The 57671-nt window shown below is 69.4% G+C and carries 46 protein-coding genes, 5 pseudogenes and 3 riboswitches (1 of these 54 cut by a window edge); of the genes and pseudogenes, 13 read left to right on the top strand and 38 right to left on the bottom strand.

Annotated elements, in window-relative coordinates; translation table 11 throughout:
* Positions 1-1438: the 3' portion of a (2,3-dihydroxybenzoyl)adenylate synthase gene (locus OG927_RS35270; RefSeq protein ID WP_330321567.1), read on the top strand. The gene continues 197 nt to the left of window position 1, outside the view; 1438 of the gene's 1635 nt are visible here — the last part of the coding sequence; the start codon falls outside the window, past its left edge; its stop codon occupies positions 1436-1438.
* A 50-nt stretch (positions 1439-1488) separates the two neighbouring features.
* On the opposite strand, the gene OG927_RS35265 is transcribed toward OG927_RS35270, so the two are convergent.
* From OG927_RS35265 to OG927_RS35145, 25 genes and pseudogenes are all read right to left on the bottom strand, one after another.
* On the bottom strand, positions 1489-3009 hold the full coding sequence (locus tag OG927_RS35265) for an ABC transporter ATP-binding protein (RefSeq protein WP_330321566.1): 1521 nt from the start codon (positions 3007-3009) through the stop codon (positions 1489-1491).
* Positions 3006-3860 carry an ABC transporter permease subunit gene (locus tag OG927_RS35260; RefSeq protein ID WP_330321565.1) on the bottom strand — a complete coding sequence of 285 codons (855 nt, stop codon included), beginning with the start codon at positions 3858-3860 and terminating at the stop codon, positions 3006-3008. Before OG927_RS35260 ends, OG927_RS35265 begins: the two co-directional genes overlap by 4 nt.
* On the bottom strand, positions 3857-4807 hold the full coding sequence (locus tag OG927_RS35255; protein WP_330321564.1) for an ABC transporter permease: 951 nt from the start codon (positions 4805-4807) through the stop codon (positions 3857-3859). The genes OG927_RS35260 and OG927_RS35255 overlap by 4 nt, the downstream gene beginning before the upstream one ends.
* Positions 4804-6390 (bottom strand): ABC transporter substrate-binding protein, encoded by a 1587-nt coding sequence (locus OG927_RS35250; RefSeq protein WP_330321563.1) that lies wholly within the window; start codon positions 6388-6390, stop codon positions 4804-4806. The genes OG927_RS35255 and OG927_RS35250 overlap by 4 nt, the downstream gene beginning before the upstream one ends.
* Positions 6391-6566: 176 nt before the next feature.
* On the bottom strand, positions 6567-6803 hold the full coding sequence (locus OG927_RS35245) for a ferredoxin (RefSeq protein WP_330321562.1): 237 nt from the start codon (positions 6801-6803) through the stop codon (positions 6567-6569).
* A 200-nt stretch (positions 6804-7003) separates the two neighbouring features.
* On the bottom strand, positions 7004-7285 hold the full coding sequence (locus tag OG927_RS35240; protein ID WP_330321561.1) for a hypothetical protein: 282 nt from the start codon (positions 7283-7285) through the stop codon (positions 7004-7006).
* A gap of 652 nt (positions 7286-7937) precedes the next feature.
* Positions 7938-8111 carry a hypothetical protein gene (locus tag OG927_RS35235; RefSeq protein ID WP_330321560.1) on the bottom strand — a complete coding sequence of 58 codons (174 nt, stop codon included), beginning with the start codon at positions 8109-8111 and terminating at the stop codon, positions 7938-7940.
* Between the two features lie 508 nt (positions 8112-8619).
* Positions 8620-9122 (bottom strand): annotated as a pseudogene (locus OG927_RS35230) (universal stress protein).
* 79 nt (positions 9123-9201) lie between these two features.
* Complete coding sequence (locus tag OG927_RS35225; protein WP_330321559.1) at positions 9202-10053, bottom strand: ABC transporter ATP-binding protein; 852 nt, start codon at positions 10051-10053, stop codon at positions 9202-9204.
* Entirely contained in the window at positions 10050-11015 is a 966-nt protein-coding gene (locus OG927_RS35220) for a FecCD family ABC transporter permease (RefSeq protein WP_330321558.1), read from the bottom strand. Before OG927_RS35220 ends, OG927_RS35225 begins: the two co-directional genes overlap by 4 nt.
* 56 nt (positions 11016-11071) lie before the next feature.
* Positions 11072-12112 carry an ABC transporter substrate-binding protein gene (locus OG927_RS35215; protein ID WP_330321557.1) on the bottom strand — a complete coding sequence of 347 codons (1041 nt, stop codon included), beginning with the start codon at positions 12110-12112 and terminating at the stop codon, positions 11072-11074.
* Between the two features lie 8 nt (positions 12113-12120).
* A complete protein-coding gene (locus OG927_RS35210) occupies positions 12121-16518 on the bottom strand; it encodes an amino acid adenylation domain-containing protein (protein ID WP_330321556.1) in 4398 nt (1465 codons plus the stop codon).
* Positions 16505-16774: a phosphopantetheine-binding protein gene (locus OG927_RS35205; RefSeq protein ID WP_330321555.1), complete on the bottom strand. Its 270-nt coding sequence runs from the start codon at positions 16772-16774 to the stop codon at positions 16505-16507. The genes OG927_RS35210 and OG927_RS35205 overlap by 14 nt, the downstream gene beginning before the upstream one ends.
* Positions 16775-16821: 47 nt before the next feature.
* Positions 16822-18414, bottom strand: coding sequence for a long-chain-fatty-acid--CoA ligase (locus OG927_RS35200; RefSeq protein ID WP_330321554.1), 1593 nt, complete (start codon positions 18412-18414; stop codon positions 16822-16824).
* A gap of 45 nt (positions 18415-18459) precedes the next feature.
* Complete coding sequence (gene scoD / locus OG927_RS35195) at positions 18460-18993, bottom strand: (2E)-enoyl-ACP glycyltransferase (RefSeq protein WP_330321553.1); 534 nt, start codon at positions 18991-18993, stop codon at positions 18460-18462.
* Positions 18990-19880 carry a (3R)-3-[(carboxymethyl)amino]fatty acid oxygenase/decarboxylase gene (gene scoE / locus OG927_RS35190; RefSeq protein WP_330321552.1) on the bottom strand — a complete coding sequence of 297 codons (891 nt, stop codon included), beginning with the start codon at positions 19878-19880 and terminating at the stop codon, positions 18990-18992. The genes scoD and scoE overlap by 4 nt, the downstream gene beginning before the upstream one ends.
* Positions 19881-19929: 49 nt before the next feature.
* Entirely contained in the window at positions 19930-20166 is a 237-nt protein-coding gene (locus tag OG927_RS35185) for an acyl carrier protein (RefSeq protein WP_330321551.1), read from the bottom strand.
* On the bottom strand, positions 20163-21224 hold the full coding sequence (locus OG927_RS35180) for a beta-ketoacyl-ACP synthase III (RefSeq protein WP_330321550.1): 1062 nt from the start codon (positions 21222-21224) through the stop codon (positions 20163-20165). Before OG927_RS35180 ends, OG927_RS35185 begins: the two co-directional genes overlap by 4 nt.
* A gap of 41 nt (positions 21225-21265) precedes the next feature.
* Positions 21266-22669: an MFS transporter gene (locus OG927_RS35175; RefSeq protein ID WP_330321549.1), complete on the bottom strand. Its 1404-nt coding sequence runs from the start codon at positions 22667-22669 to the stop codon at positions 21266-21268.
* A gap of 140 nt (positions 22670-22809) precedes the next feature.
* A complete protein-coding gene (locus tag OG927_RS35170; protein ID WP_330321548.1) occupies positions 22810-23559 on the bottom strand; it encodes an aspartyl/asparaginyl beta-hydroxylase domain-containing protein in 750 nt (249 codons plus the stop codon).
* A 181-nt stretch (positions 23560-23740) separates the two neighbouring features.
* The gene (locus OG927_RS35165) at positions 23741-24388 is read right to left on the bottom strand and encodes a DJ-1/PfpI family protein (protein WP_330321623.1); all 648 of its coding nucleotides are present in this window, start codon (positions 24386-24388) and stop codon (positions 23741-23743) included.
* 263 nt (positions 24389-24651) lie between these two features.
* On the bottom strand, positions 24652-25176 hold the full coding sequence (locus tag OG927_RS35160) for a copper chaperone PCu(A)C (RefSeq protein ID WP_330321547.1): 525 nt from the start codon (positions 25174-25176) through the stop codon (positions 24652-24654).
* Positions 25177-25252: 76 nt separating this feature from the next.
* On the bottom strand, positions 25253-27544 hold the full coding sequence (locus OG927_RS35155) for a heavy metal translocating P-type ATPase (protein ID WP_392929789.1): 2292 nt from the start codon (positions 27542-27544) through the stop codon (positions 25253-25255).
* On the bottom strand, positions 27544-27768 hold the full coding sequence (locus OG927_RS35150; protein ID WP_056792552.1) for a hypothetical protein: 225 nt from the start codon (positions 27766-27768) through the stop codon (positions 27544-27546). The genes OG927_RS35155 and OG927_RS35150 overlap by 1 nt, the downstream gene beginning before the upstream one ends.
* Positions 27769-28243: 475 nt before the next feature.
* A pseudogene (locus tag OG927_RS35145) lies at positions 28244-28451 on the bottom strand (hypothetical protein).
* A 379-nt stretch (positions 28452-28830) separates the two neighbouring features.
* On the opposite strand from OG927_RS35145, the gene OG927_RS35140 reads away from it, so the two are divergent.
* The 4 genes and pseudogenes from OG927_RS35140 to OG927_RS35125 form a co-directional block, all read left to right on the top strand.
* Positions 28831-29520 (top strand): hypothetical protein, encoded by a 690-nt coding sequence (locus OG927_RS35140; RefSeq protein WP_241192038.1) that lies wholly within the window; start codon positions 28831-28833, stop codon positions 29518-29520.
* A 139-nt stretch (positions 29521-29659) separates the two neighbouring features.
* Positions 29660-30247 carry a sigma-70 family RNA polymerase sigma factor gene (locus OG927_RS35135; RefSeq protein WP_330321545.1) on the top strand — a complete coding sequence of 196 codons (588 nt, stop codon included), beginning with the start codon at positions 29660-29662 and terminating at the stop codon, positions 30245-30247.
* A 393-nt stretch (positions 30248-30640) separates the two neighbouring features.
* A riboswitch (cobalamin riboswitch) is annotated at positions 30641-30856 on the top strand.
* Positions 30857-31019: 163 nt separating this feature from the next.
* A complete protein-coding gene (gene metE, locus OG927_RS35130; protein ID WP_124283450.1) occupies positions 31020-33338 on the top strand; it encodes a 5-methyltetrahydropteroyltriglutamate--homocysteine S-methyltransferase in 2319 nt (772 codons plus the stop codon).
* A gap of 126 nt (positions 33339-33464) precedes the next feature.
* Positions 33465-33602: pseudogene (locus tag OG927_RS35125) on the top strand (SAM-dependent methyltransferase); the annotation flags it as partial.
* A 74-nt stretch (positions 33603-33676) separates the two neighbouring features.
* Here OG927_RS35125 and OG927_RS35120 read toward each other — a convergent pair.
* The 3 genes from OG927_RS35120 to OG927_RS35110 all read right to left on the bottom strand — a co-directional run bounded on the left by OG927_RS35120 (position 33677) and on the right by OG927_RS35110 (position 36170).
* Positions 33677-34363, bottom strand: coding sequence for a (2Fe-2S)-binding protein (locus OG927_RS35120; protein ID WP_124283449.1), 687 nt, complete (start codon positions 34361-34363; stop codon positions 33677-33679).
* Between the two features lie 75 nt (positions 34364-34438).
* On the bottom strand, positions 34439-34804 hold the full coding sequence (locus OG927_RS35115; RefSeq protein ID WP_330321622.1) for a (2Fe-2S) ferredoxin domain-containing protein: 366 nt from the start codon (positions 34802-34804) through the stop codon (positions 34439-34441).
* A 102-nt stretch (positions 34805-34906) separates the two neighbouring features.
* Positions 34907-35029, bottom strand: a riboswitch (cobalamin riboswitch).
* A 151-nt stretch (positions 35030-35180) separates the two neighbouring features.
* Complete coding sequence (locus OG927_RS35110) at positions 35181-36170, bottom strand: ferric reductase-like transmembrane domain-containing protein (protein ID WP_056792557.1); 990 nt, start codon at positions 36168-36170, stop codon at positions 35181-35183.
* Between the two features lie 336 nt (positions 36171-36506).
* Positions 36507-36707: riboswitch (cobalamin riboswitch) on the top strand.
* Positions 36708-37048: 341 nt separating this feature from the next.
* Here OG927_RS35110 and OG927_RS35105 point away from each other — a divergent pair.
* The 7 genes and pseudogenes from OG927_RS35105 to OG927_RS35075 form a co-directional block, all read left to right on the top strand.
* Positions 37049-37804: a GHMP family kinase ATP-binding protein gene (locus tag OG927_RS35105; protein WP_330321544.1), complete on the top strand. Its 756-nt coding sequence runs from the start codon at positions 37049-37051 to the stop codon at positions 37802-37804.
* Positions 37801-38823, top strand: a complete 1023-nt coding sequence (locus OG927_RS35100) for a cysteine synthase family protein (protein WP_330321543.1) — start codon at positions 37801-37803, stop codon at positions 38821-38823. The genes OG927_RS35105 and OG927_RS35100 overlap by 4 nt, the downstream gene beginning before the upstream one ends.
* The gene (locus OG927_RS35095; protein WP_330321542.1) at positions 38820-40073 is read left to right on the top strand and encodes an ATP-grasp domain-containing protein; all 1254 of its coding nucleotides are present in this window, start codon (positions 38820-38822) and stop codon (positions 40071-40073) included. The genes OG927_RS35100 and OG927_RS35095 overlap by 4 nt, the downstream gene beginning before the upstream one ends.
* The gene (locus OG927_RS35090; RefSeq protein WP_330321541.1) at positions 40066-40413 is read left to right on the top strand and encodes an MFS transporter; all 348 of its coding nucleotides are present in this window, start codon (positions 40066-40068) and stop codon (positions 40411-40413) included. Before OG927_RS35095 ends, OG927_RS35090 begins: the two co-directional genes overlap by 8 nt.
* Positions 40335-41333 (top strand): MFS transporter, encoded by a 999-nt coding sequence (locus OG927_RS35085; RefSeq protein ID WP_330321621.1) that lies wholly within the window; start codon positions 40335-40337, stop codon positions 41331-41333. The genes OG927_RS35090 and OG927_RS35085 overlap by 79 nt, the downstream gene beginning before the upstream one ends.
* Positions 41302-42051 (top strand): class I SAM-dependent methyltransferase, encoded by a 750-nt coding sequence (locus OG927_RS35080; RefSeq protein ID WP_330321540.1) that lies wholly within the window; start codon positions 41302-41304, stop codon positions 42049-42051. The genes OG927_RS35085 and OG927_RS35080 overlap by 32 nt, the downstream gene beginning before the upstream one ends.
* Positions 42052-42079: 28 nt before the next feature.
* Positions 42080-42777: pseudogene (locus OG927_RS35075) on the top strand (GlxA family transcriptional regulator); the annotation flags it as partial.
* Between the two features lie 244 nt (positions 42778-43021).
* Here OG927_RS35075 and OG927_RS35070 read toward each other — a convergent pair.
* The 4 genes from OG927_RS35070 to tap all read right to left on the bottom strand — a co-directional run bounded on the left by OG927_RS35070 (position 43022) and on the right by tap (position 47772).
* Positions 43022-44275, bottom strand: a complete 1254-nt coding sequence (locus tag OG927_RS35070; protein WP_330321539.1) for an RNA polymerase sigma factor — start codon at positions 44273-44275, stop codon at positions 43022-43024.
* Positions 44272-44634 (bottom strand): YciI family protein, encoded by a 363-nt coding sequence (locus tag OG927_RS35065; RefSeq protein ID WP_056792563.1) that lies wholly within the window; start codon positions 44632-44634, stop codon positions 44272-44274. The genes OG927_RS35070 and OG927_RS35065 overlap by 4 nt, the downstream gene beginning before the upstream one ends.
* Before the next feature lie 432 nt (positions 44635-45066).
* A complete protein-coding gene (gene tpg, locus OG927_RS35060) occupies positions 45067-45621 on the bottom strand; it encodes a telomere-protecting terminal protein Tpg (RefSeq protein WP_330321538.1) in 555 nt (184 codons plus the stop codon).
* Between the two features lie 6 nt (positions 45622-45627).
* Positions 45628-47772, bottom strand: a complete 2145-nt coding sequence (gene tap, locus OG927_RS35055; RefSeq protein WP_330321537.1) for a telomere-associated protein Tap — start codon at positions 47770-47772, stop codon at positions 45628-45630.
* 320 nt (positions 47773-48092) lie between these two features.
* Here tap and OG927_RS35050 point away from each other — a divergent pair, with 320 nt between their 5' ends.
* A complete protein-coding gene (locus OG927_RS35050) occupies positions 48093-49172 on the top strand; it encodes a protein phosphatase 2C domain-containing protein (protein WP_124283442.1) in 1080 nt (359 codons plus the stop codon).
* Between the two features lie 776 nt (positions 49173-49948).
* On the opposite strand, the pseudogene OG927_RS35045 reads toward OG927_RS35050, so the two are convergent.
* The 6 genes and pseudogenes from OG927_RS35045 to OG927_RS35020 all read right to left on the bottom strand — a co-directional run.
* A pseudogene (locus tag OG927_RS35045) lies at positions 49949-50167 on the bottom strand (IS630 family transposase); the annotation flags it as partial.
* 264 nt (positions 50168-50431) lie between these two features.
* Positions 50432-51631, bottom strand: coding sequence for a DNA glycosylase AlkZ-like family protein (locus OG927_RS35040; protein WP_330321536.1), 1200 nt, complete (start codon positions 51629-51631; stop codon positions 50432-50434).
* Complete coding sequence (locus tag OG927_RS35035) at positions 51628-53004, bottom strand: MFS transporter (protein ID WP_330321535.1); 1377 nt, start codon at positions 53002-53004, stop codon at positions 51628-51630. Before OG927_RS35035 ends, OG927_RS35040 begins: the two co-directional genes overlap by 4 nt.
* Complete coding sequence (locus tag OG927_RS35030; protein WP_330321534.1) at positions 53001-53774, bottom strand: hypothetical protein; 774 nt, start codon at positions 53772-53774, stop codon at positions 53001-53003. Before OG927_RS35030 ends, OG927_RS35035 begins: the two co-directional genes overlap by 4 nt.
* Positions 53775-54064: 290 nt before the next feature.
* Positions 54065-55114 (bottom strand): YncE family protein, encoded by a 1050-nt coding sequence (locus OG927_RS35025; protein ID WP_056792569.1) that lies wholly within the window; start codon positions 55112-55114, stop codon positions 54065-54067.
* Between the two features lie 88 nt (positions 55115-55202).
* Positions 55203-55832, bottom strand: coding sequence for a TIGR02466 family protein (locus OG927_RS35020; RefSeq protein ID WP_079100767.1), 630 nt, complete (start codon positions 55830-55832; stop codon positions 55203-55205).
* Between the last annotated feature and the right edge of the window lie 1839 nt (positions 55833-57671).

The raw sequence follows: 57671 nt of genomic DNA, 5'->3' as shown, positions 1-57671 counted from the left end.
ACTGCGCGGCCTTGGACTGGGGCAAGGAGACCGAGTGGTGGTCCAGCTGCCCAACTGCGCCGAATTCGTGCTGATCTGGTTCGGCCTGCAGCGCCTTGGAGCGGTCCCCGTACACGCCATGCCGGGCCACCGACGCACGGAGATCAGCCACCTCGTACGCACCTCCCGGGCCACGGCCTGCGTCATAACCGACCGACACGCGCGCTTCGATCACCGCGAGCTACTGCGGGAGGTGCTCGCGGATCATGAGTCGTCAGGCTCCCTGCGCCATGTCGTCGTGGTCGGGGAAACGGGTCGGCACGAGGACTTCGTCCGGTTCGACGAACTGCGCGAGGCCGGCAACGGGCAGGAACCCCTTCCTGCCGACGGCGGGGCCGATTCCGGCGACCTCGCCCTGCTGCTGCTGTCCGGCGGAACCACAGGACTGCCCAAGCTCATCCCGAGGACACATGACGACTACAGCTACAACGTGCGGGCCAGCGCCGATCTCTGCGCGTTCGACCCCGGCACCATCTATCTGGCCGTCCTGCCGATCGCCTTCAACTTCACGCTGTCCTGCCCCGGCGTGCTCGGCACCCTCTTCCGTGGCGGGACCGTGGTGGTCTCGCCCGATCCCAGTCCGCAGACCGCGTTCGCGCTCATCGAGCACGAGGGTGTGACCGTCACCTCGCTGAGCCCCCCGCTCGTCCCGTACTGGATGGACGAAGCGGCCACCGGCCTGTCGGACATCAGCAGCCTCGCCGTGGTCCAGGTCGGCGGGGCCCGGCTGCCCGACGACCTCGCGCGTCGGCTCGGGCCCGCACTCGGCGTGACGGTGCAGCAGGTGTTCGGCATGGCGGAAGGGTTGATCAACCTCACACGTCTCGACGATCCGGAAGAGCTCGTCTGCTCCACCCAGGGCCGCCCGATCTCACCCGATGACGAGGTGCTCGTCGTGGACGCGGAGGGCGAGCCGGTGCCCGACGGCGCTCCCGGCGAGCTGCTGACCCGGGGCCCGTACACGCTGCGCGGCTACTACAGGGCCGAGGAGCACAACCGGACGGCGTTCACCGAGGACGGCTACTACCGCACGGGAGATCTCGTACGGCACCTCCCCTCCGGGCACCTCGTCGTCGTGGGCCGGATCAAGGACCAGATCAATCGCGGGGGCGAGAAGATCGGCGCGACCGAGGTGGAGGAACAGCTGCTGACCCACCCCTCCATCACCTCCGCCGCCCTGATCGGCGTACCTGACGAGCGCTGGGGCGAACGCTCGGTCGCCTTCGTCATGTGCGCGGGGAGCGCGCCCAGCACTCGTGAGCTGGCCGCCTTCTTGAGGGAGCGCGGGATGGCGGAGCACAAGGCCCCGGACGAGGTGGTCGAGGTCGGGCACATGCCTCTCACAGCCGTAGGAAAGATCGACAAGACGGCGCTGGCCCGGCAGTTGCCCCGGGCGTGAAAGCAGGAAGGGGAGGGCATTCGTACCCCTCCCCTTCCGGTCCCGTATCCCTACGCACCACGGGACGTCGGCTCCCCGGCACAGCCGACCAGCTCCCGGGCCACCGGGTGCTCCGGGTGTACGAGGACACGCTCCGCGGGGCCGGCTTCGACCACCCGCCCCGCGTCCAGGACGACGATCCTGTCGGCGCAGCGGGCGGCAGCCGCCAGGTCGTGCGTCACCATCACGACGGTCAGTCCCAGCGTCCGTCTCAGTGTGTTGAGCAGGGTCAGGACCCCGCTCCCCGTCTCCGGGTCGAGTGCCGAAGTGATTTCGTCACACACCAGAACACGCGGTCCGGCAGCCAGTGCCCGCGCAAGGGACACCCGTTGCCGCTGACCACCTGACAGCTCGCCCGGTCGTCGTCCCAGGATTTCGGGGACCAGACCGACCAGGTCGAGCAGCCTGACGGCCTCAGTCGCCGCCGCATCGGCCGGCAGCCCTCGATGCCTCGTCAACGGTCGCGTGAGCGCCGTACGCACCAATTCGCGCGGGTTGAGCGCGCCACGCGCGTCCTGGGCAACCAACTGGACGGCGGCGCCCCCATCCGTCGGGGTGTGCTCCTCCCGCCAGGTGACGCTCCCTGCGGTGTACCGGTGCAGCCCCACGAGACAGCGGGCCAGGGTGGTCTTTCCGGAACCGGAGGGGCCCACTACGGCCGTACAGCTACCGCCGTCGACCGTGAGGGAGACGTCGTGCAGGACGGTTTCGCGTCCATGAACGGCCCTTAGGCCCTCCACGGACAGCAGCCCGCCGGTCGGACGGCCTGCGGGCGCCCCCGCAGGCCCGGGCGCCGGGGCCGGAGCGGCCGCCGGCATCGGCGAGGTGGGGGATGACGTGATCAGGCCGCCTTCCAGACGGATCACGTCGTCCGCTACGAAACCGATCCAGGCCGGGTCGTGGCTGACCAGTACCGCGGCGCGCTCGCCCCCGCTCAGCACCTCGGCCAGCAGTGCGCGCATCCGCGTCGCCAGCGCCGTGTCCAGGCTGCTGGTCGGTTCGTCCAGGACCAGCAGGTCCGGAGAGCCCGCGAGAGCAAGGGCGAGAGCCACCCGTTGCGCCTGCCCGCCCGAGAGTTGGTGCGGCACCCGCCGCTGGAACGCCCGGTCGGCGGGCAGCCGCACGGATTGGAGCAGCGACTCGGTCTCCGCCGCGACCACTTCCGCGCTCGCCGCGCCGTTCCGCAGCCGCACAGCCTCGGATATCTGCTGACCGATCCGCAGCGCGGGGTTGAGGGAGGAGGCGGGGTCCTGGCCCAGGAAGGACACGACGCGTCCCCTGAGGCGTCGGGCGCCCTGCCTCGTGAACGGGTCGGCTCCGGCTACCCGGACACCCCCCTCACGCCTTTCCAGGCCGGGCCGGACATGGCCGAGCAGGGCGAACGCAAGGCTGCTCTTCCCGGACCCCGACCTCCCCACCACCCCGAGCACCTGCCCGCGCTCCACGGACAGGCAGGCGTCGAGCAGCACGGGCGGGCCCCCGGCCGTGGGGCCGATGGTCAGTCCCTGGATCTCGGCGAACGTGCTGGTCATGCCATACCTCTTCCTGCGGCGTCCGCGAGCCGACTGGCCAACAGACCCACGCATACGGACAGCACTACGAGCAACAGGGCCGGAACAAGAAAGGGGGCGAGTGCCAACGTGGCCCCCGGAAGGTTCTCGTTGACCATGCGTCCCCAGTTGGGCGCTGTACCACCCCGTCCGAGACCGAGGAACCCGGCTGTTGCGGTGAGGTGCAGCGAGGCGACCAGACGCAGGGCGGTGTCCAGGAGAGCCGGCCCAGCGATGTTGGGCAGCACGTCGTGGCGCAACACGGCCATTCGACTGTCGCCCCGGGCGCGGGCGACCTCGACGTATCCGCTGGTGAGGATGGAATCTGCCGCAGCACGCAGGACCCTGACGGAGAAAGGCGCGGTGGCGAGTGCGACGGCTGCCACGACAGCGGTATCGCTGCCAGGGAAGCCCGCGGCCAGCACCAGGATGAGCAGGAGGGCCGGCAGTACGGCCAGCGCGTCTACGGCCCGGAGCACGAAGTCGCCGAAGCGGGGGGAGACCATGGCGGCCAGTACGCCGGCGGTCACCCCGATGACACCGGCGAGCACTGTCCCGGCGACAGCGATGAGCACGATCGTCCGGCCCCCGCCCAGCACCCGGCTGGCTACGTCCCGGCCGAGGATGTCGGTCCCGAGAAGCAACCCTCCGCCCGGCTGCTGGAAGGGCGCCCCGACCTGCTCGGACGCGCCGTACGGGGCCACCAGCGGGCCCAGCAGCGCGAGCGCGAGCACGAGGAGCGCGATTCCTCCGGCGAGATACGGCGGTCGGCGTCGGCGAGCCCGGGGGCCGGCCGCACGTATGGCGCGGTCCCTCGTCAAAACCTTGGTCATGCGCCGCGCCTTCTCTGTGCGTTGAGCCACCACGCACAGATGTCACCCAGCAGGAGGATCGCCAGCATGACCGCGGCAAGGACGGTGGCGATCCCCTGGACCATCGGTATGTCCCGCGCGGACACGGCCAGTTGCAGCTCCCGTCCGATCCCCGGATAGTCGAAGACGCTCTCCACCACCACGCCGGACCCGACCAGCGCCCCGGTGGTGAGGGTGAGCGCCTGGATGGCTGGGCCGGCCGCGTTGGGGAGTATGTGGCGCACCGCCAGGCGGGCCCCCCGGACGCCGTTCAGCCGGGCCGATTCCCCGTACGGCGTTGCCGCCACCTCGGCGACGGACACACGGAACAGCCTGGTGGCGACGGCCAGACCGACCGCGCTGAGCGTCAGTACCGGCAGGACGAGTGCGCGTGGCACATCGAGCGGCGTACCGCCGAGGGGAATGAGTGAGACACGCGGCAGGAGCTGGAACTGCACAGCCAGGACTGCGACCAGTAGCGACGCGAGGACGAACTCGGGCACCCCGGCGGCGGCGTGCATGACCTTGGAGACCCAACGGTCCGCGGCCCCGCCGCGCAGCCCGGTCCAGAGACCGAGCAGCGCGGCGAGAGGCGCGGTGAACGCGAGCGTCAGGCCGGCCAGCAGCAGGCTGTTCGGCAGCCGCGTGGCGAGAACGTCCATGACCGGCCGGTGACCGACGAACCCGGTACCCAGGTCTCCCCTGACGGCGTCCGCCGCCCATGACACGTACCGCTCGGTCATGGACCGGTCAATGCCGAGTTCCGCACGGACCTCGGCGCGTTCCTCCGGCGAAGCGTCCACACCGGCCACCGCGCTGACCGCGTCACCCGGCAGCACAACCGTGATCGCGAAGATCACTGCTGACAACAGGACCAGCAGGACGGCCGCGCCCACGAGTCGGCGGCCGACGAAGGAGAGCTGACTCACGCCAAGGACGCCTGAGAGAAGCCCGGGAACTGCTCGAAGAGATCGTCCCGGATTCCGCCCACGCCCTTGGCCTGTGCGTTGAGGTTCGGCTTGAAGACCGGCAGTACCTGGTTCCCCTCGTCCCAGCGCTTGCGCTGTGCCGCCGTACCCAGCTTCCGGGCCTCGGCCCCGTCGCGCTCGGCACGGGACTTCGCCACCAGGGCGTCGACCTCGGCATGCTTCCAGCCGAAGGCTGACGGTGAACCGCCGGCCGTGCTCATCTGGTAGGTCGACAGCGCGGGAATCGGCATCTGATACGAGGCCGCGAGCGGCAGGCGGCTGTACGCTGCGAAGTCTGCGAAGAGCTGGCCCGCAGGCAGTTCGCGGACCGATGCCCGGACACCCGCCTTCTTCAGGTCCTCGACGTACAGCGTGGCCATCTCCACCATTCCGGGAGTCTCAGGGCCCGTGGTCAGCTCGACCTTCACCCCTTCGGCCCCGGCCGCCTTCAGCAGCTTCCTTGCTTTGTCCGGGTCGTAGGCACGCTGGGGCACGCTCTCCGCGTAGTCCGGGAAGCCGATGGACGGCAGGTCGTTGCCCACCACCGCGTTTCCGTAGAACACCGTCTTGACCATCGCCTCACGGTTCGCCGCGAGCTTGAACGCCTCACGCACCCGGGGGTCGTCGAAGGGCTTGACGCTCATGTTCATCTGGAACGACAGTCCCACGAGATACGGGCTGCTCGTGGGAGCGAGCTCGACCTTCCCGTTGTCCGCGAGCGTGCGTGCGGTGACCGGCGAGAGGTCATGGGCGAAGTCGATCTCGCCGCTGGTGAGCGCTCCGGCGCGGGCCGTCGAGTCCGCGATCGACCGCAGTTCCAGGCCCTCGAGGTGGGGCACCTGCCCGTAGTGGTCGTCGTAGCGTGTGAACGCGGATCCCTGACCGGGCGTGAACTCGCTGAGCCGGAAGGGCCCGCAGCTCGGCATTCCCTGCGCGAAGCGCCGGGTCCCGTCCTTGACGACCAGGAAGTTCCCCTGACACAGGATCATGCGGCCGTCTGCGATGGGCCGCAGCGTGGGCAGTACGACCTTGAGATCACCGTCCGCCTTGGCGGCTGCGAGGTCGAAGTTCACAGCGGCCAGTTTGTACACCGGCAGCATGCTCTTGCCCGCGAGTGCGGACAGTGAATGCAGGATGTCCGCAGAGGTCAGCTTCGACCCGTCGGTGAAACGGACGCCGGGCCGGACGTGCAGGGTGTATGTGGACAGGTCCTCGGCCATGTCGATCCCCTTGAGCACTCCGTAGCGCACCCCGTCAGGGGCGGAGGGATCGAGATTTCCCAGGGTGCCGTGCCAGGCTCGGGCCCGGACCAGGTCCAGCGCCGAAGGGCCGTTGAAGAAGTCCAGCGTCTCGGAGGCGCCACCCCCCACGAAGGCCGCGCGGAGCGTGCCACCGGTGCGGGGTGAGGAACCGCCGCCGGCCTTACCCGAGGTGGAGGGGTCATCGGTCGAGCACGCCGCCAGCAGGCCGGGCCCGACGGCCAGAGCCATAACTCCCGTAGCGCTGCGGCGTAGGAAGGCGCGGCGGTCGAACTGTCTGGACATGCTTCTCCTTGAAGAAATGCTGATCAGATCCGAGATGAAAGGAATGCGGACACAGAGGCGGTCACGTGCCGCATACGGGGGTGCACGCATGCGGCCGGCCGAAGCCGATCGAGCTTCATGATGCGAACCGGGGGCGCACAGCCGTCGGGGCAGCTCCGCGCCGGAATCCGCATAGGTCAGTCGACGGCGCCTTCGCGCAAGGTGACGGCGCCTGACGGACACGCCCACACCGCGTCGCGTACGGCCGACAGTTCGGAGGCGGGCGGCGTGTGGTCCAGCACGAGCACCAGACCGTCGTCGACCGCCTGGTCGAAGACGGCCGGTGCGGCGAGCACGCACTGCCCTGCCCCTACGCAGAGGTGCCGCTCAGCACGGACCCGCTCCGGTCCGGTCGGCCGACCAGTCGCACTCACGCAGACTCCTCCCCTGTGTTTCAGATGACGTCGGTGACGTCATCGCCCACACAGTAGTTGATAACGATATTCATATTCAACACATCTGGAGGCACCCTCTCAACACCAAGGGCGATTCGACCCGCACCAGCCCTTCGTCGCCAGCGAAACCGAGCGGCGGCCTGCACACCTTCAGGGCTCCCGGCTCCACCCAGGGGCCTTCACCCGCATCCCGCGACCGCAGGAGTCGACCGTCGCCGCCCAACCCACACCCAGGCCGCACCCCTTACGCCGGGAGGACGGACGACGCGCCGCCATTCCGCGACCTCGTCGTCATCGGGATCAGTCATCCGGAAGCGACCCCCGGTGACATGCCGCTCGATCGGCTCCTGCGCCTTCGCCCGCCGGGCTCGCGCGGCAGGCCGCGCGCCATAGAGCGTGCGAAGGTTGACCGGCACCGCCAGCTCACTGCCGTCGGCGGCCGAGGAGTCGTGGTCGATCATCAGGACCCCACGATCCGCAAGGCATCGGCTGAGCACCAGGCACTCGACATTCAGGCCCGGTGTTCTCGTCAAGAACGAGGCGTTCGACGAGCCCGTACTGCCGTAGAGAGCCGAAAGACACCCATCGGCAGCGGGAGTCCCCTGGGACGTTTCTGGGAAGTCCATTCGCGCAGCTCAGCGGCCACCACACGCCCATCGCGGCAGGTCACAGGCCTCGCTGGTCTCTTCCGGAACATCTGAAAGCCTGCAAAATGGCACCGCCACACCCCTTCTGACCTGCACAAATGCGAGTCGAGGCGGGGTGTGACGGAGTCCCTGGGACTTTTCTGGGACTTTGAACCAGGAGCGACGGCTTCCCGAACAGCGCGCTCTCCACATGATGAGTAATCGAAAACTTGTCGCACTGGACGCAGACGGCAAAGCAGCAGGCCAGAGAGGCTTTCGGGTCCCGAAGCGAGGTCAGCGGACGACCCGAGCGTCAAATGAGCGTCACGGCCGTATGTCGGTTCGGCACGGGCAATATGGCATTGCATGGCAACCTGCAGTACGGCAGCACCTCGACCGTGGCAGCGAGCAGCCTTTGTCCCTCACGGGGGCTCGGGTCGGGATCTGCGGCCCGGCAGTGCGCCCCGGATGCTTGACTGCCGACGCATCAGGGCCGGTAGATCAATTCAATGAGCAGCGCGCCGATCAGCATCCAGGCTCCGATCCCGAGCAGCCACAGCGCCTCGGTGAGGGATCCGACGACGATCAGCACCGTCGCAGGAAGCAGGAGAGCGTAGAGGAGCCGCTTCATACCGCGGTCGCTGCGAGGAAGGACGATCACCACCGCCACCTCTGGGCATCGAACTGAAGTGCAGATGTCGGAGTGCTGGGAGTAACCGGCAGTGGGGCGAGGGCCCGTCATCTACCAACGGTAGATGTGGATCGCGCACCGGACTGAGGACCGTGCGGAAGCTCGCCGTTTCGTGACGGGCCTCCAGCGGGTTCGGCTGAGTCGAACTGCTGACTCAGGATGCGCAACCGAGCCACGGCATGCTGCAGATCATCATACGCGCGCTGTTCTTCTCGAGGGCTGAAGCGGATGGGAGCACAGATGCTGTCGCGTGTCCTGCGGATACGGGCGTAGGCGTCGAAGCAGCCGAGCACCTCCTGAATGATGGTTTCCTGTGGCGCGGAGGGGAACGAATCCAAGCAATCATCCGAAAAGGACATCACAGGGTTCATTTGTCTCACACGAGATGCTGTCCAGGATTTCCTCCGCAGGGGTTCCGACTTGACCTCGCCGCCGCTTTCAGACTCCTGGCCCACGCACGCGAGCCACCCTGGGCCCCTCATCGCCCTGGTTCCCTCGTCATGTACGGCACGGACCACGTCCTGCGCCGTACTGCGGCGATTTCGACTTCGAGCGGGTTCGGGGGGACGGCGAGCACAGGGCACGGTGCGTGTGCCAGGCAATGCCTGGCCACCGGCGCCCGTAGTCCAGGGAGCCACCTGCCGCGGATGCCTGTGCCGACGACCAACAGATCGTCGGACGACCGAACAGCATCGACGAGAACCGCCCCCGGGTCGCCACGAACGGTACGCCCGACCAGAGTGACTCCCCGCCTTCCGGCGGCGAACGCCGTGTCCAGAACCGTGCACAGATCTTCCACCGCCGTTTCCCGGCACTCCCTCAGCACGGCGGTGCCGTACGTGGCACGGCTGCCCAGCCCTCCACCGGGCAGTTGCCAGGCCAGGGTTCCGCGTTGCGCTCCTGGGCTTCGGCAGTGGCCCGGTGGAGGGCCGTGAGGCTTCCCAGGGAACCACTCACACCGACCACAACTCTCCGCCGCACCGCATGTCCTCCTGGTCGTCCTGTCCCGGACTTCCATTGAACGGCGGTCCGAGGGCTCCGGGCGGCATTCCCCCGCGCTTCAGTGTTCGGTCGTCCTGGTCAGGTGGGTGTCGTAGTTCTCCGGGCTCCTCTCATTAACCGGTGCCGGTCTGCCGCCGCTCGTGATGGGCCGGGCGGCGTAGGTGATGCGGATGACGCCGTCCGCGTGGCGTTCGGTGGTGGCGTGGACGCCGAAGACAACGGCGAGAAGGTCCGGAGTGAGTACCTCCAGAACCGGTCCGGCCGCCGCCACGGCTCCGTCGCTCAGGATCACCAGGTGGTCGCAGAGGCGAACGGCGAGGTCGAGATCGTGCAAGACCGCGAGAGTGCTCACTCCTGTGGAACGGATCAGGTCGAGGAGTTCGAAGCGGGCTCGGATGTCGAGATGGTTGGTCAGTTCGTCCAGGACCAGCAGACGCGGCTCCTGGGCCAGGGCGCGCGCCAGAAGAACACGTTGGCGTTCGCCTCCGGACAGGGAGGCGTACTCCCTTGCCGCGAAAGGGCGGATGCCGCAGCGATCGATCGCGTCGGCGACGGCGCGGCGGTCGTCGGGGCCCTCCCGGCCGACCAGTCCGTGGTGGGGGGTGCGGCCCAGCTCGACGATCTCCTTCACTGACAGTCCCCCGGTGCTGCCCGCCGGGTCCTGGAGTACGGCGGCAGTGCGGCGGGCTGCGGTGCGGGGGGCGAGGCGCCAGACGTCGTCCTCGCCAACCTTGACGACACCCCGGGTGGGGCGCAGTGACCGGTAGACGGTGCGAAGAAGGGTGGATTTGCCGCTGCCGTTGGGGCCGACGAGTCCGACGACGGTTCCGGGCAGGACCTCCAGGTCGACTCCTTGGAGGACGGGTGTGCCTTCCAGTTCGACGTGGACCTGGTCGACGGTGAGCTTCATACGGTGTCCAAGCCCTTGTTGCGGCGCAGCAGCCAAACGAAGAACGGGGCGCCGAGCAGGGCGGTAAGGATGCCGAGCGGCAGTTCGTTCGGGCGGATGAGGGTGCGGGAGAGGAGGTCGACGAGGACGAGGTAGACGGCTCCGAGCAGCGCGGTGAGCGGGAGGAGCCGCCGGTTGTCCGCGCCGACGGTGAGGCGTACGAGGTGGGGGATCATCAGCCCGACGAAGCCGATGCCCCCGGCCACCGCGATGACCGAGCCGGTGAGCAGCGCGGTGATGACGAGCAGGACGGCGCGCAGGCGGTTGACGTCCACGCCGAGTGCGGTGGCGGATTCGTCGCCCGCGAGGACGGCGTTGAGCTGCCGGCCGAAGAGCCCGAGCAGGGCGGTGCAGGTCAGGACGATGGTCGCGACGACGGGCAGTTGGTTCCACTGGGCTCCGGCAACGCTGCCGAGCATCCAGAACATGACGGTGCGCAGCTCGGTGGGGGTGGCCCAGAGCTGGACGAAGCTGGTCGCGGAGAGCAGGACGTAGCCGACCGCCACGCCCGCGAGGACGAGGCGGGTGGGTGCCAGTCGTCCTCGGCGGCGGCCGAGGGCGAAGACCACCGCCCCGGTGGCGAGAGCACCCAGGAAGGCCGCCCCCGCCACCCCCACGCCTCCGATGCCGATCCCGCCCAGGGTGATGACCAGGACCGCTCCGAAGGAGGCCCCGTAGGAGAAGCCGAGCACGGTCGGGTCGGCCAGCGGGTTGGTGACGAGGGTCTGCAGGACTGCACCGGCCACCGCCAGTCCGGCTCCGGCGAGGGCCGCGAGCAGGACGCGGGGTGTGCGGAAGTTCCACACGATCTGGTCCAGTGCTGGGTCGTCCGTGGCCCCTTGCCCTGTGATGTGGTGGGCCACGATGGTCCAGACGTCGGCGACCGGTATGGTCACCGCGCCGATGCTGATCGCTGTGATCATGGCGGCGATCAGCGCGGCGAGCAGGACGGCGACGCCGAGAGAGAGCCGAAGTCCGGTCAGAGCGCGTCGGGGTGGAGCGTCTTGGCGATCTTCTCCACGGCCACGTCGTTGCTGGGGCCGAGGTAGATCGAGTCGGACAGCACCACGTACGCCTCGTTCTTCGCGGCCGTCCACTGGGGGAACTCCTTGAGCAGTTTCTTGGCGTAGGCCGTGGGGTCGGGGTCGTTGTAACTGATGACGACGAGGGCGTCCACGTCGGCGGCGGCGACCTTCTCCTTGCTGAGGTCGGCGAAGGAGCCCTTGGCGGCATTCTCGAAGGCGTTGGTGCCCCCGGCGTTTGCGAGGATGTCGTTGTAGATGCCCTTGGCGACGACGGAGCTGAAGTCGTTGCCGCCCATGGTCATGTTGGAGAAGAGCACCATGACCTTGGGCTTCTTCTCGCCCTTGACCTTCTCCGCGATCTCAGCGGTGCGCTTGTCAGACTCGGCGATCAGCTTCTCGGCGCGGTCGCTGACGCCGAAGACCTTGCCCATGTCGCGCAGCAGGGTCCGGCTGTCCTCCATGGTCATTTTGGAGGTGTCCTGGTCGCAGCCCTGCGGGGAGATGTAGCTGTTGGCGCCGACCTGCTTGAGCTGGTCGCGGGTGGCGAAGCCGTTCTTGGCGTCGAAACCGTAGGCGGTGGTGGACAGGACGAGGTCGGGGCGCTGGGCGAGCATCGCCTCGCGGGGGATGTCGAAGGCGTCGTTGAGCTTGATGTCCCCCTTCGGCAAGGACTTGATCGCGTCGGCTCGGCCCGGGACTTCGGACATGCCGTAGGTCTGCTGGTTGACGGCGATGCGGTCCTTGAGTCCGAGGGCCAGCAGCGTGGAGACCTCGGCGACCGAGGCGCCGTTCATGACGACCACTCTGCTGGGGGCCTTGGTGAAGGTCTGCTTCACCCCGCAGTTCTCCAGTGTCACCGGGTAGCCGCCGGCCGGGGACGAGGCGGCGGGCTTCTCGGCTGCCGCGGTCTTCCCGTCCGACGAGTCCCCGCATCCGGCGGTCGCGAGGCCGACGACGGCTATCACTCCGAGGGCGGCGATCCGCTTGGTGGACATGTGTGCTCCTAGTTAGAGGCCGGCTCACGGCCGGGGTTCGTATCAAGAGTCGGACGGGGTTCGGAGCCAGTTCCCGGCTTTTGAGAGCCGGGTGCAGTGGGGGCCGGGAGGTCACCTTGGGCCACGCAGTGGTCCAGTTGCCGGAAGAAGGCCGCCCGGTCGATCACCGGGTGAGTGGGCGGGACGGGGCTTCCGGCTGCAAGGAGGCTTGCGCGCACGTGGTCGGCCTGAACGGTCGCCAGGGCGAGGTCTCCGTCCGTTCCGATCGGGGCGTCGGGCAGGGAGTCGAAGAACGCCAGGATCGCTGCGGCGTCTTCGTCGTCCTGAGATATCCGCTCCCGCCAGGTGTCCAGGGCCAGGGCCTCGACCGTGTATCCGTACTCGCGCAGCCAGCGGTGCAGATCCTCCTGGCGCACCGGGGTCCCCGCGTGGTGGTGTACCACCGCCGCCGGGTGCCGCGTGCCGGGGCCGGTCACCACGATCTCGGCGGCGACCCGGTCGGCCGGGGTCCAGGACTCCTCCGTGAAGAGGTCGGGCACAAGGCCCGCAGGCACTCCGGCACGCAGGACGGTCCACAGGAAGTCCTGGCGGTTGACCCTGCCTGTACCGATCGGTCCGACGACGCGGCCGAGCCGGTGGATGGTGACGGGCAGACCACGCTCAGCCGCCTGTTCCAGGAGGTGTTCGGAGGCCCACTTGGTCTGCTGGTAGCCGTAGCGAAGCCCTTCGTGGGCAGGGAGGAACGACTCCGTGAACTCCGCGCTCAGGGAGCGGGGCGGGCCGACGGAGAGGGTGGAGACGTAGTGGAGCGGGATGCGTCGCGGAGCGGCCAGCCGCAGCAGATCGTGGGTGGAGTCTGTGTTGGCCGGGCGAAGCGCGGTGTAGTCACGGACGACGCTGACCGCCGCGCCGTTGTGGACGATGGCGTCGACAGTGGCCCTGAGTTCGTCCCATTGCTCGTCGCCCAGGCCCAGCAGGGGCCGGTCGAGGTCGGCCGGAAAAGCAGTCACGCGGTGGTGCTGGTCCGGTGGCAGCGGCAGGTCGGCCGCAGCCAGCGCGGAGTGGACGCGTTCCAGGGCTGTGTCGGGGCTCGCGGCCCGTACGGCGCAGACCACCTCGGCATCGGTGCGGCGCAGCAGTTCGGTAAGCAGGTGGGTTCCGACGAAGCCTGTGGCTCCGGTGAGCAGGACCCTCTGGGGCGGCCAGGCAGCCGTGTCGGCTCCCGGTTGGATACCGGGGGTGAGGATCGTGCCGGCAGCCAGGGTGGAGGGCAGTACGGACCCGGTCGTCAGGTTGTCGGGGCCGGAGCCGGACTCGGCTGCGAGGTATGCGGCGAGAGCGGCGGAAGTGGCGTGTTGGAAGAGCCAGGCCACCTTCACTTCCCTGCCCAGTTCGGCCGCTAGGCGGTTGGCTGCCTGGATGGCCTGGAGGGACTGGGCCCCGCGGTCGAAGACGTCGTCGTGCTCGGTGAGGTCTCCGGCCGCCAGCACCTCACGCCAGACGTCGGTCACTGCCTTCGTGAGCGTGCGGTCCTGGAAGGTTCCGGCAGTGACCCCCGGCGACGGGAGCTGGGCGAGCAGGGCGGCGCGGTCCGTCTTGCCGGACAGCGTAAGGGGCAGTCGGGCCAGGAAGTTGAGCGAGGTGGGGATCATCGCTGCGGGCAGCCGGGTCTTGAGGTGGTCGCGTACCGCGGAGAGCGGGGGCTGATCCTCGGCGGCGACCAGGTGGGCGGTGAGCCTGCGGGTGCCGTCGGGCAGTACCTGGCCCACCACGGCGGCGTCCTTGATGCCGGGGTGGGAGAGCAGGGCGCTCTCCACCTCGGCCGGCTGGACCCGGTGGCCGCTGATCTTGAACTCGTCGTCCAGGCGCCCGAGGTAGCGCAGGAGGCCGTCCTTCCCGAGCTGCACGCGGTCACCGGTGCGGTAGGCGCGCGGAGTGTCGGGCAGCCCGTCCAGCCGGACGAACCGCTCGGCGGTCTCCTTGGGTAGGTTGCGGTAGCCGTGGGCGAGGGCGGGGCCCAGCAGATACAGTTCCCCGTCGCGGACGGCGACCCGGCTGCCGGGCAGGGGGCGGCCCACGGGGGTGTCGTCGGGGGCGAGGGCGGGGTCGTTCAGGTCGGCGGCGGTGGCCACCACCGTTCCCTCGGTCGGGCCGTAGGTGTTGACCAGGCGGACGTCCGTGCCGACGGCCCTGCGCCAGCGGGCCGTTCGCTCGGGCAGGGCCGCCTCGCCGCCGACGATCACGGTGTGCACCGTGCTCGGCAGATCTCCCGCCCCGGTGGACAAGGCGTAGGCCAGCTCGTGCCAGTACGCGGTCGGCAGGTCGAGCACATTGACGGCCAGACGCTCGCATACGGAGAGGAAGTGCGGGACCGAGTCCGTCATGTCCGGCTCACGGATCACCAGGGTGGCGCCGGAGCACAGGGTCAGGAAGATCTCCTCGACGCTGGTGTCGAAGTGGAGGGGGGCGAACTGAAGCACGCGGTCGTCGCGTTGCGGCCCGTAGCGGAGGCCCGCCGCCGCGACGAAGTGCGTCAGCGCGCCGTGCCCGACCTCGACGCCCTTGGGCTCCCCCGTGGAACCGGAGGTGTGGAGCACGTAGGCGAGGTCGTCGGGCCCCGAGGTGGAGAGCGGGGGCTGGTGGGGCTCGGTGCCCGGCGGTGCGTCGATCAGCATGATCTCGCGGTTCGGGAAGAGGTGGGCGTACCGCTGCTCGGTGACGACGAGGGCAGGCGCGGCGGAGGTGAGCAGGGCGGCAGTGCGATCCGTCGGGGCGCCGGGGTCGAAGGGGCAGTAGACGGCCCTCGCAGCCATGATGCCGAGCAGGACGGTGACGGCGTCGATGCCCCGGGGCAGGGCCACGGCCACCAGTTCACCGCGGCTCACCCCGTGTCCGGCGATCCGCCGGGCAATGTGGAGGGCCTCTCCGAAGAGGTCGGCGTACGAGATACTCCGGTCGCCCTCCTCGACGGCCACCGCGCCGCCGCGGCGGGTCGCATGATCGGCGATGAGCGAGAGTACGGGGCGCGGCGGTGCGGGGAGCGGGTCCCCTTCGATGATGTGGATCGGCGCCATGCAGCGTGCGCTTCGTACGGGGCGCAGAGCGGTGAACGGCCGGTCGGGGTCGGCAACCGATTCCGTCAGGAGGCTGAACAGGGCGCTGCGGTGATCCGCGACCTCGGCGGCGGTGTAGAGGTCGGGGTTGGCGTCCACGGCGAAGCGCAGGGCGGTGCCTTCGGAGCGGTCGTAGACGTTGAACGCGAGGTCGTCGACGGGGCCGGCCGACACGTTGTGCACGGTGCTGCGGTGTCCGGCGAAGCGCAGGTCGTAGGCGAAAGGCATGATGTTGACGCCGGGTCCGGAGAGGCGCCGTCCGCCGCCCACCAGTCGCAGGTCGCGGCGGATCTGTTCGTAGCGGTAGCGCTGGTGCGGGAGGGCGGCGCGCACCTCTTGGGAGACTGCGGCGGTCAGGGTGCGCAGGCTGTCGTCCGGGCCCACGGTCACCCGGAGCGGCAGCACGTTGCGGACCATGGCGGGCACGCGCAGGGAAACCGAGCCGAAGCGGCCCATCGCCGGGACGCTCAGCACGATCTCGGGTGCCCCGGTGGCGCGGTGGAGGTGGGCGGCGGTGACCGCGAGCAGGATCTCCGACCAGGACACTTTTAGGGCACGGGCGGTGGTCCGGAGCGCCGCTGTGGTGCCGGCGTCGAGATCCGCCGCGTCCCGGAGGAAGGAGGCGCCCGGAAGCGCCGAGCGGCCTGCCGGGGTGGCTACCTCCGGTCGGTCGGCGTACCGGCCGTTCCAGTGGTCTCGGTCGCGGGTGTACCGCTCGGACGTACGGTAGGCGGCCTCCTCCTCGCGTACGGAGGCAAGGGTGCCGAAGCCGCTGGGTCCCGGCTCGGTTTCGGTTACGAGGCCGGTGTAGAGGTCGGCGACGCGGCGGGCGACCAGGGAGAGGCCGAAGCCGTCGAGTGCGATGTGATGGACGCGGTGGTACCAGAGGTGCCGGTCGGGGGCCAGGCGGAACAGGGCGTGGCCGAACAGCGGGCCGTGGGTGAGGTCGACGGGGCGGGCGACGTCCTCGTCGATCCAGGCGAGCGCGGCGGCGTGGGGATCGGGCGCTTCTGAGAGGTCGGCGGTGTGGATGTCCCACCGAGGGACGGCGGTATCGACCTGCCAAGGGTGCCCGTCGTCGTCGGTCATGAAGACGCAGTGCAGGGCCTCGGTCTCCTCGACCACCCGGCTCAGGGCGGCCCCGAAGAGGTCCACGTCGACCGGGCCCTCGATCACCACGTACTCGGCCGTGTTGTAGGCGGGACTGGAGGTGTCGAGATGGTGCCCGGTCCAGATGCCCTCCTGGGCGCCGAGCAGTGGGTGGCGGCGCAGGTCGTTCTCAGATGTCGCCATGGTGTCCTGCTTCCTGTCGTGCTCGCTGTCGCTCGTCAAGCAGTTGCCACCAGTGCTGGAAGGAGGGCAGTTCGGCCAGGTCGATGAAGGAGACGTCGATGCCGTACTCCTGCCAGCGCTCAAGGAGCGTGACGACGCGCAGGGAGTCGAGTCCCGCGCCGACGGGGTTGTCGTCGAGGTCGACCTCTTCGGGCTCCTGGTAGAGCAGTTCGGCGAGATCGGCACGGAACTGCTGGAGGGTGAGGATTGCGGGCATGGTGATCCCCTCGCTGTGCGTGGCGGGCGTTTCCGGGTGGGCGGGGGTCAGTTGACCTTGCGGTCGGAGCCGTCCCAGAACCGGTTCCGCAGTTCGCGGCGGAGGATCTTGCCGCTGGGGTTACGGGGGACGTGGTCGATGAACTCGTACTTCGCGGGCAGCTTGAACGCGGCCAGCCGGGGGGTCAGGAAGGTGTGCAGGTCGCGGGCGCGGACGGGCTCGCCGCCCAGGTCGGCGGGGACGACGAAGGCGTGGACGTACTCGCCCCACCGGTCGTCCGGCGCGCCGACGACCACGGCCTCGGCGACGCCGGGGTGGTGCTCCAGGACGTTCTCGATCTCCGCCGGGTAGACGTTCTCCCCGGCCACGAGGATGGCGTCCTTGATCCGGTCGCGTATGAAGACGTATCCGTCCTCGTCGACGAAGCCCGCGTCCCCGGTACGTATCCAGCCGTCGACGAGCGTCTCAGCGGTCTTGTCGGGGAGGTTCCAGTACTCCAGCATCTGCGCCGGTGTGGCCAGGCAGACCTCGCCGACGGCCCCGGGCGGCAGCACCGTGCCGTGGTCGTCGATCACTTGGACCCGCACGCCCGGGTAGGGGCGGCCCGCCGCCTGCATGAGGGGCGAGCCGGGTTCGTGGACGGCGGGCGGCAGGCAGACGGCCGTGTTGCCGGTCTCCGTGAGCCCGTAGATCTGAGCGAACTCGCAGCGGAACACGGCCATGCTCTGCTCCAGCAGAGTCTCGGAGATCGGAGACCCGCCGTAGACGATCTTGCGCAAGGTGGCGAAATCGGCCGGGGTGACGCCGGGCCGGGTCAGCATCATGCGCAGCATGGCCGGGACCACGCAGGCGGTGGTGATCCCGAGCCGGTGGATCAGCTCGACCGCCCCGGCCGCGTCGAAGGCGGGCATCGCCACGACGGTGGTCCCGGCGTTGAAGTTCTGCGTCGCCCACCAGAGGCCGCCGATGTGGAAGCCGGGAATGCCGATCAGCGCGATGTCTCCTGCCCGCCAGTCGATCCAGTCGACGTCTGCTTCGGCCATGGCGTCCGCGATGGCGAAGAAGCTGCGGTGGGGCAGGACGACGCCCTTGGGCAGCCCGGTGGTGCCGCTGGTGTAGAGCTGAGCTACCGGGGTGTCGCGGGTGGCCGCGTACGCCTCGGCGGCTCCGGTGCCGGCGGCTTTCCAGGCGGCGTAGCCTTCGGCCGCGTCGAGGACGACGATGTGTTCGGGCGGTGTGGCGGGCATACCGTCGACGACGGGCCGGAACTCGTCCTCGACGAGGAGGAGTCGGGTGCCGGAGTCGTGGAGGATGTGGCTGACCTCTGGTGACGTCAGCCGCCAGTTGACCGGGACGAGGACAGTTCCGGTCTTGGCGCAGGCGAAGAGGATCTCGTAGTAGCGCTCGGACTCCTTGCCGAGGTAGGCGACCCGGTCGCCGGCAGTGAGACCTGCCGCTCGCAGCGCCTGCGCGGTGCGGTTGCTCTCACTGTGCAGTGCGGCGTAGGTGAGGGTGGTGTCGCCGCAGATGACCGCCAGGCCGGCCGGCTGGTGTTCGGCGTGGAAGCGGACGGTGTCGACGAGTGTGGTGAGCCTGTGATGCAGCCGGGGGCCCGGTCGTGGGCTGTCAGGGGATTCCATGTGTGATGTCCGTCCGTTACCGGCCCGCGCTGGCGGGCGGGGAGGTCAGGTGATGTTGACGAAGGCGAGGGTGGCGTCGCCGTCGCACCGTCCGTCCTGGGCGTCGCCGTAGCGGTAGGCGGTGGTGGCCATGAGAAGTGGCTTGCCGCCGGGCGAGCGCCGTTCGACGGAGCGGAACTCCATCTCGCCGTGAAAGTCCCGCGGGTCGACGGGCCGTTGGAAGCGGGAGGCGAAGCGGGCGATGAGGATGTCCGGCAGCTGATGGCGCCAGAAGTCCTCCAGCGTCCAGCTCTCGAAGCCGGTCAGCAGCCTTTCCTTCACCGACTTGGCGACGAGGTAATACATCATCTGGTTGTAGGCGATGTTCACCTCGACCGCGTTCAGGTGGCCGGTGTCGTCGATGTAGCAGGACTCCGGGATCGCGAACGTCGCACCCACCCGGGAGAGTCCGTCGGGCAGGGCGGACACCTCGGCGGTGAGCAGGTAGCGGCAGTGGTGTTTGTACGGGGTGAGCACCCGGGGCAGGAGTTCCTGGTCGGTGGCGAAGGTGCGCGTCGGGGCGGTGTCGGTGACGGTCATGCCGCCTCCAGTCCGGCGTGCAGCTTGCGCGCGTCGTGGATGGTGACGCGGAAGGAGACCGTCGGCTCGGGCGTGGTGGTGTGCCGGGCGCAGTGGATGAGGCTGCGGTTGTCCCAGACCAGGAGGTCGCCCTGCTCGAAGCTCTGGAGGTGGATGTTCTCGTGCTCGAAGTCGCGGTCGAGCTGTCCGGTCGCCTCGAAGAGCCGCTGGAGAAGTTCCTCGTCGAGCGGCTTTCCGTCCTCGTTCTCGATGCCGACGGTGAAGCCCTCGCTGAGGTAGAGCACCTTCTCGCCGGTCATGGGGTGGGTGAAGACGGTGGGCTGGCGGACGGGGGGCGTCTTCTCCTCGACCTCCTGGATGATCTCCGAGAGCGGCCGGTAGACGTCGTGGGGTCGGACCTTGAAGTACTTGCGTACGGAGTGGAGGCAGCGTGTGCCCTCGATCTCGCCCTTGAGGTCATCGGGCAGCCTCTCGTAGGCCGCGCCCATGTCGATGAAGTACGTGCCGCGGTTCTTGGCCGGTATGACCTGCGGATAGATCAGGGTGATGCCGAACGGGTCGGGCATGAACTGGTAGTCGGCGTGCCAGAACTTGCCGGTCTTGGGGACGCCGACCTGCTTGCCGTTCTCGGGGACGTTGGAGGAGACGAACACCTCGGAGACCTCGGGGTGCTGGTACATCGGCTCGTAGTACGTCTCCGGGCGGCCGAGCCGCCGGCCCAGCTCCAAGAACTCCTGCGGGGTGAGGCGCTGCCCTTTGAGGACAGCGATCTTGCGGCGGTAGACGGTCTCCTTGAGTGCCGCGATGTCGTTCTCCGAGGCCGACGTGTGGTCGAAGTCCTCGACGGATGCGCCGATGGCGGTTCCGGTGTGGTCGGTGATGCGCACGCTGGTGCTCCTTCTGATGCGGTGGCGAGTGTGTTGGGCCGTGATCGCGTCAGGCGGCCAGGCGGGCGTCGATCAGCTCGGCGGTCGCGCCGAGCGTGAGGTCCGGGACGAGTTCGCTGTCCTCGACGGTGACGCCGAGGTGCCGTTCGATGTGGATGCTGATCTCGACCAACGTCAGCGAGTCGACGTCGAGGTCGGCGTACGTCGCCTCGGGCCGGAAGTGGTCAGCAGGGGCGTCGTGCAGAGTGGTGAGGATGGACACCAGCTGCTCGTAGGTGGCGGTCACGGGGCGGATTCCTGTTCGTGGTGGGCAGGTTCGGCAGCCGGGGGCAGTTCCGGCCAGGTGAGGAGGCAAGAGCCCCAGGTGAGGCCGCCTCCGAAGGCGGTGAGCAGGACCTGGTGGCCCGGTCGCAGGAGCCGGTTCGCGTGGTCGTCGGCGAGAGCGAGCGGGATGGATGCCGCTCCGGTGTTCCCCACCCTCTCCACGTGGGTGGCGCAGCGGTCTGCGGGCAGGCCCAGGTCGGTGGCGACGGTGCGCAGGATGCGGAGGTTGGCCTGGTGGGGCACGAAACGGTCGACGTCGTCCACGGTCAGGCCGGAGCGGTCCAGCACGGTGTGGGCCGAGTCCGTCATCCGGGCCAGCGCGTGGCGGTAGACCTCCCTGCCGCGCATCGCGAAGTGCCGCTCGGTGTGTGAGGTGCGGGAGGGGTCGGCGGGGAGGAGGGAGCCGCCGGCCGCGACGGTGATCATGTCCTCGTGGTCGCCGTCGCTGCCGAGGTCGAAGGAGCCCAGTGCGCCGGGTTCGTCGGCGTGCCCGTCGCGCAGGACAACGGCCCCCGCCCCGTCCCCGAAGACGACGGCGTTCTGCCGGTCGGCCGGGTCCACGATGCGGGAGTACACGTCCGCACCGATCACCAGGACGCGGGCCGCCACACCGGAGGTGATCAGCCCCGCTCCGGCGGCCAAGGCGTAGACGAACCCGGTGCACACCGCGCCGATGTCGAAGGCAGCCGCCCCGGACAGCCCGAGCCGTGCGGCAACCAACGGAGCCGTGGCGGGACAGGACCGGTCAGGGGTGGTGGTGGCCACCACGACGGCATCGGCCCTGGCTGTACCGGAGTTCGCCAGGGCTCGGCGGCCCGCTGCGACGGCCAGGTCGGACGTGGCCTCGTGCGGGGCGACGAGGTGCCGGAACCGGATGCCGGTCCGGGTCCGTATCCAGGCGTCGTCGGTGTCGAGCCGCGCCGCCAATTCGTCGTTGCCCACCCTGTGCCGGGGCAGGTGTCCTCCGACGCCGCACAGCACGGCGACGCGGTCGGGTCGCCCGGCGGAAGTCGCGGACATGGTTCTCCTGGTGGGTAGCGTGGTCGCAGGCGTGAGGGCGTTCACGGAGAGGTCGCCCTCCGGGTCGCGAGGGCGACGAGCGCGCCGAGCGCCAGGGCCACGGACATCGCCAGCAGGGCGGTCCGTATGCCGTCAAGCAGCGCCGGGGCGGAGGACTGCTGGCCGATGCCGGAGGCGGCAGCAACGAGCAGGGCGAGGCCCACGGCGCCGCCGATCTGAAGGGAGGTGGACGCGATCCCGGAGGCAATGCCCTGGTCGCCCGGAGCCACGCCCGAGGCGGCGGCGATCCACAGGGCAGTCCAGGCTGAGCCCTGTCCCAGACTGATGAGGACGATTCCCGGCAACAGCGACAGGTAGGAGCCCTCCACTGCGACGGCGGGCACCAGGGCGAGTGCGCCGACGGCACCGGCCGCCAGCCCCCCGACCAGCAGCCGCCGCGTCCCGAAACGGGCGACGGCGGGCGGCCCCGCCTGGGTGCCCGCAGCGACGACGACGGCCGGGAGCAGGAAGCAGAGCCCTGTGACGAAAGCGTCGTAACCCCGCACGGCTTGGAAATACAGGGTGAGGAAGTACGGCAGCGAACTGAACGTCGCGCTGAACAGAGCCGCCACCGCCGTGGCCAGGACCAGCCCTCTGTGCCGGAAGAGGCGGACGGGCACCAGCGGATCCGGAGCTCGGCGCTCGATGGCGGCGAAGAGCACCAGGAAGACGATCCCTACCGCTGCCGCAGCGAGGGATGCGAGGCGCATCCAACCCCAGGCGGGCGCGTACACCAACACGAAGACCACCAAGGTGAGCCCGCCGGTGGCGGCCAGCGCCCCGGCCGCATCGAAACGACGCGTACGGTCCCGGGGCGCGTCGGCCGGGAAGAGCAGCCGCCCCAGCACGGCCAGGGCCAGAGCCACGGGGACGTTGACCAGGAACACCGAAGGCCAGCCGTACCCGTGGACGAGGACACCGCCGAGCAGCGAGCCGAAACACAGGCCACCCGCACCGGCAGCGCCCCAGATCGCGAGCGCCCGGTTGCGCACCGGCCCTTCGGCGTACGTGGTGTTGATGAGCGAAAGCGTGGCGGGGAACAGCAGGGAGCCGCCTATCCCCTGGGCCGCGCGGACTGCGAGCAGCACACCGGGCGACTGGGCGAGACCGCCGATCAGGGAGGAGACCGCGTAGATCGCCGTGGCGAGGACGAACATCCGGCGGCGGCCCAGGAGATCAGCCGCGCGACCGCCGAGCAGCAGGAAGCCACCAGTGGTGACGACGTACGCGCTGACCACCCATTGGAGGTCGTGGTCGGAGAAACCGAGGCCGAGGCCGATCTCCGGCAGCGCTACGTAGACGATGCTGTAGTCGAGGGAGATGACGAGCTGGGCGAGCGCCAGGACGACCACGGGGAGGCCGAGGCGCTGGCGCCCGGCCGTCGACTCGGCTGCGGTCGCGGACATGATCGTCCCTTTCTGGGTGTGGGCCTGGCGACCAGGCCGAGCAGGAGCGGTCGGTGCGGGTGGGCATGCCGGGGGTCGCCCCGTCGTCGGGCACGGGCCCGGGACGCCGGGGGGGATGATGCGGGGCGCCACGCTGGATCTCACATGTCGGCGAGCAGCTTCCGTACCTCCGTCACCAGGACAGTCAGCGCCCGGCGTTCAGGCACAGTCGTCTCGGGGTGCCAGAGGTCGACCAGGAGACAGGTCCGGGGGCGCTCACCGCGGTTCTCGGCATGGTGCTCGAAGGAGTAGTCGAAGAGCAGACAACGGCCCTCCTCCCAGGTACGTGTCTCACCGGCGACTGTGATGTCGCAGTCGTCCGGGATGTCGACGGCGAAGTGGAGGTTGATGCTGAAGTTCCACAGGTCGCTGTGCGGTGCGATACGGGACCTCGGGAGCAACGTGGAGAAGTGGCTTTCCAGGAGCGGACAGATGAGTCCGTCGGCGACGGCGACATCTCTGATGACGCTGTAGGCAGTGGGTGCCAACTCGACGGACTCTGGTTTGAGTTGACCGTCCTGGTAGATGTAGAGGGACTGCCAGTCGTCTTGGCGGGTGAGGTAGTGCTCGTAGTCCGAGAACGCCGTACGGCGTGTCTGCCAGGCGCGCTCGTGCTCGGAGCGGATCGCGCCGTGCGCGTTCTCCAAGGCGTCGACCAGCGAGGCGATGGCCGGATCGCTCCGCGGATCGTGCCAGGGCTGCTGTGAAATTCCTGGCAGGATCCACTTGGCGCCCGCCTGGAGGGGATGTCTCGGCATTCCTCCCGGGGCCATCATCTCCTCCACTCGCGCCAGCGAGTCGGGGCCGAATTCCTCACGTATCACGGCGAACTGTTCGTACGTCGGCTGCATCGCGCATTCCTTCCCTTGCCCGTTCCGCGAAGGTCCCGACCATGCGTCAAGACCTGCGCCGCAGCGGCCTCATCGAGGGTTGGTGGCCGCTTCGTGTTAAAAGTCGAATGGCGGTCCGGTCGAGTTCCCGCCGTAGCGAAAAAATCGATCGGAATCGCATCCTGCGGGGAAGGGGCCGGGCTCAGTCACTTTCTTTAGACTTATCGGGGCCGAAAATGGTGAACAGGGTGTCGACGACATCGCCCGAGGCTGTCTCCCTGCTTCCCGCGTTGTAGGGCGGCTGCGGCGCGTACTCGATGAGAAGCTGCACGGCCTGCGCCACGTCGTCGCCCGAGATCCGTCCCGCCAGCGTCAGGGCCATGTCGATACCGGCCGAGACGCCGGCACCGGTCGCGTAGTGGCCGTCAATGACGACGCGTTCCGGTGTGGGCGTCACACCGAACTGGGTGAGCTGGTCCAAGGCTCCCCAGTGGGTCGTCGCCCGGCGACCGGACAGGACTCCGGCGGCGGCCAGCACCAGCGATCCCGTGCAGACCGATGTCATCCAGGTCGCGGAACGGTCGACCATTCGCAACCAGGAGTGCAGAGCGCCGTCCGTCATCTGGTCCGCCTGCCCGGGACCTCCACCGACCAGGACCACATCAGGACCGGGCACCTCGTCCAAGTGCTTCACGACGTTGATCGACAGGCTGCCCAGGTCGTTGGTCACGAGGCCGGGATTCTCGGCCACGAAGACGGCCTGGGTCCCAGGCAGGCGGCCCAGGACTTCGTAGGGACCGATGACGTCCAGAGCGGTGAAACCGGGATAGAGAACGATCGCGACCTGCACGTAAATCTCCTTCTTCGGATCGGTCATGGCAGGAGAACGAGCGGAGACTGATTTCGGGCAAGCTGAGAGGTGACCCGGTGCAGTATTCGCTCGGCACGCCGAGGTGGAAACTTCTCGTACCGAGTCGGGGTACCGCTTTGGCTCTTGTGAAGAACAGCTTCCGTGTCCTGTCAATAGTCGGACGCCTCACCACTTGAGTTCCCGTCACGGAAGAAATGACGGGGCGACGAGGCGCCGGTGAGCTCCCGGCCCGCTGACGCTGCTCAGGGTGCGGACCCCAGCCTGACCGGCCGTAGGACTGCGTCCACGGTGACGGTCCCGGACCGTTGGAAGTCGAGGGTGAATGTGACGCGCTCTCCGGAACGCCACGCCGTGTCGGCGCGAACTGTCACGGCCACGCCGTACGGGGACATCTTCACCTCCCCGTACGCGGGGATGCCCACGGCCCCGGACCGCTCGCGGTAGGCCCCGTTCGCCGCGTTCATACGATGCGTGGTCAGCTCCGGGGCCGATGCCGCCGAGGAGGAGACCGAGCGGAGCCGGTCCGACGCGCCGCCGGTGTTGACGATGTGGAAGTAGGCGTTGGTGTTCCGCCCGGGCATCACCGGCAGCAGCACGCGGGCCTCCCGTACCTCGATGTTCGCGGGGCTGCCCGCGTAGCCGGCGGCTGTCCAGGCGGAAAGGCCGCCGACAGCGGCGAGGAAGGCAACGGCCACCGCCGTGCCCGTCGCGGCCGCCTCGCGGGCACGGCGAAGGCGGCCGGGCCTTGGCGGACGGAGGTTCTTCATGAACGCGCGCTCCCTTGCGGAGAGGAAGGGGATATGAGGTTCGCCGGGACAGTTCCTGCGAAGCCGGGTGGAGAGGTCACACCAGGCTCCTGGGGGCGGTACGGCCACGGCGCTGCCGGGCCGGGGAAGGCTGCCAGGTGCGCAGGCGCAGGCTGTTGGCCACTACAAGGACGGAGCTGAGCGACATCGCGACTGCGGCGACCATCGGATTCAGCAGGCCGACCATGGCCAGCGGCATCGTCACGACGTTGTAGCCGAAAGCCCACGCAAGGTTGGTGCGGATAGTGCGCAGCGTGTGCCGGGCCAGGCGGACCGCATCCGCGAGCGCCTCGATGTCGCTGCGTACGAGAGTGACGTCGGCGGCGCCGATCGCGACGTCGGTCCCGGTGCCCATGGCGATGCCCAGGTCCGCGCCGGCAAGTGCGGCGGCGTCGTTGACGCCGTCCCCCACTACGGCGACCCGCCGGCCTTCGGCACGCAGTCTGCGCACCAGTTCGGCTTTGTCCTGCGGTGTGCAGCGAGCGTGGACCTCCGCGATGCCGAGGTCCTCCGCGACCGCCCGTGCAACGGCGGCCCGGTCGCCGGTGGCCAGCACGGGGCGGACCCCGAGCCTGCGCAGCCGGTCGACGGCGCGGTAACTGCCGGGCCGTACGAGGTCGGCCACCTCCATGATGGCGGCGGGAGCACCGTCCACCCTTACCAGCACCGCCGTACGGGCCGCTTCGTCCGCTCGTTCGCGGGCCGCCGACAAGGCGGCTGGCAGCTCCGTTCCGTCAGGTGCAACCACCTCCACGGCCAGCCCGTCCACGTGCCCGCTCACACCGTGCCCGGCGGTGGCCCGGAATCCGGACACGGCGGGCAACGGCTCGTCTTCGGCCGCACGGCGCGCATGGGCCGTGATCGCCCGGCCCAGCGGGTGCTCCGAGCCTTCCTCGACCGCACCGGCCAGCCGGACGACCTCGTCCGCGTCCGGTCCGTCAGGTGTCGCGGTGATCCGCCCGACGCTCATGTGCCCGGAGGTCAGGGTGCCGGTCTTGTCGAGCACCACCGTGTCGACGTGCTTGAGCCCCTCCAGTGCCTGCGGCCCGCTCACCAGGACGCCCAGCTGCGCTCCGCGCCCGGTGGCGGCCATCAGCGCCGTAGGTGTCGCAAGCCCCAGCGCGCACGGGCAGGCGACGACGAGAACCGCCACGGCGGCGGTGATCGCGGCCTGGGGGTCGGCGCCGGCGCCGAGCCAGAATCCGAGTGTTGTGGCCGCGAGGGCCAGGACGACTGGGACGAAGACGCCGGCGATCGTGTCAGCCAGCCGCTGGGCCCGTGCCTTGCCCGCCTGGGCGTCCGTTACGAGCTGGGTGATGCGGGCGAGCTGCGTGTCCGCTCCTACGGCGGTCGCGCGCACCAGCAACAGGCCGCCCACGTTGACCGATCCTCCGGTTACGGGGCTTCCCGGGCTGACCTCGATGGGCTCGGACTCGCCGGTGACCAGGGACAGGTCGACGGCGGAGCTTCCCTCGGAAACCCCCCCGTCGGTGGCCACCCGTTCACCGGGACGGACCACGAACACCTCACCGACTCGAAGCCGTTCGATCGGCAGGCGTACGTCCGTGCCGCTACGGCGTACCGTGACCTCCTTCGCGGCGAGCTGGGCGAGCGACCGCAACGCCGCCCCGGTCCCGCGCCTCGCCCGGCTTTCCAGGAACCGACCCAGCAGGACGAACAGCGGTACACCCACCGCCGCTTCGAGATAGACGTGCGCCATTCCGTCGGAAGTGGTGGGCACCAGGGTGAACGGCATCCGCATGCCGGGCATGCCCGCTCCGCCGAGGAAGAGCGCGTACGCCGACCAGAGGAACGACGCGAGCACGCCGAGCGACACCAGCGTGTCCATGGTGGCGGTGGCGTGGCGCAGTCCGCTCAGGGCACGGTGGTGGAAGGGCCAGGCTCCCCAGGCGGCGACCGGAGCGGCGAGCACGAAACACAGCCACTGCCAGTTGTCGAACTGGAAGGGCGGTGCCATCGACAGGGCGAGGACGGGCAGCGACAGCACCGCGGTGATGGTCAGCCGCTCGCGCTCCCGCCGGGCGTCGTCCTCGGCCACGTCCTCGGTCCGTCGCTGTCGTTTTCCATCGATCAGGGGGACCATGACGTGTGCCGTGTATCCTGCGGCCTCGACGGCGGACGTCAGCTCGTCGACGGTCACTTCGGCTGGATGGCTGACGCGGGCCCGGCCGGTGGCGAGATTCACCTCCGCCGTGACACCGTCCAGCTTGCCCAGCTTGCGCTCGACCCGTCGTACACAGGCCGCGCAGGTCATACCGCCGACGGTGATGTCCGTCATGGCCGCTGGGGGCGTCGCCTCGGCCGCCATCAGTGACCGCCCCCGTGCTCCATGGGCAGATCCCCGTCCTCGGTGGGCGTGCCGCCGGTGACTCCCGGGCCGTGCATGCCCGGTGCGACGGGTCCCACCGCGTTCCCCACCGCGTAGGCGCCCGCGAACAGGGCTCCGAGCAGAAGCAGGAAGACCCACAGCGCCGGTGGCGGGACGCCCCGCACGGATTTCGCTTGAGGTCCGGGACCTGCCGTCTGTTCCACGGAGTGCTCCTCGCAGTTCTGGATACGAGCCGTGGTGCGACGGCTCGGTACGGTCCAAAAGTCGGAGGAGCCCGGGCCGGAGTTCCCCGCCGCAGGAGTGAACAGCGTCACAGCATCGGTCCGGGTCAAGCAGGTAGCGGCAGAGAGTCGGGGAACGACCACTGTGCTGACCGATGGACCGCAGGTGTCCGACGTGGTGACACCTGCGGCCCCCAGTGGCCGGCTCCATGGGGGAGGTCCGAGGTGACCGGTGCCGAGGAGGTGGAGGTCGGCCTCCCCAACGGTACGGTCCTGGTCAGCGGTCAGGCCTCGACGCCTTCAGGATCTGCGAGGCCATCACCGGAGCCGGACAACCGTCATGAAGACAACCGCCGTCCGACGGGGTGGTCATGGGTCACGGAGCGTGGGTCGTTTCGGCGGCCGGGCTCGCCGGGATGCGCGGGCCCGGGAAACCCGGTCCCCGGACCAATGGCCGTCACGCGGTGACGGCTGCGTCGAGGTGACCGGCTTGGGCCTCCTCGACCAGGGACCGAACTGGTCCGCACTCATCTCCACGCGCTGCCCGAAGTCGTCGGTGATCACGATCCGTCGTTCGGCCGGAGCACTTTCGTCCACGAACAACTGCGGGCACCGACGTCGCAGTTCCCGCAGAAGGTGGCCAGGGGTTCGGGGGATCCAGTTATCGCGCTCTCTCTCCTCCACTCGTAGGCCTCCGGCGGAAGCCGGAGACCGTGTACGAAGGTAATGCCCCAAGCCACAAGCGCGGCGCCCGTCCTGTGTGGAAGGCCCGCCCGCACGCACCCGGTGCTCCCGGAACTCCCGAGGTGGCGGGAACCAAAAGGTACCGCTGCACGACCCCTCTCATGTGTCGACCGTGTGGACGGCCGGGCCGACCAAGCGCAGAACGTCGTCCGGAACAAGCCGCACTGGACCCGGCCGAGAGCTGGTACGGGAACAATGCCAGGATTGGGTGCCATGTCGGTGGGATGGCGGTTTCGCGCCGCACGGTCCGCGTTCTTCGCGGTCGTGTGCGTGGCTCTCGCTGCCTGCGGACACGTCCTCATGTCGGACGATGCACTGCCCTGGTGGTTCCTGGTCCTGTGCGTAGGAGGAGTCGGCACACTGGCCTGGCTCGTCACTGGACGGGAACGGGGCCAGGTAGCTGTCGTCGCTCTCACCGCCGCAGTACAGGCAGCACTCCACGGCATGTTCACGCTCGTCCAAACCGTGCCGCAGGGGGCCATGGGCACCGGAAGCGACCCCGGGCTGGCCGAGAGGTGGGCGGACGCCCTGCTCTGCGGCCCGCACAGCGACACGGCCGCGGCGGCGCGCGCCTACGACGTCGCGGCGCAGGCCGGGCTCACCGACAGCATGCCGCTTCCCAGGCTCGAAGGCGGTTCCTCCGCCATAGCTGCACTCGGGCACACCGCCCACGGCGCTCACGCGACAGCTCCCATGCATGACATGGGAGCGATGACCGGCAACGCCACCTGGGGGATGCTCGCGGCGCACGTGGTGGCGGCGCTGCTGTGCGGTCTGTGGCTGGCCCGCGGCGAGCGGGCCGCCTTCCAGATTCTGCGCGGTCTGGCGGACCGCTTCCACCTCCCCCTCGCGCTTCTCAGCGCGCTCCGGCCCCACCCGTCCGCTGCCCCCGCGCCTGCTGTCGACCGCTCCGTCACGCTGCCACGCCCGCGACTGCTCGTCCACACGCTCGTCACCCGGGGGCCTCCGGGGGAGATCGCTGTCCACTGACAGCTGGATCACGTCGGCTGCATCACCGCCGACGTGCGCCCGTGCACGTGATGCACGGACGCGATCTCCCAATTTCCGGATCGGCGTATGCCCGTGGGCCGCGCCCTGTCCGGACACCCGGAAGGAACCGCAGTCCCCCATGCTTCCTACCCAAAGACAACCCTCGGTGACGGAGGACGAAGTCACCGCCTGGGCTCTCGGCGCCGCGGCCGGCGACGCCGATGCCTTCGAGCACGTCTTCCGTGCCCTCCACAACGACGTACGTCGATATGTCACCGCTCTGGCCGACGACTTCCAGATGGCCGACGACCTGGTGCAGGAGACCTTCCTGCGAGCTGTAAGCACCGTCCATCTCTTTCAAGGACGGGGCTCGGCTCGCGCCTGGATACTGACCATCGCCCGCCGAACTGTCGTCGACAGCCTGCGGCGTGCCGCTTCCCGGCCCCGCCTGGCCGACACGTCCGACTGGCAGCACGTAGCGGAGTGCAGCCAACCGCGTGACCTGCCCGGCTTCGATGAGGGCATCGCTCTCATGGCCCTCATCGACTCACTCCCGGATGCCCGCCGCGAGGCGTTCGTACTGACCCAGGTCCTGTACATGCCGTACGACGACGCGGCTCGTACCGTCTCGTGCCCGGTGGGCACCATCAGATCCCGGGTCTCACGAGCGCGTACGACACTGTGCGCCATGCTCGACGACAGGGCGGAGCCTGCTCTGGCCTGCTAACCGAGCCTGATCTCGCCGGGTCTACGACCGCTCGGGGCGCCGACCACGCACCGAGCGGTCGTTCATCGGCTTGGACCCGCAACACATCCTGCACAGGTCGGTGTGCCGCCACGCGCCGGCGAATCGCCTACCGTCGCTCTCTCCTGCGGGCTGTCGCACCGAGGCCCTTCCGTCCGGACGACCGAGCCACCGTCGAGGAAGGCGAACAGCGTGGTGCCCAGCAGAGGAAGGGCCCGCTGCCGGGCTGAGGGGCTCGGCGGTGCTGTGGAGAAGGGCGGGCGGCAGACGGTGGTCTGCCGCCCGCCCCGCTTGCGTTCCCCACCGGACGTAGTCGGTGGCTCACGTCACGTCCCGGGATCTGGATAGCGACATCCAAAGAACCCTCGAACCTCTATGGTGGCCGGTGCAGCTGGTTCGCCCTGCCCGCCAGGCAGACGCGTCGTAAGAGGGAACCCGGTGAAAATCCGGGACTGCCCCGCAGCGGTGAGTGGGAACGACCGCCGTCATAAGCACTGGATCCGGTCGGATCTGGGAAGCGACGGCCAGTAGGAGTCTGCCCCGGCAGACGAGCCCGCAAGTCCGAAGACCTGCCCGTTGCCCGTACGTGACCACTCGCGTACGGATATCCCGGTGACCTCGTGGGCGGGTCGGCGTACATACCAGACAGAACCTCATGCCCAGGGCGTGTACATGTTCCGTCTGGTTCGTCATCCCTTCGCGCCCGTGTCCTGTCTCCGGGATCTCAAGGAGTCATCTCGCGAAGGAGATTTCCGTGACAGCGCAGCCCGCAGCCGCGGCAGCACGAGCCACCGTGTACGGCTACCCCCGCCAGGGCCCGAACCGGGAGCTGAAGAAGGCCATCGAGGGCTACTGGAAGGGCCGGATCACCGCCGACGTCCTTCAGCAGACGGCAGCAGAGCTGCGTCGGTCCAACTGGCAGCAACTGGCGGACGCCGGCGCCCATGAGCTCCCCACCGGAGACTTCTCGTACTACGACCACGTCCTGGACACCAGTGTCATGGTCGGCGCCGTCCCGCAGCGGCACCGGGAGGCCGTCCATGCCGACGCGCTCGACGGCTACTTCGCGATGGCGCGCGGAACGCAGGACGTCGCCCCGCTGGAGATGACCAAGTGGTTCGACACCAACTACCACTACCTCGTGCCCGAGCTCGGCCCCGACACCGTGTTCACCGCGGACTCCACCAAGCAGGTCACCGAGTTCAAGGAAGCCCTCGCGCTCGGACACAGCGCCCGGCCCGTACTCGTCGGCCCGGTCACCTATCTCCTGCTCGCCAAGCCCGCCCCCGGCGTGGCGGCCGACTTCGAACCGCTCACCCTGCTCGACCGGCTCCTTCCGGTCTACGCGGAGGTCCTCGCCGATCTCCGCGCCGGCGGCGCCGAGTGGGTGCAGCTCGACGAGCCCGCCCTCGTCCAGGACCGCACCCCGGCCGAGCTGAACGCCGCCGCCCGCACCTACCGGGACCTCGGCGCCCTCACCGACCGGCCCAAGTTGCTCGTCGCGTCCTACTTCGACCGGCTCGGCGACGCTCTCACCGTCCTGGCCAAAGCCCCGGTCGAGGGCCTGGCGCTGGACTTCACCGATGCGGCGGCGGCCAACCTCGAAGACCTCGCCGCTGCCGGCGGGCTCCCGGGCAAGCGGCTCGTCGCCGGCGTCGTCAACGGACGTAACATCTGGATCAACGACTACGAGAAGTCCCTGGCCACTCTCGCCACACTCCTCGGCCTCGCCGACCGGGTCGATGTGGCCGCTTCCTGCTCCCTGCTGCACGTCCCCCTCGACACCGCCGCCGAACGGGACATCGAGCCGCAGGTCCTGCGCTGGCTGGCCTTCGCCCGTCAAAAGACCGCCGAGATCGTCACGCTGGCCAAGGCGCTGGCCCAAGGCACCGGCGCGGTGACCACCGAGATCGCTGCCAACCGCGCCGACCTCGCCTCCCGCTCCGGCTCTCCCCTGACCCGCGACCCGGCGGTACGGACCAGGGCCGCCGCCATCACCGACGCCGACGGCCGCCGCTCCCAGCCGTACGAGGAGCGGGCCGCCGCCCAGCGCGCGCACCTCGGGCTTCCCCTGCTGCCGACGACCACCATCGGTTCGTTTCCGCAGACCGATGAACTCCGTACCGCGCGCGCCGACCTGCGCGCTGGCAGGATCGACGCGGCCGGGTACGAGGAGCGCATCAAAGCCGAGATCCAGGAGGTGATCGCCTTCCAGGAGAAGACCGGCCTGGACGTCCTGGTGCACGGTGAGGCCGAACGCAACGACATGGTGCAGTACTTCGCGGAGCAGCTGACGGGGTACCTCGCCACGCAGCACGGCTGGGTGCAGTCCTACGGCACCCGCTACGTCCGCCCGCCGGTCCTGGCCGGCGACATCTCCCGCCCCGCGCCGATGACGGTGCGCTGGACGACGTACGCACAGTCCCTCACCGAGCGGCCCGTCAAGGGCATGCTCACCGGCCCGGTCACCATGCTCGCCTGGTCCTTCGTACGCGACGACCAGCCGCTCGGCGACACCGCCCGCCAGGTCGCCCTCGCCCTGCGCGACGAGGTGAACGACCTGGAGGCCGCGGGGACGTCGGTCATCCAGGTCGACGAGCCCGCGCTGCGCGAGACGCTGCCGCTGCGGGCCGCGGACCACGCGGCCTATCTGGCGTGGGCGACGGAGTCGTTCCGCCTCACCACCGGCGGCGTACGGCCGGACACCCAGATCCACACCCACATGTGCTATGCCGAGTTCGGTGACATCGTCCAGGCCATCGACGACCTCGACGCCGACGTCATCAGCCTGGAGGCTGCCCGCTCCCACATGCAGGTCGCCCGGGAACTGGCGGAGCACGGATACCCGCGCGAGGCGGGGCCCGGCGTGTACGACATCCACTCCCCCCGGGTGCCGAGCACCGAGGAAGCGGCCGCCCTGCTCCGTAAGGGGCTGAAGGCCATCCCGGCGGAGCGGCTGTGGGTCAACCCGGACTGCGGTCTCAAGACCCGCGGTTGGTCCGAGACCAAGGCGTCCCTGGAGAACCTCGTGGCAGCGGCCCGCACGGTCCGAGGCGAACTGCCCACCTCCTGATCGGAGGGCTCCGAAGGCCGGGGCGCCCGCAGGCGCCCCGGCAACGGCGCAGCACGCAGTGCACAGCCGCAGCGATATCTGCGGTCTGCTGAAGGCCAGGACGCCTCATGGGAGGAATACCACCGGATGAGTACCGAGCTCCGGCAGCTTCAGGTCATCGGCATCGGAGCCGGTGACCCCGACCATCTGACGTTGGCCGCCGTCAAGGCCATGCGCAGAGCGGATGCCTTCTTCGTTCTAGGCAAGGGCTCGCATGCTAAGGCCAGTCGACCGAATGCCACCAGGGCGTGCGTACCCAGGCGGGCTGCGGTCGCCTCCATCATGGCGGATAGCCTGGTTCAGGCCGCGAAACAGCAGTCCCCGCACTGCGAGCCTGTCGGAGTGCGGTAGTAGAGGCAGCAGCTACGACGGCGGAAGGTCAGGCCAGGCCCGGTCAGGTGCCCTGTTCCGGCCAGCCGACCCCTGCTGAGCAGCTCCGGCACGAGTGCGCTGAGCGGACCACGCAGGTGTGGATGGGCAGCCAGCAGCACGCCGGCAGAACCGGCCAACGCGGACGCTGCGTTACCGTCGAGGAGGCGTGGAGCGACCTTGACCCGCAGGCCGGCGCGAAGAGCGTCCAGGTGGTGCATCACCTGGGCGTACAGAGTTCCGGTCATGTCCGGGAGCGGGTCGACGTGCCAGCCGGCGGGCTCGGGCAGCCTGAGCTGCGAGCTGTCGTCAGCGCGCTGCAATGCGCCGAAGTCTGGGACGACTCCGCCCAGGAGCGCACAGGCCAGGGCCGGCGACCAGAGACGGGCAGCGTGTCCGAGGTGAGCGATGGAGACTCCGACGCGCAACTCGTCGGTGCGGTATCGGGTGGCGACGGCGGTGGACAGGTCGGTGAAGCCGCGGCTGTAGAAGTGGTCCACGGGACGCCAGCCTTCGTCGCCGCCTCCGACGCGCAGGGCGAAGAAGCCGCCGATGGATGCCGCATCGTCCAGAGCCGCTGCCACAACGGCCGCGGGTGCGCGAACGGGTTCGCTCACGGGGATTGCCTCCTTGGGAGAAAGGGCACCCTGCAGGGGCGGCCTGGACGAAGCAATATCGATGCGAGCGACATCTCAGGCGCTCGTGCGGCGCCTCGGCGGCAGGCAGGCGTACAGATCGAGAATCTCCGGTCGCGGAGCTACACCAGGACCACCGGCACGTACCCAGGCCGCTATGTCTTCGGTCGCTCGGGGATCATTCACCAGCCCCAGCCATACCGGCCGGGCACCGGCTGCCCGGCCGACAGCGGAGGGCTGCACCACGACGACATTGGCCTGGTCGCACACGTCGAGGCAGGCGGAGACACGTACAGGGGCCTCGGCACGCAGACGCGCCGTCTGCGCTGCGTGATCGATTCCGCTCACCTTGGCGGTGCCGCAGCAACAGTCCCGGCAGACGACGATCCGGCACGGAACCGGCTCGGCCGCCTTTCCTGCCACAGCGGAGTGGTCCGAGGTTCCTTCGTCCGGCTTTTCAGGCACGCTGAACCGCTCTCTCCCCGGGGAGCTCCGCCCCGGCGTTCGTGGAGGAGGCGACCGCGTGAGTCTCCTGGCTCTCGGGTCAGTGCTCGTCCCGTCCTTCCCACCCACGTGGGCAGTGGAATTGCCGGGATCCGCTCGCCGATCACAGTGGCGGGACCGCGCCGGAATCTCACCGGCTTCCTCGGACCGCCGTCGCCCTGTCACGGGCCATCATCGCATCCGACGAACTCCCACCGCGGCCGCCGGGAGCACCGGTCAGCTGACAGGTCGTTCGTCCGGTCGCCGCTGTCCGAGGGTGGGCGCCCTCTCCGGGATCCGCGGTCCACCGCTCCCCTCACTCGCCCTCCGGGGCATGCGGGGCGGTCGAGGGCGCCTCGGCCGGTCGCTCCCGCCCTCCATCGTGACCCGAAGCCACCACGGCGACCAGCCCGAGGACGACGGCCGCTGCAGCCACGCGTCCCGCGGCCCGGAGCGCCCAGCCCGGCATGGACGCTCTGCCCGACCGCCACCCTGAGGGGCTGAGCCGTTCCGCCCGCCGGGCCGGCCGTGTCAACCGCACCACCAGCAGGACGGCGACCGGCAGTTGCAGCAGCCACAGCACCGTACGCGGCCACTCGCCGTACCAGACGTTCGTGCCGTACAACAGCGTGTGCCACACGCTGAGCACATACACGACGATCACGAAACGGTGCAGCCGACGCCAGGTGTTGGCGCCGATGCGATGCCTGACGTAAAAGAGCAGGCCGAGCGGGATCGCGAGGTACAGGGCTCCCTGCCCGATCGGAATGGCGATCCGGCCGGTTCCCGAGTCGTACCAGCCAGGCACGAACGAGTCCGCGAAGCCCACCCACAGGCGCTCCGCCCACCCCAGTGCGGCCTCGTACCGGACGAGTTCAGCCGCGAACATCAGCGCATGCGCGAACATCAACGCCATCGTGGTCAGACTCGTGGTGCGGTGCCAGCGCTCCAATGCCTGGGGGGATCCGGGCAGCCAGGCAGGGCGCTGCCCGGACAAGAGCAGTCCGAGCATGACCGTGCCCCATGCCCACAACAACGCCGACCAGCCGAACGCCTGGCTCAGCAGGTACATCCAGTACGTTCCGGCATCGGCCATGAACGGCATGACCGCCACCGTCGCGGAGTCACCCGACTCCACACGCACGTACAGGAGAACGAACACCGCCGCCGTGACGGCGAACGCGACACCCGCCTCGGGCAGCACGGCCCACAGGTCGGCGCGCAGGGTGACACGGCCTGCGGCACGCCGGTCGCGGGCGGGCGGTTCAGGCGTCCCTTCGTCATCCGGCGTCGTCTCTGACAGCATCCCTGGGCCCCTCAGGCACCGGCCGCCGAAGGGCGGTGCGCATGTGTCGTAGGAGAGATCAGTGTCGCTTGAGACGCCGGAGGCAGCGAGGCTCATTCCGGCCAGAACACCGAGGCGGCCCTTGGCCTCATCCCTGCCCGGTGGGCGTTCCGTCCTTGCGGACTTCCGGCAGGAGAAGAGCGGAGAAGGACGCCACCGCAGTCTCCTCGATCGCTCCGTCCTCAGACGTCCCTCAGCGCTGTCCAGTAACCCACCGCATCTGGACAACCCTCCGTGTGCCTCTGTCGCGACGCCGCGAGCGCACCTACTGTGGGCTCCGCAGTCGGTTCGCGGCGCATAGCCATCCGGATGTCCGGTGTCGCGACGCAAGAGGGAACCCGGTGAGAGTCCGGGACTGTCCCGCAACGGTGAGTGGGAGGAAGAGCCGTCGCACCACCGGATCCGTGGAGATCCGGCAGAGGCGACGGCTGCTACGTGCCCCGGTTTCCGGTAGGTGCGCCCACGAGTCCGGAGACCTGCCACTGCGCCCGTGCTTGCACGGGCTGTGCTCGGTGACCTCGAGGACTGGGTTGGCGGTACGGACGGTTGCACGGCACAGCATTGCCGCGTCTCCTCCCCGGTCGGTGTTGATGGCTCGTGACCAGGAGGAGAGCGATGTGACGACCGTGCGTATGACCTGTCACCCCCGCCATGGGACCGATCGTTCACCGCCGGTGTATCCGGGGGGAGCAGCGCTGCCCCACGCCGGGGAACCCCGCGAGAAGCACAGTCCGGCGCGCCCCACCGTGTCGGGCGTCTGCCACGGCACCTTGGGTGAGTTGTACCAGGGCCCTCTTCGCGCGGCCGCCGCACCGGACATAGCTTTGGTGTCCTTTCCCGTGGACCGCCACTCCTGGGTCCACTTCACACCGGGCACCGACCCACCGGACCCATCGGTGCTCGCGGTCAAGTCCGCTACGGCGGCCCGCCTCTTCCTGGACCACTACGGGCTCACGCTGCCGACCGGCCTCTGGAGCACCCACTCCGACCTCCGGGTGGGTGTGGGGATGGCGAGCTCGACCGCCGACATCGTCGCCACGCTGCGTTGCCTGTTCCAGCTCTTCGCCCTTCCCTACGACCAGCAGGTGGTCCTCGCCGTCCTTGCGGAGATCGAGCGGGCCGACAGCGTGTTCCTCGATGAGTTCGCCCTCCACCTCAGTGGCCGGCACCGGGTGGTCCGGCGCCTGGGCACGGGCTTCGGCTTCCACACCGCGTTCGTCACCGAACCCGGAACGGTGGACACCGAGGCCGTCTCCGCCTCGCTTCTGGAGCACTACCGAAGGCGCGGAGAAGAGTACGAACGCTGCCTGACCGCCCTCCTGAAGGGCTTCGACTCCTCCGACCCGGCAGCCGTGGCCCGCGCGGCGACGGTCAGCGCCACGCTGTCCCAGGAGGTGCTTCCCAAGGCCACCTTCCACAGCATGCTCACCCACCGCGAACGGTTCGGCGCGGACGGGATCTTCGTCGCCCATACCGGCTGCCTGATCGGTTACCTCTTCCCGCGCCGCCTCGGTGCGCACCGCAAGTCGGAACTCTCCGCCTTCTTCCATTCGCTCGGCTACCAGTGCTCATTCGTCCAAGGAGGTTACGGATGATCCACCCCCACATCGCCGACGCCCTCAGGATGCCCGACCTCGTCCGGCTCACCGACCGTGTGATTCTGATCCGCTTCGAGTCGATGAAGATCTACTCGGCCCTGGCGGCCGTCCGGCATCTCCTCGGCCGAGGCACCATCCGCACCGGCCAGACCCTGATCGACAGCTCCAGCGGTATCTATGCCTACGCCCTCGCGCTGGCCTGCCACCGTTACGGCCTGAGGTGCCGCATCGTCGCCTCCACCACCGTGGACGTCACCACGCTCGCCCAGTTGGAGATCCTCGGCGCGGTGGTGGAGCAGGTCAGGCCTTCGGAAGACCTGAAACTCGACCAGGAACTACGCGTACGCCGGGTGAAGGAGATCCTCGCGGACCGTCCCGACCACCACTGGATGCGCCAGTACCACGACGACATCCACTATCTCGGGTACCACGACGTCGCCGACCTCATAGCGGCAGCAGTTCCCGGCCGGCCGCTGACCGTTGTCGGCGGCGTGGGATCCGGCGCATCGACCGGCGGGGTCGTGGAACACCTGCGAAGGGACGACCCCACGGTGCGTCTTGTGGGAGTACAGCCGTTCGGCAGCGTCACGTTCGGCAGCCAGGACCACCACGACCCGGAGGCCATCATCGCCGGGATCGGGTCGTCGATCGTCTTCGACAACGTGCACCACCACCTCTACGACGCGGTGCACTGGATGGACTTCACCCACGCGATGTCCGGTGCCGTCGCCCTCCTGCGTGACCACGCGGTCTTCGCCGGACTGTCCACCGGAGCCGGATACCTGGCAGCCTCCCACGAGGCACGCCTCCACCCCGACCGCCTGCACCTGGTGATCGGCGCCGACACGGGTCACCGCTACGTGGAGCGGGTGTTCGCCCGGCACAAGGAGGCACTCGACCTCCCGGCCCTCAAACCTGTCGAGGTGGTGGGGTCCGAGGAGATGACCATGCCCTGGTCCACCATGGCCTGGCAGCGCACCCCCGACCCCGCACACAGGAAGGAGCGGGCCGCGTGAGTGTGGTCTGCCTGGAGTCGCTCACCTTCGGACTCCGACACCTGGTACTCGCCGCCGACGCGCTCGGCGAGCGGCTGATGCTTCTGACACGCGATCCCTCGTACTACGCGTACGAGCTCGAGCGACTCCCCGCCGACGCCCTGGACGTCGTCACGACCGACACCTTCGACACGGACGGAGTGACGGGCCTGCTGCGAGGGACACCCGGCCTGCGCGGCCTGATCAGTTCCACCGACACCTGGACACTGATCGGCGCGGAGCTCACGGACCGTCTGGGGCTGCCCGGACTCGATCCGGCTGTCCTGCGGCTGGCCCGGGACAAGGCCGCGGTACGCAACCGCCTGTACGAGGCGCGGCTCACTCGCGGGCGGGCGGTGGAGTCGGAGGGCTCACTGCCGGAGCTGCGGGAGGCGCTGCTGAAGGAAGCCGGCCTACCTGCCGTCGTCAAGGACACCGCCGGCACCGGGAGCCAGAACGTCTGGTTGGTGCGGGACGAACCCGAACTGGACGCCGCGCTGGCAGAGGCAGCGGGGCGGTCACTCATGGGACGGCTGTTCGCCGAACCGTACTTCGGCGGGCCGGTGTACAGCGCCGAGACACTCTCCTGGCAGGGGCAGACCCGGCTGCTCGGCATCTCCAGCCGCCTGATGTCACCGGAGCCACGATTCCGGGAGGAGATCACCGCGTTTCCCGTGGGCTTCCCTGAGGAACAGCGCGTCTCCCTGGAGAGGTGGCTGGGGGACGTACTGACCACTGTCGGGTACACCGACCGCTTCGCACACGTGGAGTTCGTGCTGACCACCACGGGCCCGGAGGTGGTCGAGGTCAATCCCCGTATCGGCGGTGCTCTGGTCGGCGAGGGGATGTGCCGGTCCCTCGGATACAACGTGTACGAGGCGGTGATCGAGACGGCGCTCGGCCGGCGCCCCCGTCTGATGGATGCGGACCTGCCGGGCGGCCCGGCCGTGGCCTTCGTACTCAGCTACCCGGAAGTCCCGGGGGTGCTGACCGGGGTCACCGGGCTGGAACGCTTTGCCGACCTGCCGGGGGCCCCGGCCTGGTATCCGGTCAAGCGAACGGGCGACCCTGTCGAACACCTGGCGGACAGCCGCGGATACGCCGGCATCGTCTACGCGGAGGCCGAGACGGCCGAGCTCGCCACTCACCGGGCGGTGGCCGCCGCAAACGCCGTCCAGGTACACACCGAGCCATTCGCAGATCCGTCCACTCCGAGGCCAGCCGGTGGGTAGAGGCACCGGCCGGGGGCCGCGCCCACGTGCCGGGCTGGCGCCGCTCGACGGTCCGCTGCGCTTCCTGCTGCTCAGCTCGTTCCTGATCCCGCTCGGCAGCTTCATGGTCCTGCCGTTCATGTCGGTCTTCCTCCACGAGCGCCTCGGGATGGGGCTCGGCACGGTCGGTGTCGTGCTCGCAGTGGCGTCCCTGGTCCAGTTCTCCGGCGGGATCGCCGGAGGAGCACTGTCCGACCGGATCGGGCTGCGCCGCACGATGCTCTGGGCCTTGATTGTCCGCGCCAGCTGGATCTGCAGCGGCTCAGTCGCCATGGCTGCTGCTGGCCGCCACTCGCCGTAGGAGCGCTCATCCTGACGTGCTGTGGCGCTGCGCTGTACCTTCCGGCGAACAAGGCGTATTTGATTCACGGGGTCGACGACGAACGTCGCCCGGCCTACCTGTCGGCGGGCAACGCGGCTCTCAACGCAGGCATGGCGATGGGCCCGCTGATCGCCGGACCCTTCGTCCTGTCCTCACCGGGCTGGCTGTTCGTGACCGCTACCGCGCTCTTCGTGGCCGTCACAGCAGGTCACGCACGGCTGCCGGCAACCGGTGATCAGCCGGCCGCCCCAGGGACTCCTAGGCAGGGTCTGCTGGCAGGCGTGGCGCTCCTGCCGTTCGCCGCCAATGCTCTGGCGTTCTACCTCTACTTCTACTTCCAGCACTTCCTGGCCTTGTACGCCGTCGAGCAGGCGTCCACCGCGTTCTACAGCCTGGTCCTGCTGCTCTGCTTCGCGCTGGTGATCGTCGTGCAGCCTCTGGCGTCCGGGCTGATCAGCCGTATGCCTTACGGCTTGGCCCTCACCGTCGGCTTCGCGGGCCTGGCGGCAGGTCTGGCCGTACTCGCGCTCGGCACCCGGCCGGCTCTGCTGGCGGGCGGTGCCCTGATCACGCTGGGCGACATCGTGCTGTTCCTGAAGAACGATCTGGAGGCCCTGCACCGCAGTCCGCGCTCCGACGCGGTGGTCTTCGGCCAGCAGCGGCTGGCGGCCGGGCTGGGGGCCTTCGTCAGCGGAGTGCTAGGCGGTCTGCTCTACGGTCTCGGCGAACGAGTCGGTGACACAGGCTCGTTCTGGCTGCTGGCGGCAGCACAGTGCCTGCTGCTTCCCCCTCTGCTGCTGACGCTGCGCCGTCGCGTGGTGCGGCGTCACGACCCACACGACTACGACGAAGGAGCACTGCCGCACCATGACACGGACCGGCGGATTCCAGGACGATGACTTCTGGACGGAATTCCACGACTTCCTGTTCACCGAACAACGCCACACCCAGGCTGAAGAGTTGCTCGACAACTCTCCCCTGCTGTCCTTCCGGCAAGGGGCACGGGTGCTTGACCTGTGCTGCGGTCCGGCGGTCTTCACGGTTCCACTCGCCGCCCGCGGCTTCGACGTGACCGGCGTGGACCTCAGCCCGGCCATGCTGGACAGGGCACGGAAACGGTCGGCCGACGCCGGCGCGTCCGTCACCTACGTGCAGGCTGACGCCCGCTCGTACACGCCTTCGAACGGCTTCGATGTCGTCCTCAACATGTTCACCTCATTCGGATACTTCGAGGATCCTTTCGACAACACCGAGGTGCTGCGTAACATGCACCGGTGTCTGGCGCCCGGAGGCACTCTTCTCCTGGATCTGGCGGGCAAGGAACTGCTGGCCCGGAAGGTCACCCCGCCGAAGGTGGTTCAGCGGGGTGACGACCTGCTCGTACAGACCGACACGGTGCTCGACGACTGGGCGCGGTTGAGGAGCGACTGGGTTCTCGTCCGGGGAGACCGGGTGACCCGGGCGTCCTTGGTGTGGTTCGTCTACAGCGCCGTGGAGCTGCGCAGGATGGCCGAGGAAGCCGGGTTCAGTCGCGTGGAGGTCTTCGGTGGCTTCGACGGCCGTCCCTACGACCAGGATGCCGAGCGGTTGATCCTTCGGGCGGTGCGCGCGCGGTGACGACGCGCGGGGTGCGGCGGACCGCTGCACCCCGCGCCTGCGCCGGGCACTGGAGCGGATCCCGGCCGGCGCGCGGGTTGCCTCGATCTGCACCGGGTCGTTCGTCCTGGCGGCAGCCGGACTGCTCGCGGGGCGGCGGGCGACAACGCACTGGAAGTCGTGCGACGAGCTGCGGACCCTGTACCCGGAGATCGACATCGACCCGGACGTCCTCTACACGGACGACCGGGGCGTGCTCACCTCGGCGGGGGTCGCCGCCGGCATCGACCCTGCCTGCACATGATCCGGAGCGACTACGGGGCCGACGTGGCGAACACGGTCGCCCGGCGCACCGTCGTACCCCCGCACCGGGAGGGTGGACAGGCTCAGTACATCGAGCAGCCGGTCCCGGAGCCAGGTGGCAGCTCGACTTCCGCCGCACGCGATTACGCCCTGGGTCACCTGGGCGACCCGCTGGCCCTGGAGGACTTGGCCCGTGCGACGTCGACCAGTGTGCGGACGCTGAGCCGGCGATTCCTCCACGAGACCGGGACGACACCGATGCGCTGGCTGGCCGGCCAGCGCCTGCAGCTCGCGCGACAACTGCTGGAGCGGACCGACGAGCCGGTGGACAGGATCGCCGCACAGGCCGGCTTCGGCACAGGGACTGCCATGCGCCAGCACTTCCGCGAAGTACTGGGCGTGTCACCACGCGCGTACCGCAACACATTCCGGGGAACGCAGTGAGCGGTACGCGCACGGCGCTGCCCTCAGACGGCTGAGGCTCGTCTCAGGGGACGCGGGGAGCGAGTGGGCCGATCCCGAACCCTCGTATCGGCCGGACGGCACGTTCGTCGCACCGGACCCCGACCGCGCCCTGTTCCCGAGCTTGCGCGAGGAAACATGACGAGCGGCTCACCACGATCGTGGTGCTGCCAGTCGTCCAGGCCGCGGAACCGCCCGACGTGACAGGGCATCCTGGATCTGCTGGTCAGTCTTGTCCAGAGGTGAGGCGGGCCGCGCGGTTGGTGAGGTGCCGTCGCTCCGGTGTGCTGCTGGTGAGGCGGGCCGCCTCACGGTAGGCGTGGGCGGCCGCGTCGTGGTCGCCGAGTTGTTCCACGAGATGGGCGCGGACTGCGAGCAGACGATGGTGGTGTGCCGTGCGCCGGTCGGAGTCCAGGGTCGCCAGCAGGTCGAGCCCGGCGGCGGGGCCGTGCACCTCCGCGACGGCGACCGCGCGATTGAGGGTGACCACCGGATTCGGCGCGAGGTGCTCCAGCAGGCCGTACAGGGCGAGGATCTGCGGCCAGTCGGTGGCATCGACGTGCTCGGCCTCGCCATGGACGGCGGCGATCGCCGCCTGCAACTGGTAGGGGCCGACCTGCCCCCTGGGCAGGATCCGGCTGATCAGGTCGAGGCCCTCCGTGATCAGCCGACGGTTCCAGAGGGTGCGGTCCTGCTCGGCCAGCGGCACCAGAGCGCCGCCGGGCCCGGTGCGGGCAGCTCGGCGCGCGTCGGTGAGCAGCATCAGGGCGAGCAGTCCGGCTGTCTCGGCGTGGTCGGGCAGCAGGCGGCGCAGCAGCCGGGTGAGCCGGATCGCCTCGGTCGACAGGGCTGGCGCGGTCAGGTCGGTGCCGTCGGTGGCGGTGTAGCCCTCGTTGAAGACCAGGTACAGCACATGGAGTACCGCCTCCAGCCGTTCGGTCCGGTCGGCCGTCTGCGGCAGGCGCAGCGGCGTCGCGGAGTTCCTGACGGTCTGTTTGGCGCGGCTGATGCGCTGGGCCATGGTCGTCTCGGGCACCAGGAAGGCGGCGGCGATCTGTGGAGTGGTCAGGCCCCCGACTGCGCGCAGGGTGAGGGCGATCTGGCTGGACTCCGACAGTGCCGGGTGGCAGCACAGGAACAGTAGTGCCAGGGAATCGTCCTGGTCCGCGTCCGCCTCGGCGTCCGCGGGTTGGCTCAGCAGCTCGGCCTGGGGGGTGGCGAGGGCGATGCGTTCCTCGCGCCGGCGCCGTGCCTGCTCGCTGCGCACCTGGTCCACCAGTCGGCGGGAGGCGACGGTGACCAGCCATCCCCGGGGATTGTCCGGCAGTCCCTGGGCGGGCCATTGGAGGGCGGCGGCCAGCAGCGCCTCCTGGACGGCGTCCTCGCAGGTGTCGAAGGCGCCGTAGCGGCGGACGAGCGCGCCGAGGACCTGCGGCGCCAGCTCGCGCAGCAGGTCCTCGATGCCGGGTGCCTCGCTCACAGGTCCGTCGCGGCGTCGTGCAGGACCGGCCAGAGCTCGACCGGATCGGTGTCCGCGAAGGGCATGTCGGCGGCGATCTCGTGCGCCCGCTCCAGGGACTCGCAGTCCAGCATGTAGAAGCTGGCGAGGTACTCCTTGGTCTCGAGGTAGGGCCCGTCCGTGACCGCCGGTGCGCCGTCCTTGCGGCGCACCAGTTGCGCGTTGGCCGCGTCCGCCAGACCGTAAGCGCCGAGCAGTTCACCGCTCTCGCGATACTTCTTGTTGAACGCGTCCTGCCTGGCGATCGCCTCGGGCCAGGCGTCGGCGGGGAAGGACTCCCACTTGGCCTGGTTGCCGTAGATCATCGCGACGTACTTCATCAGGTGTCCCCTTGTATCCCGCGCACCCCTTCGGCGCGCTTCCACCCCACAGTCGGAGCCGCGCACGCCTCTTCGACATCCGGGACAGAAAAAGATTCTCGGCTCTTCCTCCGGTCGCACCGGCGTACCGCCCGCCCCAAACGATCAACCTATCCGGCGCCCTCCGCCCAGGGACAGCCACCCGCGCTGGTGCACGCCCGCGCGTACCCGCTTGTACAGATTGCCCTGTATGCCCACACGGCCAGCAACGTGGAATAGGGCCTCGCCACAGTCACTGCCGAACTCCACGCGCCGACCCGCGCTATCGACTACCAACGCCGGAGCGAGGCCCCCGCCTCCTGGATCGAAACCCGAGAGCTGGCAGCACTTGCTCACCCGGCTCCCCGACTCTTCGGCGTCGCATCTCACAGGGGCGTATGGGTCAGGCGTGGTCTAGAGGTCGAAGTGGATGTGTTCCAGGTCGGTGTATTCGACGAGGAGTCCGGCGGCGCGGCGGCCGCCGTCCTTGAAGTAGATCTCTTGCAGTCCTTCGGCGGCGATGTTCTGGAGTTCTTGGTCGGTGGCGCCTTGGTCGCGGGCTTCGAAGAGGCGGGCGGCGTAGGTGGGTGGGAGGGCGACGGTGAGGTGGCGTAGGCGGGCGTCGTCGGTGGTGCCGGGGGCGGCGGTGTAGCCGAAGCGGGCGCGGGTGTCGATGACGAGGCCGGTGCTGGTGGCCGCTGTCTGTTTGGCTTTGGCCCGGACTTGGGGCTGCCACCGTTTCGTGACTTCGCTCTGCAGGCGCGCGGCGAGGTCTTTGCGGGGCTTCTTGATCTGGTCCTTCACGTAGCGTTCGACGGTGCGCTGGGAGATTCGCAGCATTTGGGCGACGGCCCGGGTGCCTTTGTGCTGCTTGACGAGGTAGCGCATCTGGGCGCCGGCCGACTTGGGGATGGGGCGGGTGAAGGCCCGCTCCACCGCCTTGTCGAGACCGTCTGAGAACATGCTCATCGTCGGCTACTCCCCCGTGTCCGCGCCGGTGATCTGGCCGTCCTTGATGTAGCGCGCCAGGTTGAGTTCGTAGCCGTGCTCCTCGCGGACCGCTTCGGCCCAGAGCACGGTCTGGGTGCCTTCGTGCTTGACCATGCCGGGCGACACACCGAGGCGGAAGCCGCCGGGCAACGGCTTGTCCTGCCGGTAGGGCAGGAAGTCGAGCGGGCCCGGGCCGTCACTGGCGTAGACGGCGCAGTCGGAGAGGATCGCGACGGGGTACTGGCCGGTGAAGGCGGCGTGCTTGGCCATTTTGCGGTGCATGTTAATACGGGTCTTGGAGATGACCGCGGCACGGATATCAGGGCGCCACGTCGGACGGGACAACGCGCGCCAGGGCTCTCCCGGCTTCCAGCCTTCGCCGCGGGGGCGTTCGCGGAGTTTGCCGATGCCACCCTTGACGGTGGCCTTCACCGCGGACAGGACGAGCGCCATCTGCGGGTCGCGCTGCCGGTAGCCGTCCATCGCCGTCAGGAAGTCGGCCGGGGAAAGGTCCGCGGTGACGCCGAGGTCGGCCATCGTGGCGATGTAGGCGTCGCGGAGCCGGTTGTACCAGCCGTCCAGGTACCGGCCGTTCTCATACCGGACGTAGGCCTCGGCCGGGGCGACCTGGTAGCCGAGCTCGACCGCGTACGCGACGGTGGGTGTCGCGTACCAGGCAGGGCCCTCGGGCCGGTCCCCCTTCGGTGTGAACGGCGAGGGCAGCCGCTCGTCCAGCTCGATGTGGGAGAGGTCGACCAGCCAGGAGCCGGGGAGCTTCGGGTCGAACTCCGGGCGCTGCACGTGTGTCGGGGCGTCGAGGCCGACATTCAGTCCGTTCGCGCCGGCGGCGAAGGCCATGTTCACGTCGATGCCGACGAGGTAGCGCTGGCTGTACTCGTCGTCGGTCAGCGGCCGCGCCCAGTCGTACGCCTCCTCGATCAGCATCTCGGCCGGGCCCCGCTGGTGGAACCGGGGCAGGTCCTTGAGGAGCGGATGGCCGTCGGGGGCTTCGCAGGGGGCGCAGTCGACGGGTTCATGGCCGAGGGAGCCGGGGTTGTGCTCGCTGTGACGCTTGCCGTCGGCGTCAGGTGCGGACGCGCGGGTGGGCGGGTGCAGCGCGGTCATCAGCTCCAGGCCCGTCACTGCGGTGGAGCCGCGCGGAGTCATAACCCGTGACGCGAACGTGCCGAGCATCCGGGCGAGGTCCACCGCCGGGAGGTTTCCTGCGCTCCCCCAGGTCCGTGTGTCGAGGGCACCCCAGGACGGGAGGCACAGCTGGACGCAGGCCCGTCGGCCGCCGTGGGCAGGGCGGTAGATGCGGGCCCACGGCCCGAGGCCACGCTTCGTCAGCTTCCATTCTGCGCGGGCCAGCTGCTTGACGACCTTGTGGCCCTCCGGCAGCCGACCGGACAGCCGCTCCTCCTGCGTGAGGTGAATCGGCAGGCCGTAGCGCTCGCACGCGGCTTCGGTCAGTACGAGCAGCGGGTCGGCGTCTTTGCCCGGTCCGGAGAGTCTGGGCGCACCGAGTTTCGCTTCGGCCAGGGTCCAGTCGATCAAGGAGGGGAGGGACTTGGCGGGTACGTCCAAGACAAGGCCGCCGACGCAGTACGCCACGACCTGCCCGTCCTCGACGTCGATGACCGCGAGCGGCCCGTTCTCGAACCGAGGGTCGGCAGTCGTAGCCGTCGCGGGCTTCGCCGAGACCTTCTTTGCCGCAGGCCGGCGGGTGGTGCCGGCGAGGATGCTCGTAGCCGTGGGGCGGACAGGCTGGTGAACCGGGGCGGGGCTGACAGCATGTTCGGGTTCGCTGTCGGGCTCCGGACGTTGTGGTGTCACGGGAGCCGAGGGGCCGGTGAACGTGGCAGGCGCGGTTGGGGTGGATTCTGCGGGTGCCGGGTAGAGCTGCGCGAGCTTGGCCAGCAGGCGGGCGTATGCCTCGCGCTGCGGGGGCCGCGGCTCGGTCTTGCCACTCTCCCAGGACACGACCGTCGGGCGGCGCACCTCTAGCGCGGCGGCAACCTGTGCCTGCGTCAACCCATGTGCCTTGCGCAGCCGTTCCCGCTCGGCGGGTGGGGGCAACGGCGATGCGGACGCGATCAAGGCATCGACCGCCTCGAACAACTCGGACACGAAACACCTCCTACCTCAATCGTACTCTGAAAAAAACATCTTGCGTACTCTTCCCGTACATCGCTCCGGTGCGTTCTGCGGAATAGCCATCGATCCGGTCCGGCACTGTCCGGTCCCAGCGCTGTGTAGGCAGTCCCGGTCATCTGTAGGCGGTTTCTGATGTGTTCCAGTCTTGTGCGGGTGGGGTCGCGGCGGCCTCTCGCCCGGAGCCAGATCTGGGGCCTGTTGTGTGGTCGGTGAGCCGCTGGTTGACCTTCACCTTGGGGGAAGCCACATCATCAAAGGGCCGGGCGATGTGCTCGGCATGAGGAGGAGCGAGCATGGGGTTGCTGACCATTGGGACGTTCGCGAAGGCGTCCCGCCTATCGCCGAAGGCACTGCGTCTTTACGACGAGCTCGGTCTGCTGACCCCCGCTCGCGTCGACCCGGTGAGCGGCTATCGCCTCTACGCACCGGAACAACTGGATCAGGCCCGGCTGGTCGCCTGGCTCCGGCGCCTGGGGATGCCCCTGGCCCGTATCCAGCACGTATGCACGCTGGAGTCAGCTGCGGCGACCCAGGAGATCCGTGCATTCTGGGCTCAGGTCGAGGCCGACACCGCCGCACGGCGGGACCTCGCTTCCTTCCTCATCGACCATCTGTCCTGGAAGGACTCCGTCATGTCTCCGACCACCAAGCCACTGGGAATCCGCTACGCCGCCCTTTCCGACACGGGCCATGTCCGCGAGAGCAACCAGGACACCGCCTACGCCGGGTCACGCCTGCTCGCCGTCGCCGACGGCTACGGCAGCTCGGGAGCCCCAGCCAGCGCGGCCGCCGTCGACGCGCTCAAGCGCCTCGAAACCGACAGCATCCCGGCAGGCGATCTCCTCAACGTCCTCGATGAAGCCATCGAGCAGGCCAAACAGGCCGTCAACGGCATCGCCGGTGCCGCCTCATCACCCGAGGATGCCGGCACCACACTCACCGCAATGCTCTGGACCGGCTCACAGTTGGCCCTCGTCCACATCGGCGACTCCCGCGTCTACCTCCTGCGCGACGAAGAGCTGTTCCAGATCACCAACGATCACACCATGGTGCAGTCGATGGTCGACGAAGGACGTCTCACCCCGGAGGAAGCCGTCTCCCACCCCCAGCGATCGCTGCTGATACGGGCCCTGGGGCAAGGCGCCAACGCCACCCCCGACATGCGCCTTCACGACGCTAAGCAGGGAGACCGATACCTGCTCTGCTCCGACGGCCTGTCGACCGTCGTGCAGACCGAAGACATCCGACGGGTGCTCTCCGGGAGCAGGGAGCCCGAGCAGGCCGTCCGCGAACTCATCGCCCGCGCCAACGACTCCGGGGGCCCCGACAACGTCAGCTGCGTGGTCGCCGACGTCATGGAGCTGCAGCAGTAGGAGCGAGTGGCATGCGCTTGCAGTTGCACCAGATCCGCTCCCACGAACTCATCCGTGAAGGCGACGAGTACCGACTCGCCCGAGAAGCAAGGAGAACCATGGCAGCCAGCACCTCGCAACCGACTCCACGGCGCCTGCTGGCCTGGCTCCGCGGGTGAACGACCATTCTGCCTACGGTTGAGCGGAACGCCGACCGCCAATCTGTCCCACTTAACCGTAGGCACCGCAGGTCAGAGCAGCACCCTGCCCACAGTTGTCTAGGACAGGACAGGCACGCGGCGGGACTCGCGGCGGAAGGCTGGTGGCGGCACATCGCTGGACGTCCGGTAGGTGACGCCACGGGTCGTTCTGCCGGTCGGCGTAGACTGCGGGATGCTCGAACACATCGTCCGGGCGGCGCTCATCCACCCGCGCCGCGTCCGCGCCGACCTCGTGCTGAAGTGGCTTGACCTGGTCGCAGGACGGACGGCTCGTCCGTACGCATCACGTGACCCGGTCACAGCACGTGTGGTTCGCCTCGGGTTGCGGCTGGTGTGAGCAACAAGGGGGGACGACCGCGCCTCCATATGTGCCGCTTGGGCTGACCCGACTGGCCGGGACCATCCCCGTACGGAGTGTGCGCCGAGCTCAAGGGCCGACTCGCCTCCCCTGTGACCAGGCGGATACAGGGGGGAGAAATTGTCTGCCGTGTTTCTCAGATGCTCGACGACTGGTCCTCAGCGTCGTCCTGCCCGGAGCGGCACCGCAGGAAAGCGGGCTGCTGGCCGCCAGTTCAGGTGGGCGGAGGGGTTGTCGAGGGTCACGTAGATGAGGGCGCCGTCAGGGCGGGCGGCGCGGATCGATCGCAGCGCGGCCCAAGTGTGGTCGATGCCGTTGCGGCGCCGACTGATCCCCCACATCTGGTCGTCGCCGACGGAGTAGCAGCCGTGGAAGTAGGTGATTTCGCGGGTGCGCCGGTAGGTCGCTGGCAGCCGGATCGGCCCACCTTGTTCTGCTCAGCAGGAGCCGACGGTGCGGGGGATCCCCAGCGGCGACACGCTGCCGCGTAGGACGCCGCTTATTCATCGATGGTCTCAGGCATGGAAGGCACGTCCAGTGGACTCCAGCCTCCCTCTGCTTCTCGCACCCCGAGCCGCCCACGCCGACGGCGCGCAGTGGGCTCTGCCGCCCGTTGCAGCCATCCCTCCTGGTGGTCGAGCAGGGGACGCCGGAAAGGGTTCGGTCGCCGCGAGTCGGTCCCGGCGCGGAAAGCAAGAGCTTCAACAGCCGAGCGGCGGTTTGATGGCCGGCTCGTCTGTGACGAGGACGCCGCTCAAGGCGGCCAGATCGACCGCGTCGGCCATCGCGTGGTCGGCAACCTCGATGCGGGTATGGCCGGTGGCTGCGGCGAGCGTGCGGCACGCTTGCGTGAAGGCGGTGGGGGCATTTGATCCAGCCCCGGGTTCGAGGTTGACGCGCTGGATGATGAGTGCGGTTTCGCAGCGGGAGAAGTCGGCACGGCCGATGAGGCGGCCGTCGGCAAGGAGCGGGCAGGCGTAGTAGCCGTACTTGCGGCGAGCTGGAGGCTTGTACGCCTCGAAGACCTGGGTGAAGCCGAAGAGGCGCAGGACGCGGGGGCGGTGCCAGATGAGGTTGTCGAACGGCCCCAGGAACAGCGGCTCCGTGTGCGGCCGGGCCGGCCCGGCGAGTGCTTGCGGGTCGGCCCAGGCTGTCTGCCAGCCCTCGACCCGTACGGGGGCGAGGCGTGTCTCGGGCAGGATGCGGGCGGCAATCGCGATGGGGATACGGACGTAGTCGGCGAGATCATCGGTGGTGGCTACGCCGAGTGCGGCCCCTGCGTGGCCGAGCAGTTCGGTCAGGCATGCGTCGTCGGATGCCTGGTCGCTGAGAAATGCGTCGGGGATGCAGCGTTCGGCGAGGTCGAACAGGCGTTGCCCTCCTGCGCGGCGGGTGGAGGCGAGTTCCCCGGACCAGACGAGGAACTCCACAGCGGTCTTCGTGGGGTTCCAGTCCCATCCGGCTCCCGCTTCTGTGCCGTCACGGAGGCGACGCAGTGGCAGCGGCCCTTCGCGTTCGATGCGGTTGAGGAGGGCGGTGCGGGCCTGCCGGTCGGGGTATTGGGGGCGGCGGCGGGTGGCGCGGCGGCGAAAGGCCCACAGGGGCCAGTCGGCAAGCGGGACGAGGGCCAGTGCGTGGGCGGGGTAGTCGAAGGCGAGTGGTTCGGGGCTGTTGAGGGCGTTGTCGACGGCCTGGCCTGTGGTGCCGGGTAGGCGTGCGGTGAGGGTGAGTTGGTGGGCACGGGCAAGGGTGCAGATGCTGTCGAGCTGGACGGCGTGGAGGTGGGTGAGGGCGGCCCTCGCGTCGGGGAAGCTGTCGGCGGGAAGGGTCGCAGCTACGGCGATGTCCCGGGCTTCTGCCAGGGACAGGGCGGTCTCCGGGGATGGCATAGGGGCGGTCATGGACGTGGGTCCACCGCGGTGGCCGGGGCCGCCTCCGATCCTTGAGCGTCACCGAATTCTGCCTCGGGTGCGGTGGGCGGTCGGGGCGCGCGCGGTACAGCGCCCGGCATAACCACCTTGGCGGGGCCGGCCAGGGTCGCGGCCGTGCGGCAGGTGGGGGCCAGGAACACTCCGGCGGCACCTATGGTCGCGCAGCAGGTGAGGGTGAGCAGGGCGGTGTCCCATCTGTGTTGCTGGGCGAGGGCGCCGATGATGACGGCCATGATGCCGCCTGTGATGTCGGTGGAGGCGCCGATCCAGGTGTTCGCCTCGATGCGGGTGTCGTCGGTGGCGGTGGCGTCGGTCAGGAGGAAGGCGTTGATGAACAGCGGGGTGACGAAGAGACCGGCCAAGAGCAGGAGGGTGGTAAGGAGCCACAGGGGGCGGGCAAGGAAGAGGAGCATGGTGGGGAGGGTGAAGCCGAGGGTCAGGAGTTGGTATTTGCGCCAGAGTCCGGCTTTCCAGTCGATCGTGGCGTAGAGGATGCCGCCGATGACGCCTCCGGTGCTGATTGCGGCGAGGAGTGGTCCGAGTAGCTGAGTGGCGTGCTGGCTTTGGGTGTAGGCGGGGATGAGGACGCCGGTGCCGCCGAAGATGCATCCCATTACGAGCAGGGGCAGGAGGATCGCTGTCGTACCTGGGGTGGCGAGGGGGCCGAGCCATCGGCGTGCGCTGCGGGCCGGTGTGGCCGCGGGGGCGGGGCGGGTGGTGCCGAGGTGGTGTCGGCGGGCGGCGGCCAGGTAGAGGGCGGTGACCGTGATGAAGGAGGCGGCCGCCATCTCGTAGGCGTGGCGGGGGCCGAGCAGGGTGATCGCGAGGCCGGCGGTGAGCGGTGCGAGGACGAAGCCGGCTTCTTCGAGCACGGAGTCGGCGCTGTGGACTGCTTTGAGCTGGGTCTCGTCGGTGACCAGGCGCCGCCAGGAGGATCGCAGGGCCGCGTTCAGCGGAGGGCTCGAGAGGGTGGCGGCGATGACCAGGGGCATTGTCGTCCACCATGGCCACCGGAACTCGACGCTGCACGCGACCAGTCCCAGGAGTAGTGCGGTGGTGGCGCCCATCAGGGTGAGCATGCGGTGTGCACCGTACCGGTCGAGGAGGCGGCCGCGGAGGGGTGCGCAGAAGGCGAGGACGAGGGTGTAGCCGCCGCTCACGAGTGCGGCGCGGGCGTAGCCGTGGGATTGTGCGAGGGCTAGTAGCAGGGTGATGGGTAGGACGGCGGCGGTGGTGCGGGCGAGGAACGCGAGGGTGAGGAGGTTCCGGACCGGGGGCCGTGTCAACTGGCTGAGTTGGCTTGTCGGTTTCTCGGTGTTGTTGCGGGGGGCGGGGGTGGTCATTGTTCGGCCGCCGGTCCGGCTGCGGGCCCTGGATCCGTGGTTTCCGGCCGGGGTGCCGGGTGTGTGCGTGCGTCCGTGTCGGTGGGCGGCTCGATGGTCTCTGTGCGGGTCGTGGCGCGCAGGGAGTCGGGGTGCAGGAGCACGATGCGGGCGATGTCTTGGCCGCGGTGGACGGTGACGGGTCGTTCGGGCCGGATGGCGATGCTCATTCCGCCGCGGTCGGTCATGGCGTTGACTGCTTTTGCGGGGATCACGCCGATCGGCACGTGCAGTCCGTTGGGGGCGTGGTTGGGAGGCGGCATGACCATGAGGAAGGTGCCGGTGGGGATTGTGGTGGCCCAGCCCAGCCGCCATTCGAGGGTGTCCTGTCCGTTGGGTACGAACATGCCCTCCCAGCCTCCGCCGGGGCTTCGGTGGTCGCCGAGGTGGAGCCATTCCGCGTCCCGTGCGGCGATCCAGTTTTCTCCGCGCTGCCACATGCCCGCCCCGCCCAGGCGCCGGCCGGTGTGGTGGGGGTCCTCGTGGTCGGGGACGGCGAAGCCGATGTCGTCGAGTGGCCTCATGGTGAGGGTCAGCGGGGAACGGACGCTCCAGCCGAGTTCTTGGCCCAGGACCCAGGGTGGGCAGTCCGCGGGCAGCCGCGGGATACGCAGGTAGCGGAAGGACGCATGGTAGGTGTCGCGTTCGGCGCGGGCCGCCGCGCGGTCGATGCGCGGCTTGTCGGGCGGGAGTGCCCAGGGTTGGAGTGGGCGGAAGGTGACCTCGGCCATGCACGGTCCTCTCTGTGTAGGGGGTGGGCTGTTGAGAGGGGCGGTGCCCCGGGCCGCGTCCCTGTGGGGTGGGAGGGGTCCGGGGCACTGGGGCGCTGTGTATGGCCGGGTGGGGGCTGGTCCGCCGTGTGGACGGGAGCGGGCTGAGCCAGGGCCCGGGTTGGTGCCTTCCCCACGTGCCTTGGCGGTCGGGTTCGCGGTCCGCGGTCCGGTTCGGGGCTTGTACCAGCGGGGCTGGCCGGGGGCGGGGAGGTCGGGTGGCTGTTGCCGGGCTCCCCCGCCCGCTGGGGTCAGGCGGGGGTGTCGGCTCGGCGGAGGCGGCGTTGGCGCTCGGTCTCGGAGAGGGTGTCGAGGTCGAACATGACGACGGAGCAGGGTCCGTAGCCGACGGTGATCTCCTCGTAGGTGAAGGTTCCCTCGTCGCGGTCGAGGGGGGCGGAGGTGAGGTCGACCATGGTGAGGCTGTTGGGGGCGAACTGGGGGTGGTCGGCGGACATCATGCCGGCGCGGGCGAAGTTGGTGATGTAGGCGGTCTTGTCGCCGTGGTCGATGACGAGGCCGCGGGGGCCGGAGCCGGTGGGGATGTGGCGGGTGACCTGGAGGGTGGCGACGTCGATGACGGCGATCGTGGAGGAGTTCTCGACGGTCACCAGGGCGTACTGGCCGTCGGTGGTGAAGGCGACGCCGCGGCCGCCGGTGGAGCCGACGTCGACGCGGTGGGTTTCGTCGGTGGCCACGTCGATGACGGTGACGTAGGCGGCCTGGGTGTTGGCGACGAACACGCGGGCGCCGGAGGGGTCGATGCCGAGGCTGTAGGGGTGGGCCTCGCGGTCGACGGGGATCTGGGCGAGCTCGGTGGTCTGCTCCGGATTGCCGTGGGCGAGGGGGCTGATGTCGAGCTTGCTGATGTAGCCGTCGCCCCAGACGCAGACGTAGGCGGTGGTGCCGGCCTGGTTGATGCCCATGTGGCGGGGGTCGCGGCCTGTCGGGATCTGGTGGACCTCCAGGTTGAGTTCCAGGTCTACGACGGAGACGGTGTCGGAGCCGGAGTTGGAGACCAGGAGGTACTTGTCGCCGGGGACGAGGCCCTGGCCGCGGGGGCCGTGGCCGACCTCGATGCGGCGGATTTCGGTGAGGGCGACGGCGTCGATCTCGGAGATCGTGTTCTGGCTGGTGTTGCAGACGAAGCCGCGGCCGTCCTTGGTGAACTTCACGCCGCCGCGGGGTGCGTTGCCGATGGGGATCTGGGCGATGGTGCGGTGCTCGCCGGGGCCGGTCTTGGCGACGACGGAGACGACACCGTCGTCGGTGTCGGTGGAGAAGAACTGGATATTACGCATGGCGGGATTTCCTTTTCTCCTGCGTGACGGAATGCCGGAATGCGGGACTGATTCCGGCCTGGGCCGGCTGAACCGTGGGACTTCTTGTTCAGCCGGGGGTGTAGTTCAGGTTCCAGGCGATGGACATGCGCGGCTTCTCGTCCTGGAAGGGAGGGACGGCATGCTTGAGCCAGCCGGGGAAGATCAGGAGCTCGCCGGGTGTGCAGGCGAGGCGGACACGGTGGCTTTCTCCGGCGAGGGAGATCCCGGGGTCGAAGTAGTCGACGTTGGGGCGGGGATCGAGCAGGTCGATCTCGCAGGTGCTGGGCGCGGCCACGTAGTAGACCGCGGAGAGGGCCGTATTGGGGTGGAAGTGCGGCTCGTGCCGGTCGCCTGCGCGGTAGAGGGACGCCCAGCTGCGGGTCACACCAACCGCCACCTCACGCACTTCGTCCGCGACACGTTCGGCCTCCCGCTCCAGCGAGCGGCCGAAGGCCTCCGCGAGCGGCATCCCGGTCAGGGACTCGGTGAACTTTCCCGCCACCGCGCACACCCACCGGCTGAGCCGGGCCGCTTCCGGGCCGCCCCACCGGGTGAACTCCCCCGCGGTCTCCCTCTTGTAGCCGAAGTCCTTGGCACCCTCGCCTGCCCGCTCGGTCAGCAGAGCGGCCAGAGGGACGTTGACCTCGTCGGCGAACGGGCACCGGGTGCGGGCGACCGCCGTCGCGAACAGTTGCATGACGGCGGCCCGGGTCGCGGCGGCCGCCTCAGACCTGGGACTCTGGGCTTTCTCGGAAACGGGCATGAGACAGCAACCCCCCACAGAATTCAGCGGACTTCACCGACAAGAAAGGCTTGCCTGTCGAAGCGCAGCCATCATTCTGGGCCCGGTTCCGTGAAGGGTGCAAGCTTTTCGATCCTGCTCTAAAAGGGCGCACATGGATCAACACATGCCGCCCGGTGCTATTAATGGGACTGGAAATAGAAAGTGGGGCGGCGCCTTTCTCCCGAATGGGCAAAATTCCGCACCGCCTGTGTCTCGCGTACCTTTGGCACACCTCCGTTGCCCCCACCCGTCGTCGGCATGGGGCGCGCGTTCACACGGATCCGCCCGGCGGTGGGCGGCCGCCAGGAACGCCGTGCGCCCCCAGCAGGCTCTCGCCGAGCGGGGTCAGGGCATGCCGAACGCTCACCCCGGAGCGCTCGGTCGTGATCAGTGCGGAATGGCGCAGGACCCCTGTGTGATGGGAAACCGTCGCGGCGGACACCGCCAGCTCCTGCACCAGGTCGTTGGTCGTCGCTGCATGAAGCGCGGCAATACGCAACAGGACGCGCGCCCGGGTGGCACCCAGGAGCGCGGCAAGCGCCCGGCTTCTGGTCGGCTCCGGACCTCCCGAGCCGGGGGAACGTGAAGGCAGAGGCATGTGCTGGCTGCTTTCCAAGTAGTACAGGCAACGCCACTTCTGCCCGGCGGAGACCGGGGCTCACCAGGAAGAGACGTCAGCGGGCCGGGACCGGGTCGTCGACGTGAACGAGCGCGACAGAGCTCGGCCCCGCACCTACGGGTATCTTCCTCGAACTGCGGAGTGCCGTCCACATTGGACAGGTCCACCCCGTCCAGGTGCACCACGGCCAGCTCACCCTGCCCGGCCAGCGCGCAGTACACGGTGGCATCAACCGGATCGACAACGACGCCCCGCGGGCCGGCACCGAGCGGGACCAGACGGGTCACCGTCCACTCCAACAGGTCCACCACCGCGAGCACACCCGCCCGCTCCAGCGTGACCAAGGCGTAGCCGCCCTCCGCAGTCACTGCGATGCCGGCCGGAGCCGCCCCGGCCACCGGAAGCCACACCCACTCCTCCACCCGGCCTCCTGCCAGATCTAGGACAGGCAGCCCATCCAGCCGGGCACACGCGAACACCGCACGGTTACCCCACAGAGCCACGGCCCGCGGCTGGACGTGCGCGGAGCCGAGAACGACCCGGTCCGCGACCTGGGCACCCCCCGTTCCAGCGAGGGCGGACAGGTCCAGGACGGCGGCCGATCCTGCGCCACGCTCACACACCACCGCGCTGCGCCCGTCCGGCGACACCGCGATCGCCCCCGGCTCCCGCCCCAGGTCCACCCGGGCAACTTCCCGCGCCTCAGCGGTGTCGACGACGGAGAGGCTGTCGGAGCCCGCGTTCGACACCAGCAGAAGCGGGGTACCGGGCACCAGGGCGAGACAGCGCGGCGCCCACCCCACCCGAACCCGGCCCCGCCCCGCACCGTCCGGATCCAGGACAAGGACCTCGTCGGAAACCGATACCGCCAGGTAGAGACGCCCGCCAGGACACTGCACCACCGACAGCGGGCCGCGCCCCGTGGGGACGGCCCTGGGCGTGCCGTAGGCAGACGGACCGGACTTCAGGATCAGGGACGCCTGCCCGGCAGCGGTATCCGCCGAGCACAGCAGGACAGCCACGAGGCGGCCTCCTTCCCGGGGATGCGCACCAGCCGGAACCGGCTGGTCCTCGGGGCCGCGATCACGACTCCGTACAGCTGTCGTACCGCCACAGAGCCAGAAGATGACCAC

Source organism: Streptomyces clavifer (genome assembly GCF_036345975.1).
Classification (GTDB): Bacteria; Actinomycetota; Actinomycetes; order Streptomycetales; family Streptomycetaceae; genus Streptomyces; species Streptomyces clavifer.
The sequence above is the reverse complement of the archived record's forward strand: the minus strand, read 5'-3'. Positions and strand labels throughout refer to the sequence as shown.

Excerpts from the sequence above, each read along its gene's own strand:
- OG927_RS35265 (WP_330321566.1), bottom strand. The coding sequence starts at position 3,009 with ATGACCAGCACGTTCGCCGAGATCCAGGGACTGACCATCGGCCCCACG.
- OG927_RS35260 (WP_330321565.1), bottom strand. The coding sequence starts at position 3,860 with ATGACCAAGGTTTTGACGAGGGACCGCGCCATACGTGCGGCCGGCCCC.
- OG927_RS35250 (WP_330321563.1), bottom strand. The coding sequence starts at position 6,390 with ATGTCCAGACAGTTCGACCGCCGCGCCTTCCTACGCCGCAGCGCTACG.
- OG927_RS35240 (WP_330321561.1), bottom strand. The coding sequence starts at position 7,285 with ATGATCGACCACGACTCCTCGGCCGCCGACGGCAGTGAGCTGGCGGTG.
- OG927_RS35225 (WP_330321559.1), bottom strand. The coding sequence starts at position 10,053 with ATGAAGCTCACCGTCGACCAGGTCCACGTCGAACTGGAAGGCACACCC.
- OG927_RS35220 (WP_330321558.1), bottom strand. The coding sequence starts at position 11,015 with ATGATCACAGCGATCAGCATCGGCGCGGTGACCATACCGGTCGCCGAC.
- OG927_RS35215 (WP_330321557.1), bottom strand. The coding sequence starts at position 12,112 with ATGTCCACCAAGCGGATCGCCGCCCTCGGAGTGATAGCCGTCGTCGGC.
- OG927_RS35210 (WP_330321556.1), bottom strand. The coding sequence starts at position 16,518 with ATGGCGACATCTGAGAACGACCTGCGCCGCCACCCACTGCTCGGCGCC.
- OG927_RS35205 (WP_330321555.1), bottom strand. The coding sequence starts at position 16,774 with ATGCCCGCAATCCTCACCCTCCAGCAGTTCCGTGCCGATCTCGCCGAA.
- OG927_RS35200 (WP_330321554.1), bottom strand. The coding sequence starts at position 18,414 with ATGGAATCCCCTGACAGCCCACGACCGGGCCCCCGGCTGCATCACAGG.
- scoD (WP_330321553.1), bottom strand. The coding sequence starts at position 18,993 with ATGACCGTCACCGACACCGCCCCGACGCGCACCTTCGCCACCGACCAG.
- OG927_RS35180 (WP_330321550.1), bottom strand. The coding sequence starts at position 21,224 with ATGTCCGCGACTTCCGCCGGGCGACCCGACCGCGTCGCCGTGCTGTGC.
- OG927_RS35175 (WP_330321549.1), bottom strand. The coding sequence starts at position 22,669 with ATGTCCGCGACCGCAGCCGAGTCGACGGCCGGGCGCCAGCGCCTCGGC.
- OG927_RS35170 (WP_330321548.1), bottom strand. The coding sequence starts at position 23,559 with ATGCAGCCGACGTACGAACAGTTCGCCGTGATACGTGAGGAATTCGGC.
- OG927_RS35160 (WP_330321547.1), bottom strand. The coding sequence starts at position 25,176 with ATGAAGAACCTCCGTCCGCCAAGGCCCGGCCGCCTTCGCCGTGCCCGC.
- OG927_RS35155 (WP_392929789.1), bottom strand. The coding sequence starts at position 27,544 with ATGGCGGCCGAGGCGACGCCCCCAGCGGCCATGACGGACATCACCGTC.
- OG927_RS35140 (WP_241192038.1), top strand. The coding sequence starts at position 28,831 with ATGTCGGACGATGCACTGCCCTGGTGGTTCCTGGTCCTGTGCGTAGGA.
- OG927_RS35135 (WP_330321545.1), top strand. The coding sequence starts at position 29,660 with ATGCTTCCTACCCAAAGACAACCCTCGGTGACGGAGGACGAAGTCACC.
- OG927_RS35110 (WP_056792557.1), bottom strand. The coding sequence starts at position 36,170 with ATGCTGTCAGAGACGACGCCGGATGACGAAGGGACGCCTGAACCGCCC.
- OG927_RS35100 (WP_330321543.1), top strand. The coding sequence starts at position 37,801 with ATGATCCACCCCCACATCGCCGACGCCCTCAGGATGCCCGACCTCGTC.
- OG927_RS35080 (WP_330321540.1), top strand. The coding sequence starts at position 41,302 with ATGACACGGACCGGCGGATTCCAGGACGATGACTTCTGGACGGAATTC.
- OG927_RS35065 (WP_056792563.1), bottom strand. The coding sequence starts at position 44,634 with ATGAAGTACGTCGCGATGATCTACGGCAACCAGGCCAAGTGGGAGTCC.
- tpg (WP_330321538.1), bottom strand. The coding sequence starts at position 45,621 with ATGAGCATGTTCTCAGACGGTCTCGACAAGGCGGTGGAGCGGGCCTTC.
- OG927_RS35050 (WP_124283442.1), top strand. The coding sequence starts at position 48,093 with ATGGGGTTGCTGACCATTGGGACGTTCGCGAAGGCGTCCCGCCTATCG.
- OG927_RS35040 (WP_330321536.1), bottom strand. The coding sequence starts at position 51,631 with ATGACCGCCCCTATGCCATCCCCGGAGACCGCCCTGTCCCTGGCAGAA.
- OG927_RS35035 (WP_330321535.1), bottom strand. The coding sequence starts at position 53,004 with ATGACCACCCCCGCCCCCCGCAACAACACCGAGAAACCGACAAGCCAA.
- OG927_RS35030 (WP_330321534.1), bottom strand. The coding sequence starts at position 53,774 with ATGGCCGAGGTCACCTTCCGCCCACTCCAACCCTGGGCACTCCCGCCC.
- OG927_RS35025 (WP_056792569.1), bottom strand. The coding sequence starts at position 55,114 with ATGCGTAATATCCAGTTCTTCTCCACCGACACCGACGACGGTGTCGTC.
- OG927_RS35020 (WP_079100767.1), bottom strand. The coding sequence starts at position 55,832 with ATGCAACTGTTCGCGACGGCGGTCGCCCGCACCCGGTGCCCGTTCGCC.